Origin of the sequence: Bacillus sp. ISL-4, from assembly GCF_018613275.1 — a bacterium.
Taxonomy (GTDB): Bacteria; Bacillota; Bacilli; order Bacillales; family DSM-1321; genus Peribacillus; species Peribacillus simplex_E.
On record NZ_JAGGQN010000025.1, the window covers coordinates 1 to 57,671 of the forward strand.

Sequence of the window (57,671 nt, forward strand, 5' to 3'; positions counted from 1 at the left end):
ATTTTCCCCCTACTCGATTTTCTCTTTCTTCATCTCTTCAATTGCTATAGGGCTTAGTGACAGGGTAGCTGCTCTAGACCGCAAAGTATCATATAAAATGGATGTGATGTTATGCCTCAGGTCAAGGATGTTATGATTAACGATGTCATCTGTGTACAAAAAAGGGAGATACCATTCGCCATTTACTCAAGGTGTCATATAGATAATCGAAAAGTGTTTTGTATCCCTTGAAAATCGCTTTAATATGGATTCGGTAGAAGCAGTACCCACACCAATTAAAAAAACCGATAACGCAATCGTCAATTCGACTCCCCATTGTTCCCTTAGTTTTCTACAAGTAAGCAAAAAATATCTATACAAAAAATAGGGAGGGCAGTAAGTAAACTAATCGCAACGCTAGACATCTCTTAATCCGCCTGAATATTTTTTAGAACTGGTGAGGTCGATGTGATAGAAGCTCATAAGTTCATGGATATAATAAACAAAAAAAGATTCCAAACTACATAGTAAATCTTGATGAATTTTTGGTATACTATAGTTAACTTTTTGTTTAATTGTTAATTATAGTTGAACTATTTGTACATCATAATATAATTATCGAGCATAGTCAATTTGAAAGGTGTGAAAATGTGAAAGAGGAAAATATTGATTTATCTAGTCATGTAGGGCTTAATCTAAGAGAAATTCGCAGAAACAAAAGGATTAGTCTTGAAGAGTTGGCGAGTTTAAGTAATGTTAGTAAATTAACGTTAGGAAAAATTGAAAGAGGGGAAACAAATCCGACAGTTAATATCCTTTGGAAAATATGTAGAGGATTAAATATTCCCCTAGTATCTTTATTAACATTCGAAGAAGATATTAAAGTACACCGATTTGTATCTAATTACCATTTCGCAGGGCATAATGATGATTGGTTTATCGACCCATTATTTAAAGCTTTTGGCACAGAATGGTATAGGGCATGCATCGAACCAAATAGTGAGTACAGTGAGCTTCATTTAGCTGGTTCCGAAGAAATCGTCCTTGTATTAAATGGCCAATTGGAGATAAGAGTAGGAGGGAAAACCCATCAATTAAACAAATGGGATGCTATTAAATTTAAAGGAGAAGAATTTCATACGTACATTAACCGCTCTAACGAAAAAGTATATCTAATGCTAGCTTTAGCCTATAAAACTCCTTAAACCAAAAGTAAAACTTCTTCATTGGAGATTTATCTGCCTAAATTGCATGTACTCACTTCCAGTAAAGTGTTCAAAGTTAGTACCGCCACAATCCATGTCGTCACAAAACGTGAATAATATGACCAGTTGCAGACGGAAATGAACTGGAACCAATAGAACCAGCCTATCCTGGTGAAGTAGTAAAACGCTATCGATATAAAGGAACAATTACAGAAGCTGGGCGTTGGGATATGCGAACCATTAGTCGAAGTCAAGGGTGTCCATGGTGACGTGGAATCTGAAGCCCTAGACAAATCCTAGGGCTGAGGTACACGAATCACATTTGAGGTTCTTACTTTCAGGACGAACCTGCAGAACAAGGTAAAGTCCTAAATATCCCCGGATGAGGTAGGAATAAATGTGGCAGATATGTGGAGAAAGTGGATGAACATACCCTGGGTGATCTCTTAGTACCCCGTAAGAGAACCTACCTAGTGATAAGTAACTGAACGAAAGAAGCGACTATGTTAGAGTCATTTACAAGATAGCAAGGACACAGCCAATTGAGGACTGCTAAAGAGTGAATATTCGAAAAATAGGAGCATCTTTAATAGAGTGGAGTTACTCTTGTACAACCTCAACATCATAGGGACAATATGAAATTTACTAAAACATTAATTGAAAAAATATCGGAAAGGAATAATCTAAACCAAGCTTTTGAAAGGGTTAGAAGAAATAAAGGAGTAGCAGGAGTCGATGCGAAAGATATAGAAGCTACTCGCCTATATTTTAAGGAAAATGGTGAAGAGATTATCCATCTGATTAAAAAAGGTAAATACAAACCTAAACCAGTAAGAAGGGTTCAAATACCTAAGCCAAACGGAGGGTTTCGAAACCTTGGAATACCAACTGTGACTGATAGGTTCTTCAACAAGCCGTTGTACAGATGTTGACACCTATTGTCGAACCACAATTTAGTTACGGATTTAGACGGAACAAAAGTGCACATCAAGCCTTAGAACAAGATAGCTTTTACATATCCTCAAGAAAATATGCATTTGGATCAAAAGAGCCCTTAAATACGGAAATAGCGTAATTCCTATTCCTGAATTGGGCACGATTTTTAAAGAGCCTCAAAAGTAGATGATAATTAAGATGGAATCCTACACAAAAGAAGTATATTTTATTATATATTTTAATACATAATTGGGTGTTTGTTTAGTATCACGATTTTATCACTTTACATTTTCAAATGATATTGCAAAGGTTGGTTTAAAATGAATTTAGAAACTGATGATCCAAAACAAGTTGTTTTACAAGTTGGGGGAGTACTAAAAAAAGTATTTAAGTCTTGAAGAACTATCAGAATTATCGGGTGTAAGTAAGCTAACGCTAGGAAATATAGAACGCGGAGAAACAAATCCAACAATAGAGATGTTATGGAAAATTTCAAAAAATTTATCCATACCACTCATGGCTTTATTCTCAACCGAAAGCAATGTGAATCTGTCTCGAGCCGGGGAAGGACTACGAATTGTTGGGGACGGAAATAACTGGGCAATTGAACCGATTTTCCAAAATGCAAATATAATATCGAAAAGTACCTTGCTTATTTACAGCCAAATAGCTCTTACCATCCAGAAAAACATCATCATAATACAACGGAACTTATAACTGTCATGTCTGGAACCATTACAATTAACGTTAATAATGAATCATATACTCTAAATCAATATGATTCAATTAGTTCTACAAATGGCACACATTCATTTGCCAATCATACCAACGATGTTGTTGTTCTCCATATCATATTGAAATACGGAATCTGAATTTCTTTTCTCCTAGCTTATCCTAATACAAGGAATGCTTCAATCCATTAGTGGACCGGGGCATTCCTTTAATTTGTTTAAAATAGTTCTATATTCAAGGGTAGACAAATCCAATTAAATATATTATAGTGTTATTTGTTGGAGAAAAGGTATATTATAATATACAAAATATGTTCAGTTACGAATATTGTTCTTTCGTATATCATTCATTTTTAAAGTAAATCATAATGAACAAAATACAAAACATGAGTTTTTCAAAAAGCTAGGAGGAAATAGGATGGGTTCAATGGATCAAGTAATTAAAAAGGAGAATAAAGGTGCCATTTCAACTGTTGGCAAATCTGCAGTTTGGATAATGATTGTTGGTATTGTATTTATTGCTGCTAACTTACGGGCCCCTTTGACCTCGGTAGGGCCAATAGTTGGTCTTATTAAGGATGATATGAGTATTTCAAATACATTGGCGGGTATGGTTACCACGCTGCCATTATTAGCCTTTGCGCTTTTTTCACCTATTGTACCCAAGTTAGGACAAAAATTGGGGGTAGAACGAATTATTTTTGGTTCCATCGTCTTTTTGACTGTCGGCATTGCTATACGTTCCCTATCAGGGATCGCTGCTTTATATATAGGTACTGCTATTCTTGGTTTGGCTATCTCCGTCGGTAATGTATTGTTACCTGGCCTGATCAAACGTGAATTTCCTGAACGCATTGGCTTAATGACTGGCGTGTATTCCATTTCTATGAATTTATTTGGAGCAATAGCTTCTGGTGTTAGTGTTCCTATCGCAATCGGATTAGGATTTGGCTGGAAAGGTGCAATGGGAATTTGGGGGATTTTAAGCTTTATATCTATTTTATTTTGGTTACCACAGATGAAACATCGTAACGTGAAAAGGGATACCGTTCATAATAAAACGGCTGACAGTCATGTGAATTTGTGGGGTTCGGCACTAGCGTGGCAAGTAACCCTGTTTATGGGACTGCAATCTATGATCTTTTATGTACTTGTTGCCTGGCTGCCAGAAATTCTTAAGCAGCAGGGATTGAATTCAAGTCAGTCTGGCTTGATGCTTTCCGTTATGCTATTGGCTTTGCTCCCATTTACCTTCATTGTCCCAGTCATCGCAGGGCGCATGTCCGGTCAACGTTCGTTAGTGACCATTACAGCGATTTTACTTTTAATCGGGACGTTTGGGTTACTATATGGTAGTTCGAATTTAATCGTTTTGTGGATCATCGCTCTAGGCATAGGAGGAGGCTTCGCATTCAGCCTATCCATGATGTTTTTCGGCTTACGTACAGAGAATGCGCAACAGGCCGCGGAATTATCCGGTATGGCCCAATCGATTGGATACCTGCTTGCGGCAGTTGGCCCAACCCTATTTGGGTTTATACATGATGCAACCAATAGCTGGACGATTCCACTTTTAATATTAGTTGGCGCATCGGTTCTACTCTTTATATTTGGTCTTGGTGCGGCCAGAGAGCGATATATAGGTTCTGCCCAACAGTAAAACATATAATTTTGGAATGAAAGGATAATGAATATGTTTAATAAAATTCTTGTCGCTATAGACGAATCCGATATGAATAGCAAAGTATTGGAGGCAACGTTGAGTATTGCCAATAATGGGAAATCTCATGTAACACTAGTGAATGTTAGTAAGGAAAATGTAACAACGGGTTTAACATATGTACCAGAAGATTATCTGGAGGAAGTATTAAATGAATTGGAAAAGTCGAGTATACGAATACTGGAAAGGGCCAAAACCAAACTAATATCTGCTGGGGGAATGTCCATAGAAACAATCCATCTTAAAGGAGACCCTGCTCATCAAATTTTAGAATATGCCAAAGAACATGAACAGGAACTTATTATCATTGGCAGACGTGGACTTAGTGGAATGAAGGAATTAATGCTTGGTAGTGTCAGCCATAAGGTCGCTCAGTTATCAAAATGTCCTGTCTTAATTGTACATTGATGAGAACATGATTAAATATTTTCTGTCTATGGCGGGCCCCCTATAATAGTTTTTGGGAACTACTCCCCCATTAAAGTGCCTAATCGTAATATAAGGTTAGCCAGGTAATCTAAACTGTACCCTTTGTAAAGGACGTTAAAAAAAGGTTAGGCCACACAAAGAAGATGATTTCTGTATTCTACAGGGGTCATCTTCTTTAAATTCCATTGGTATCTAAACCTATTATAATGCGTCATATTACTTCTTATTTCCTTTTTAAGTTCTGCATATCAAAAGCCTCAAAAACATGTTCTCGCAGCAATCGATCCTTTTCTATACCGATTACGTCCTTTTTTAGAGTACTAGTATAAGTGTCCAAGTTTGAGAGATTACTTGCAAGTTTCTTAAAGTTTTTGCACCAGAATCGGTTATCAAGGGATAATAGGATATTGAAGATTCATAATTTTATTGACAACTGTCTTTCCTGTATAATAGTATTAGATTGTTGTTAGTGTGTACTAACTAACAAACTGACTAACGATCTACCATAAGGAGGTACAACATGTGTGAGGAATTAATCCTAAAAAATGAGTTTGCTCACGTTTCTGTGAAAGTAGGGTCATTCACCGAATGGCGATAGGGGGAAGAAAAGTGTCGAATTCGGAACATGAAAATCCACTAGAAACGAATATAAAAACACTGATTCATAAGAGAAAAATTGGAATGCGCTGGTGGCTTGGAATTATCTTTATTTTCATAGGTCTGGTTTCCTATATGGATCGGGCGAACATGTCTGTTGTAGCTGTACCAATGATGAAAGAATTAAATATGAATAAGGTCCAATTCGGTTTTTTAGCCTCATCCTTTTTTCTTGGTTATGCACTTTTTCAAATTCCAAGTGGAATCATTTCTGAAAAATTTGGTGTACGACGAATTATAACTTTTGCTATGATTTGGTGGTCAATATTTACAGCGCTGACAGCTGCATTCTCTTCATATATATTCCTTAGTTTGGTTAGATTCCTTTTTGGAGTTGGAGAAGCTCCCTTGGCCCCAGCTAACGCGGTTTTTAATTCATTTTGGTTTCAAAAACAGGAAAAAGGTCGTGCAGTTAGTTTATTACTAGTAGGGCAGTTCTTTGGCCCAGTTATTGCGCCAGGGATCTCAGTTGCACTTGTAGCAGCATTCGGATGGCGAAGTGTTTTTTATTTATTTGCCATCCCGGGTATCGTAATTAGCATATTCTGGTATATCGTGAGTCGCGATAAGCCAGAAATGCATTCTTGGGTTTCTGAATATGAGAAAAATCTTATTCTTACAAATCGTGATATTTCTAATGCCGATGATAAGAGGACCCCTTGGAAAGATTTTTTAGGCAATACCCAATTTTGGGCAGTCGGATTACAGTATTTTATTGTTGTGTATATGACCACATTATTCATCACTTGGTTACCAACATACCTAATTGAAGCTCGTCACTTTTCTCTAACAAAAATGGGGGTAGCAGCAAGCTTTCCATTTCTTGCAATCTGTTTATTGATGCTAGCAGGTGGTGTAATTTCAGATTATCTTATACAAAAAGGGAAAAGCCTTATGGTAGCTCGAGGTGGATTAGCAATAACAGGTTTAATCATTTTTATTATAACGATTAATTTAGCGTCACTTACTAATAATCCATTTTTAAATGTACTTTGGTTAACAATAGCTCTTGGCTCACTTGGTCTTCCCGTAGTACAATCATGGGCAGTTGCAAACGATTTAGGTAAGCAGTTTGCGGGTTCAGTGAGTGGTTGGATGAATTTTTTGGGAAACATAGGAGCCGTTCTCTCTCCAATTATATGTGGCTGGACTGCACAACAAATGGGTTGGAATATAGCCTTAATGATAAATTCTGTGCCCGTCTTGTTTGCTGCTGTCATATGGTTCTTTATTAAACCTGATAAACAGCTTGTGAAATAAAAACAGATAATCGGACGCTTTTCTTGCATAGGGAAGTGCCCATTCTCTATTTAACGGGTATTTGCTTTTCGGAGACCCTTAATCCACCTTTTCGTGAAATCTATTCTTAGGGGTAAAGAATCCTAATTTGATAAGGGTTTCACATTGAAGACATATAAACAACGTGTACTCTTGACGGTTCTGGTGCCAAAATAACTCATTTATAAAAGTGTAGTTTACGGAGTTATTTCTTAGCATTCATAACCTTTTACTGCAAGAATAGTCATTATATAGAACAAAATAACGTCTGTAAGGAAAAACCGAAATAAATTGGAGTTTTTCCGATTAACAAATGAATTAAAAACGCACAACATAATATGCAAACAGAACTTGATAAAAAAAGATATTTCCTAACTTAATTTTTTATTTTACAGGATAAGGAATTCAAAAAAGGAAAAAATGAAATAATGGATCAGGGAATGCTGCTAAATTTCCTGATCATTTTTTATTTAGGTGGCCTTAGACCTCAAGTAGATTTCATGCTTCGATAAATAAGAAAATTAATCCTAATGACTGTTGTGTAAAGAAGCATTGTTTTAGCATTCAATCTAAATTATCTTTGACCTTTACTAAAAATTCAGGGCTTTCTTTGATGGATAGCCTAAAATGCTATCAAAAGATATAATCTATGTTATTTTATAATAAACCTCGTTAGAATATAAAAAAATTACCTGTATTTTTATTTGTCTACAGGCTTGTAGCATTTATAACCTTTAGAAGAAGGTGATCATTAACAGTTTGTAGTAAGGGTTGAAAAAATGATGATTTCTTTAACTTGATGATAAAGTGGGGGAGTAAACAATCTATCTATGCGTAAAATATCTATTTTACGAATGGATAGTGGACTAGAAAACTTATTACCATTAATTTAATAAATGAAGAAATTCGTCATTCAAAATTAATCATATGATCAAGAATCTTCAATTCCTTAATCAACTAAAGGGACAGTACCAGCGAAGATGTTACCACCCCCCAATAGGGAAATTTCAAGATTAAAATAATACTTCCAACATGCATACCCCGTCCTGTTTTGGATGGGGGTAACATAAAGTTGTTAAATTTTTTAATAAGGATGCCTTAGCAATACATTAATTTTATTCAATAATATCGCCCGTTCCCATGCTTAAGAATCAGTTCTTTTTATTTGAAAGATTCATTATAGAGTCAGTCGTTGATCCAGATCCATGCGAAACTCACTGTATGGAAAATCTAAGTATTATTGTAATTTCCCCTTAACGTTGTAAATCCGCATTTTCATGACGCTACCCCTTATTAAGCTAACGTGGCAGGTTAGCAGGATTGTGAAGGTTTGTACTTCAACTAACGGGTCCGTTAGCTGAGTTCGGAGCTGTCTTTATGGCAGCTCTTTTCATATGGAACTAAAGGGGGAGGTTACTTTAATAAGCGTAGTGTCTTCGTACTGTGACATTAATTACCTTCTTTGTTATTGATTTCTTTTTCTGTTTCTTGCTTAGGTTTGAGTTGTTTATAATTGGAACTGCTTTATATAAAAATGCTTCATGCTTTAAATAATTCTAATTTCTTATATAATAACCAATAGAGGAATATGGAGGTATATTAGATGGATTCATCACAAAAGTCCTTAAAAACAATTATAAGTAACTCCAAGCTCACAAAAAAAGAAGAAGAAATAGCAGAATATATTTTAAGTAATTTAACAGATGCGTGTCTTGTAACGTCAATAGAATTGGCTAATAGGTTAAATGTTAGCAATGCAACGATTATCCGATTCCCTAAAAAATTAGGCTTTTCTGGATATAGTGATTTTCAAAAGTATCTAAGAGAACAGTGCTATGAAGGAAGTTTGGCAATATCTGATGATGTTACCATACCTTCTGAAAGATTAAAGCTGAGTTATGATAAAGTTAAACAATCAGATTTATTAAATGACAATTTGAAAATACTTGAAAAAAATATTTCCTCTATATCAGAGAAAAACTCATCTGCAGAATTCAACAAAGCAATAAATCATATCATTGATGCTAGAAGAGTTTATATTCTAGGTAGTAGAGCTAGAACTGGTTTAACGGAAATAATGGGAGTATTCCTTAATCAGATTATTGATAATATAGTTATTAATAGTACTAATTCATTTACACCGTTTGATACCTTAGCTTCCTGTAGTAAGGATGATTGTGTCATTATTTTTTCATTTCCAAGATACTCTGAAGTAGACATTGCAGCAGCCAAAATGGCAAATGAGGCCAATGCAAAAGTTGTCATCATTACTGATAAAGCCACAGCACCCATAGCACATTTTGCTGATGTTTTACTTTTAGTTTCAGTGGATAGTAATGCTTTCTTCAACTCTTATACTCCGGTATTATTTTTAGCCGAATTAATATGTACACATGTAAGTAAAGCAACAGTTATTCAAAGTGAGGAAAAGTTAGAAAGAATTAATAAACATATCAGTCAGTTTGGGATGTATTAATAAAAAAAGGGTTGTAAAAAATAAATTTTTTACAACCCTTTTTTATAAATAATTTAGTGAATTATTATTTTATAATGCGTTCGTTTTATTAACAACCTTTTCTATAGGTTTAAGATACTCATCTTCAATCATATTTTCACTACGTGCTATACATAATGTGCTTACTACGTCACCTGTAACATTTAAGGTAGTGTGCCCCATGTCTATTATTCTATAAATACCAGCAATCATTCCAACGATTTCCATTGGTAGTCCTAATGTAGTTAGCAACATAATTGTCATAACAATACCACCGCCAGGAATGCCAGGGGATCCAACGGATATTAATGTGGTCATTAAAATAATAAGTAATTGTTGACTTAATGGCATTTCAATTCCATATATTTGGGATACAAATATGACTGCAGCAGCGTAATACACAACGGCACCATTCATGTTCATAGTTGCTCCAATAGGAAGTGTAAACTGTGCTAGTTCCTCTTTTACTTTATAGTCTTCTTTGGTAACAGAAATGGTAACGGGTAAAGTTCCAGAACTACTTGTTGTACTTGCAGTTACTATCCAAATTTTACCGATTGATTTAAAAAACTTAGATATTGGAAATTTAGCTATGAATTTTAACATAAATAGGTACATCAAAATGATTACAGAGATCAAACCTATATAGTCAACTAAAATAAATTTGCCCAAAGGTCCAAATATTTTCAAGCCGTATTCACCAATGGTACAAGCCATTAACGCAGCTACACCTATAGGAGAAAAAGCCATTATGATACCTGTCATCTTATACATTACTTCGGTACCCTCATCAAAAAACTTCTTAAGGGTTTCGGATTTGTTTCCGATTAATACGATGGAGATACCTAAGAACAAGGAGAAGATAATAATTTGCATCAGGTTCCCTTCTGAAAGAGCCTGTACAGGATTTGATGGAAATAAACCTAATACCGTTTCTCCAAAAGTAGGAATTTCAGAAGCTTCAAATTCAGATGAGGCCTCGATATTAGCTATATTTATTCCTTTTCCAGGTTTAAATAAGTGTGCAACTAGAAGACCTATACCACCGGCTAATAATGTCGTTCCAATATAATAGACTAAAGTTTTTGTTCCGATTCTCTTTAATTTTTGGACATCACCAATACTAAAAATCCCAGAAGTTATGGAGAAGAATATAAGTGGAACAACAATCATTTTAATTAGTGTTAAAAAGATATCTCCAATAGGTTTAACGATTAATATTTTTTCTTTGAAAATTAAACCTAGTATAATACCAATTACAAATCCAATAAAAACTTTTGTACCGAGCCCTAATTTTTTCTTCATTAATAGCCCTCCCCATAATTTATGAATTTGCCAATTCTCTAGTGACAGATAATTCTTTTGTTACAGATAAAAATTTATCGATATCATCTACTGTATGACAATGGAAAGGGGAAACTCTTATAGCACCTGTTAAGCCAATCGCTTCTAGTATACGTTTGGAATAAACACTAGTATTGACACGTTCATATACGGTAACTCCTCTATCCTGATAATCTTTTCTAAGTTGTTCATAATCTCTCCCCTCAATTCCAATTGCGACAATGAGGTCTCTTTTCGTTAAATCTGGATAATCCGCAAAAACTTTTACCTTATCCATGTGTCTCAATCCTTCAATTTTATCACTTCCTTCAAGTAGTCTATGCAGCAATGCTCTTTCATGTAAGACTATTTTTTCCATACCCTTAAGGTACAAATCTCTTCTAGACATGTCTCCTATACTGTCATATGAACCTAACCAGCATACATAATCGATAACTGCCGACATGGATGCAAATAAAGCAGGTGTAGGTGAACCAAGTTCCCAAACACTGTCATCCTTTGCATATAGTTTTTGATGTGGGAGTTTCGATAGTCTATCAGAAACATAGGCAAATCCAATTCCTCTTGATGCCATAAACTTATATGGTGCAAAGTTTACTCCATCTATACCGAGTTGTTCTACATTGAGAGTCCCGTGTGGCATGTGCTGCACGGCATCGACAATAATATATAAATCTGGCTTTTTCGCTCTAGCTGTCTTAATAATCTTCTCGAGATCCATTATATTTCCTGAAATATTACTTGACGCTATTACACTTAATAAAATTGTATCCTTATCAATTTTTTCGGTGATTGATTCAGGATCAACAAACCCTGTATGAACATTTGCTTCAGCGACCCTAAATTCTTTATTGTTCTTTTTACAATAGAATTTTACTGCGTCATAAGCAGAGGGATGTTCGATATTAGTAGTGACAGCATTGGTTCCTTCGACAGTCTCAATAATAGTTGAAACCATTTTAAACATTGATTGAGATGCAGATAAATCGGTAATTAGGGAACCAGAATTTGACCCAAATATTACATTTAATACATCTTCCGTACATCTGTCCATAATGCTATTAAAATCTATTGCTCTTTGATGATACCTTTCAGGGCAATCTGGCAATAAATCGATACTTTCCTTCATTTTAATAGCCTCTTTTAATTTTAAAGAACCACCTGAATTATCAAAAAACAGTCTTTCTCCATAGTCTGGATCGTGGTCAAGAAAAGCAAATTTTTTACATAGTTCGGCTAATAGTTTCTCGTTCATTAGTTTTCCCAATTTGTAATCGTTCATAATTGAACCTCCTCTACTTTAATTAAAGTGATTTCTCTTCTTCATAAAATAAAATAATTGAAGAATTTTCTTCATTTTGACTTTATCATAGCCGTTTCTTGATTACAATAAAATATTGAAAAATTTAAATAATTAAGAAAATTGAGATATATTTATGTAAAGGTAGCTGTTTTTTTTAGTGAGTGTGCAAAATAATTCTTTAAATATACGAAAATTATCGGTCAAAGTGACAATATAAATTTAGGCGTACGAAAAAAACTCCCTATAACGTTCGTTTTAGGGATTATTATTTAATAGTTACTAAAATGAATATTGTTATTTCGATAGTGAGATAAATTAACCAAAAGTCATTAATAAATAATAAAAAAATTAGCAACTCCGATAATGAATTTCTGATGGTTTGGCAATCAAGTGTAGGAGGAACGAGGGTGTTTTGGTCCTCATTCGGATGGGGGGAGTAATCAGAATGAATGTTGGCTCCCTCATTATTGGTTTTATGCTTTGGACGTGCGTTTCAAAAATTGTACTGAATTCGAAGAAAGTTACTGTGTGCGACCGAGCAGCTCGAACGGGCAGAAACCCACAAACAGGAGAAGAAATACAAATTACAGCTTCCAGGGTTCATGCCATTAAACCAGGTAAGGAATTAAAAGAGGCCGTTAAAAATAGTATAGTAATTTTATATAAAGCACTTTGGGGTAGTCATTCTCCAGAGTGTTTTTTCTTTATGAAAAGGTAGATTTTTACTTTCGCCTCGGATTACACAAGCGTTAGAGCTTTGTGAATCTACTTCGTGCGGCTAGCACTACAGTCTGTACGTGTCGCTTCGGCATTAAATGATTCGATAACGACGAACTGTACGGCTCGTGCTTCGCCTACATTCCATAGGTTCCTGATCCATTTACGGCTACTGCCGCCATACCGAACGAGCCGAAGGCCGTAAGTTAAGAGATTGAAAGAATAAAAGGTCATAAGGATAGCAGCCGGCCAGCTGCTTTTTTTATTATTTTTTCCCTTTGCCTTCCGAATCGTAAAACAGCGCAGGCCGGCAAACCTTCCAGCCGGTAGGACACCCGAACCTTTCCGGCTGGAAGCTAAGACGGCCAGTCCATCGATCAAGGGGCAAAAAACTTTTTGATTAGGGGCGCTATCGCAACATCAAAAAGTTTTTGTGCTTAATCCCTTGACCGATTGCCTATGCGTGCTTTTCGTTCTATATGTCAAAGGGGAAAAATAATCCCCTTTGGGGAACAAATTCGCTTCGCAAGGCAAATGAAAATTGGAAAGAAAAACCCACCAGAGTAAAACCAAAAAGGCAACAAATTAAAAAATAAAAGGAAAAGGAGTTTTGGAAATGAAATTAACCCCAATTTTTGAAGTGGTCAGAATCAAGCAGGAAATCAGGGAAACGGTTGAACCGTTTGCGGCCTTTCAAATTCGCAAACCAGAAGATGCCCGAGAATTAGCCGCAGCGCAAATTGCAAACGAGGACAGGGAAGTGTTTCTTGTCATGATGCTCAATACGAAAAATCATGTTGTAGGTCTTCATCGGGCGCATGTGGGAATCCTGAATGCCAGTGTCGTCCATCCTAGAGATGTGCTGAAATGCGCCATTTTAAACAACGCAGCTTCTCTTATTGTCAGCCACCAGCACCGAAGGGGGATGTCCTTCCTGCAAAAATCAAATAAATTTACGATTTCGGTGTTCACTGGTAGCATGAGATTGAAGTGGAAAGGATTATTGCCGATTTTCCAAAAAATCAACCGGTATGCTTAGAGGGAGAGGGCGACACGCCACCTGAGGATGTGGGAGGATCGCTTGGTTACGAAGACTACCTACATCCTTGCAGATGAGAACCATCCAGAGTAGGAGCATATGAAAAGATGGGGTCAAGGGCATGGAAGCAGGGAATTTAACATAGATTTGGTTAATAGAAGGCTTAAAAACCTTTAGGTGTTGGGTGAAATTGGGGAATTAGAATGCTAGTTGATGTTCCGGCAAGGCGTTATTTGCGTTCGTGGGGACTTATTTGCGAACTGCCTTCCAGAACCCCAATCCCTGCTTTAGAGATCCACCACCCAGCCCATGCTCCTCGCTTTTACCCAAAGTTCAACAAAACTCTTGAAATTCTGAAAAAAATGTTTCATAATAAAGAAAACGCATACAATGAATAGCCTGTTTATTAACGATTAAGAATTGACCATTTTTAATCTACCTTAATGAACGCAACGGCCTTTTAAAGATGAGGGATTACATTTGTCCGCAAATGCAGTCCGCCATCTTTAAAAGGCCTTTTTTATTCTCTATGCGTTTAACAGCAATTCTATAAAAGAGGTGCTTAAAAGATGGAACTATATAAGAAAACCATTAATGGCTACGAGATTCAGATAGCGGATTACCCTGGTGAGAAGGGTCCGATCATCGCGATTCACGGCCTGACAGGAACTCATAAAAATATGCATTATTATGCTGAGAGATTCAAAGGGGAATACCGCTTTATCGCTGTCGATCTCCGCGGGCGCGGCGACAGTGCGGAAACAGACCAAGAGCCATCGATCTTCAAACACGCTGAAGACATCCTTGGCCTAATCAAAGAACTAAAGATTGAGAATCCGATTTTACTTGGACACTCCATGGGCGCATTTATTTCATCGATTGTGGCGAGCAAGCTGGATTCAGTGAAAGCGGTGGTTCTCCTAGACGGGGCGGCAAAAATGTCAGACCATCAGCAGGCAATTGTGAAGCCTTCTCTAGGGAGACTAAGCAAGGAATATCAATCAAAGGAACATTATGTAGAAGAAATCAAAGGAATCTACAGCAATCTAGGGATTACTTGGAATGAAATCATGCAGGAGACTGTTGAATATGAAGTCGGACCGGTTGTCAATCATTGGGAAAATAAATCAACGGAGTCTAACATACTAGCAGATTTCGAGAGCTTTTACCAATATGATCCAAAGGAAGTTTGTTCAAAAATCTCTTGTCCGTTGCTCCTCGTTTACGCAGCAGGCGATATTGGCAAAATGCCGCCGTTATTTTATCTAAGTGATTATGAAGAAACACAAGCGAGCGCTCAATCAATCGAAACAGTCACCTCAGACTGCAACCATTACACCATGGTGTTTGAAAATAGAGAAGACATCAACGGCTATGTCGACTCATTTTTTAAAAAGGTGGTTGATTCCAAATGAGTAAAGGCTTAGCTTACTTTAAAGAAGTCTACGATACAGTGCCCGACTGGGTTCAAAAAATGCATGATTACAGCCCGCGGATGCTTGATACCTATACAGACATAAGGGGCGAGGCGTTCATTGACGCGGTGCTGTCCCGTAAGGAAAAAGATGTGCTGATTGCCAGCATGAACGCGTCTAGGCTTTATGCGCGCAGCATGGTCTACCATACGAAAGGCGCAATCGACCACGGTCTATCAATTCCGGAATTGGCAGAATACTTTCTCGTTGCGTACCTGTACAACGGTACAGCAGCACTGAAAACATCATTAGAGGCTGTCTCCTATGCGCTTGAGCTTAAAGGGGTAAAGGTCGAACAGCCATCAAAAAAACCCGAATCAATCGAAGAAATAATCGCCGCCATCGTCACATGGATGGAAAATGAAGATACTAGTTTCATAGTGGAAACATTAGAATTGATCAAATCCGGAAACGATCAGGCCATCGAGGAAAAAATCCTTTCTAACGGAAAAGTCCCAACCCGCTATAAGCATTTAACAATGGTCGGAAATTACATTGTTGAGCTTAGAGGCAAGGACGCCGTGCCATGGATTGAAAAAGCAAGGCAGGCTGGCGTTTCGGAAGCGGACCTGGCTGATCTTGGCTTCATTTGCATCCTGACAGCAGGCATTCCAACATGGTTTGAACTGAGCGATTCCTTACAAGGCGCAGGTCAATAAAAGGGGGACATGACATGTCAAAAATCAAAACTGATATTCAAGTTGCATTAGCTTGTGTAAAAAATGGCGATACGATCATGGTTGGCGGCTTCGGCTTAATTGGCGCACCGCTAACTTTAATAGACGGATTAACAAAAAAAGATGTCAAGGATTTAACAATCATCAGTAATAACCTGGGCGAGTCCGGTAAAGGCCTGGGAATCCTTTTGAATCAAAACAAAATAAAAAAAGGGATTGGCTCTTATTTTACAAGCAACCGCGATGTTGGTGATAAGTACCAAAAAAGTGAAATTGAGCTGCAATTGCTTCCGCAGGGGACTCTTGCTGAATCGATGCGTGCAGGCGGCGCGGGTATAGGAGGATATTATACAAAAACTGGTGTGGGGACACAGCTTGCTGAAGGGAAGGAAGAGCGCGAAATTAATGGTGTGAAGTATATTTTTGAACCAGCTCTCACTGCCAATGTGGCCATCATCCGCGCGCATAAAGCGGATACGCTTGGCAATCTCGTTTATTACAAAACAGCGCAAAACTTCAATCCGGTTATGGCGACTGCTGCGGACATCGTCATTGTTGAAGTAGACGAAATCGTGCAGCCGGGCGAGCTTTCACCAGAGGAAATCGTTACACCTCACTTATATGTTGATTATATTGTTGAAGCACAGCAAGTATTGACAAAGGAAGGGGTTGTACAGAAATGACCGTATTAGATAAAAAAGCCATTCAGCATATGATTGCAGCACGCACTGCTAAGGAATTAACAGGACCATGCACCGTTAACTTAGGAATCGGAATTCCAACCCTTGTTGCAGAATATATCCACGATGACAATGTTTTTTTACACACTGAAAATGGACTCCTAGGTGTTACCGATGTCGAGGAAGAAGACATTGACCCGAACCTCGTAAATGCTGGGAAATTGCCGGTTGGCGAAGCGATTGGCGCATCGTATTTTAACAGTGCCGATTCATTTGCCATGATCCGCGGCGGCCATATCGATGTGGCGATTCTTGGTGTCCTGCAGGTAGACCAAACCGGCGTCATCGCAAACTGGGCCGTTCCTGGGAAAAATATCATGGGTGTCGGCGGAGCGATGGATTTGCTTGTTGGTGCGAAGAAAGTCATTCTTGCTATGACCCATACAAATAAGGACGGAAGCAGCAAAATCCTCAAAGAATGCACGTATCCAATCACGTCGACAAGAAGTGTTGACATGATTATTACCGAATTAGCTGTGTTCAAAGTGGTTGACCAATCATTAAGACTGATCGAATTAATGCCAGGCGTCACGATTGAAGAGGTTCGCGCCAAAACGGAAGCAGATTTCATCGTAGGTTAACGGGCAGTAATACTCCTTCAGATTCTGACCGCATAATGAAGATGGGTGGAGTCAACTGCACGTAAAAGCCCGATTAGTTCAGCTAACCATCAGTGGGGATGAAGGAAAACCCCCACTGATAGAAGTTTCACTTTACAGAACAGCTAGGAGATGAATAAATGATGACGATACGTTCAGTAGATATATATATACTAGATATTCCGACGGTCCGCCCGCATCAGCTGGCGATGCACACCATTACGGCGCAATCGATTGTGGTTGCCCGAATTACAAATGAAGCGGGCCTCGAAGGCTGGGCAGAAGTGGCGACCATTGGCGGTGCTTCCTACGGTGAAGGTACGGTGGAAGCCATCAAGGCTAACATTGATCAATATATTACACCGCATTTAATCGGCAAGGACCTAGCTAATTTTTCAAAAATCATGTTCGAGGTTTCAAAGGTAGTTAGAGGAAACAATTTTGCAAAAGCAGTGGTTGAAGAAGCGCTGATTGACTTAGCGGCAAAAAGTAGAAACGTTCCGGCTTATGAGCTGTTGGGCGGAAAAATCCATGATTCCTTACCGCTTGCATGGACGCTTGCCAGCGGTGATACAGGAAAGGATATTGAAGAAGCAAAAGAATTTTTACGTCAAAAGCGCCACAAGATTTTTAAATTGAAAATTGGTAAAGGTGATCCTTATAAAAATGTCGATCATGTCTTGAAAATCATTGCAGCAGTCGGTGATCAGGCCCGCGTGACAGTTGACGTCAACCAGGCATGGGATGAAACAACGGCTAATTATTGTATTGAGAAGCTGCAGGCTGGCGGAGTGTCTATGGTAGAGCAGCCGCTTCCAACCTGGAATTATGAAGGGATGGCTCGCTTGACAGAGCGGTTCGTGGTGCCGATTATGGCAGATGAGGCGGCGAATTCGGTTCACGATGTCTTCCAAATTACGAAGCACCGCTACGGAAATTGTATTGCCCTTAAACCGTGCAAGCATGGCGGCTTACTGGAAACAAAAAAGGTAGCAGCAATCGCTGAGGGTGCCGGCTTTGGATTATATGGCGGCACAATGATTGAATCAAGCCTAGGAACAGCAGCCTGTGCAGCAGTATATGCGACGATTTCAGAATTTAAATTTGGGACAGAGATTTTTGGGCCATTGTTATTTAAGGATAGTATTACGACTGATGAACTCCAAATTGAAAACTTTGAAATTATTATTCCAGACGGACCAGGCTTCGGCATGGAGATCGATTTAGATAAAGTGAAGCATTACGCAAGGGAGTATTCCTACAGCTTAAGTTAAACTTTCAATTTTTTTCGAGAGTTTTGATACAATAAAATCAATAATCTTGAAAGGATGTCGAATTCCATGGGAATGCCAACAGTTTTTATTTCTACTTATGCAAAAGCACCACAAAATACACCGATGTACGAAAACAATAAGCAAATAGGAGTTATGCTTGAAATTCATAAACAAAACCATATTGTCGTGAATGCTGACGCTACTTTTATCACGGATTTAGCAAAGGATTATTTAAAGCGGATTGTGATTGGGGCCGATTTTAGCAAGGATATCAGTCCCCTTCTAAAGGCGATTGAAAAGGATTTCTTAATCCAATCTCAAGGGGCGCTGATTGTGGCGCTAAAGGTCGCCTACCAAAAATATCACGATAATTTTTTACAAGAAAAATAATAACAACTGGGGATGAGGACTTGAAAAACGTTGTCATTATAGATTCTGTTCGGACTGCGATTGGAAAATTAGGCGGAACACTTGGAAATGAAACGGTAGATTTTCTTGGAGCAAAGGTTATTGGGGAATTAAACGCACGCACTGGTCTAGAAAAAAGCTCAGTTGAGGAAGTCATCATGGGGCAGGCGAAGCAAAGTGCTGATGTCTCAAACCTGGCGAGGGTTGCAGCGCTTCGTGCAGGGCTTCCTGAGGAGGTTCCTGCCTATACCGTCCACAGGCAATGTGGATCGGGTGTACAGGCCATTAACAACGCGGCTCAGCAAATTGCCGCTGGTTTAAGCGATATTATTATTGCAGGCGGAGCGGAGTCTATGAGCACAGCGCCGTATTATGTAAACGGGGTGCGTTTTGGGGTTACTGCGGGGGATACCTCTTTGAAAGACCCAAATACAGCGAGCCAGCCTGGATCGCAGCCAAGAGAAACCTATGGCGATTTAATCATGGGTGTGACGGCGGAAAATATCGCTGAAAAGTATTCAATCTCTCGTGAAGAGCAGGATGAATTTGCGTTAAGAAGTCAGGTAAATGCCCGCCATGCGATTGAGAAGGGGTACTTTGAAAAAGAAATCGTTCCTTATGAGATCAAGACTAGAAAGGGTACGATTGAATTTAAAACTGATGAGCATCTGCGTGAAACCTCATTGGACAATCTTGCTGGCTTGAAGCCTGTGTTTAAAGCGGGTGGAAGTGTAACGGCAGGAAATTCAAGCGGGCGTAATGATGGCGCTGCAGCGTTGCTTGTGATGTCAGAGGAAGAAGCGCTTAAACGCGGCTACAGGCCCAAAGCACGAGTGATTGCTCAGGCTGCAGCTGGCTGCTCTCCAGAATTCATGGGAATGGGACCTGTTCATGCGACATTAAAGGCGCTAAAACAAACAAATCTATCGATTGCTGACCTCGATGTCATTGAGCTAAACGAAGCATTCGCGGCACAGGCACTCGGCTGTATTAAGAAATTGGGACTTGATATCAATAAAGTCAATCCTAACGGCGGAGCGATTGCGATGGGTCACCCAATCGGCGCAACTGGTGCAATTTTATTCACGAAGCTGATCCATGAGCTTGAGAGAACTGGCAAGAAATACGGCCTTGTGACTCTATGTATCGCTGGAGGACTAGGAATCTCTACGATTATAGAAAACACACAATTATAATTTTACCAATATTTTATTTTTAAAACAATGTTGCAAGAATGATAGGTTTAAAGATATAATAATAATAAGATAACGCTTACAAGTTAAATATTGAACGCCTGTTTATTAACGATTAAGAAACAACCTTTCTTAATTTACCTTAGTAAACGACCGGCCTTTTAAAAAGTAGTGATGCCATTTTGTGGGTTCACCTTTTTAAAGGGCCTTTTTTAATCTTTTTAGGAAAATATATTTTATAGGACAAACAAGAGACGTTTTTAAGGAAATGCGCCTCAAAAATGTAAGCGTTTTATGCTCATGAAAGGGAGGTTGGGAAAATGGAAAAAACGCAGTCAAATCCATCTTGGATTATTGTTTTCATCGCATGTTTTATAGGTCTCTTAGTAGATGGAATGGACATACAGGTACTAGCTTTAACTTTACCTAGTTTAATGGATGAATTCCAAATTTCAAAAGCAACGGCCGGGTTCCTCGGCACAATATCATTAATAGGAATGGCGTTTGGTGGTATCGTTGGCGGCTGGTTATCAGATCGATACGGCCGGGTAAGAATGGCAACATATATGATGGTGCTTTTCTCTATAGGAACTGCTTTCCTAGGATTTGTTCAAACTTATGAGCAATTTGTAGTTGTTCGCTTTATTTCTGCTATAGGGATAGGAGCGGAATACTCTATCGTGATGATGCTTATGGCTGAATATGTTCCAACGAAAAAACGAACAACTATTTTGGGATCATTACAGGCAGCCTATTCAGTAGGATATTTAGTTGCAGCTTTATTAGCAAATATGATCTTACCACTTTACGGATGGCGTCCGCTTTACTTAATCTCAATTTTACCAGTAGTTTTGGCTATTTATATTAGACGTAAGATACCAGAACCTCAAGGATGGGTAGAAGCTAAAAAAGAAGCTAAAAAACAACCTAATAAAGCCAAGAATAATGAATGGTTGACAATCTATAAAGATCCAAAAATCAGAGCCATTTTCTTGTTCTGGATTTTTACTTCAACCTTTTTACAATTTGGCTTTTATGGAGTAGGGTCTTGGCTTCCAACTTATCTTGTTGAGGAATTAGGCTTCGATTTTAAAAAGATGACAGGATATCTTGTTGGAACTTATACAGCATTGATCTTTGGTAAAATTCTTGCAGGTTGGTTAGCAGATTTAATTGGCCGTCGCGCAGTATATGCCATTGGTGGTATATCCACTGCCATTTTCTTGCCATTCCTTATCATGTATCACACACCGGCTAATATTATCATCTTATTAACTATTTTTGGATTTCTCTACGGTACACCATATGGGGTTAATGGTACGTACATGAGTGAAAGTTTCCCTACACATATTCGTGGTACAGCTGTAGGAGGGGCGTATAACATTGGGAGATTTGGTGCCGCGATTGCGCCTGTTAGCATTGGTATTATTTCGCAAGCACAATCAATTGGATTCGGCTTAGCCATGCTTGGGATTGCTTATGCATTAGCCGGAATTATTCCTGCACTGTTTATCCGAGAAAAAATGTTTGATCCATTTCAAAATAACAAGAATACATCTGCATCCCAGATAGAAAAAGGTACCAAACATCATTCTGCATAAGTGATCAAATTCTAAATAAGCTTAATAAAATACAAGAAAATCGAGGTGACCCAAATATGGGGCCCTCGATTTTCTATATATTGAATTGAATTACGATTCTAGCTACCATATTTTTCATCATATTCGTTTAGTTGCTATTCTCGATTTATTTGATTAATTTAACCGAATTTCAAGATGTTTTGAAGTAAGGAGAGGGGAGCATTCGTGGGGTACTCTTCTTTTGTACTCTGAATAATTATAGCGCTTATCTGGTTCAATTAGATTAAAACGAAGCAGGCTATCTTTACTAAACGAGAGAAAATAGGGGATTTATTATGATGAGAAAATATCTTTTAGCAGCAGGTGTTATCTCAATCGGATTGCTTGGAGCTTGCAGTCAAACAGAAAAACTAGAAGATACAATGGCAACGGCAAAAGATGCGGCTGGAAAAGTTAGTGCAGCCAGAAAAGTTACGGTAACAAGGGTTGCACCAAATAGTCCGATTGTCAATACGGTCAACAATAAAGCGACCACCGTAACCGGCAAAACGGAAAAGAGCGCGACAGTGACGGTTACAATTGGAACGAAAATCTATACAGCTAAAGCTGATGCCTATGGAACCTATTAGGTAGCTATTCCCATTCAAAATGCCAGTACCAGTATCTCAGTACCAGCAAAAGATGCGGCTGGGAAAGTTAGTGCAACCAGAAAAATATCCGTAACAAAAGTTGCGCCAAACATGCCGACTGTTAATCCAGTTAAATACTACACAACTACAGTAACAGGGAAAACGGAGAAGTATGCAAAAGTAACAGTGAAAATTGGAACAAAAGTCTATTCAGCCAAAGCTAATGCTTACGGAACATATAAAGTAAATATTCCAAAGCAAAAAGTAGGTACTAAAATCTTTATAAATGCAACAGACTCAAAAGGTCGTGTGAGTGTCAAAAGATCTGTCACAGTGTCATAGAATTTTGATAAAAAAAGAGCAGAGGTAGATTTATAGACTCTGCTTATTTTTATTGTCAACGTAAGATTCAAAAATATTTGGTTCACATAATACTCATTAGAAGCAATCAAAAAGCACCTGAACGTCTTTGAATTCAGGGGTTTTTCATGCAACTGTTGTATGAAAATAAAGATGTTTTATTTACAGCTGTTTAAAGACACCAGTAATGTTATCCCATGAAAGGGTCATATTCTTGAATAAGAAAAGTTCTGGACAACTAATAGAAAGAGTTTTTACATAGCAAAAGGGTTTGAAGTAGTCTCTGAATTTGATGATAATTTTGGATTATTGTCATATCAAATTGTTGTTACCCATTTTCATTCCATACTGGCTCACATGGAAAGTTGTTGGTAGAATAAGATGAGTGCTAATGAAGCTGATGAAGAGAACTTGTGTTAGAAAATATTAAAATGAGGACTATGACAGAGGTTCGGAGTCTTTTTGAATTAAAGGAAGGTAAAGAGCAGGGGGATTTCAATTATGAGAGAACAAAATAACCTAGAAGATGGAAGACGTTTAAGGGCGATGAAAACCAGATACAAAATAATTAACGCTGCCCATCATGTCTTTTTAAGGGAGGGATTTCAACAGACAACGATTAAACAAATTATAGAACAAGCAAAAACAGGGTATGGAACAGCTTATGGTCATTTTAAAGGAAAAGATGATCTGTTAATCATAGTAATGGAAGATGTAATGAATAAGTTTTTTGATGTAGCACATATCCCCTTTTTCCCTTCAACAAAAGAAGAAGCAAAAGGAATTATCTTGGATCAGGTATTAGAATTTTTAAAAATAGCAGACACTGAAAGAGAAATAATGAAAGTTTTTTCAGAGGGCATCGGAATTTCTGCTACTGTTAACGACAAGTGGGAAGAAATTAGACAAGGGTTTATTCAAAGTATTACAAAGGATATTACTTACTCGCAAGTAAAAGGGCTGGCTCGTACAGACTTAAAAGCTGAATTAGTAGCTCGCAGCTGGTTTTTTTCTAATGAAATGTACCAATGGGAAATCGTTTTTAATAAAAATAAAAGTCCCCTTGAAGAAATTGCCTTAACATTAACAACGATGTATGTTGACGCAATTTATTGTTAAATCTTTTTCCTCATTACTATTCTATTAAAAGGAGAGATTCGAATCATAAAAACGAACATAAGTTAATCTCTCCAACTATGGAATTTGGTAGGCTTAAAGTACGAACAAACACAATAAGGCGATGTGAGTATCAGCTTCGCCCTTTTCCTAAAAAAAGCCAAGGCTCTTTTAAGAAGCACTTTGGCCAATTTTTAATTATATTACGCAATTGCAAAAGTCGTTAAATTTTACGCTACTACATTTCGCTGAGAATCGAACTTTTCATATTGTTTCTCTACCATTATTTTTTTCAATGTGTTTATAGTATGCCAAACATCTTCATATGAAGTGTAAAGCGCTATTGGCGCAAGGCGAATGATATTTGGTGCGCGGAAGTCTGGAGTTATATTATTTTCTTTAAGCGCCTTACAAATACGCACAGCCTCTTTATGCTCCAGACTAACATGTCCCCCTCGACGCGAGTCATCATTAGGGTTAGCGATGATAAATCCCATATTATCTAATTCAGTAATGATTAAGTCCATCATATATCTAGTTATTTGACGAGACTTTCTATAAATTCTATCGATAGAAGCTTCTGAAAAGATTTCTAAAGATCCGATTAATGGTGCCAAACTAAAGATATGTGGTGTCCCGATTTGATAGGCACCTGCTGAATGTTCAAGAGTTAGAACATGTTCCATATCAAATTGCTTTTCTTTGTTGGAACTATACCAACCGATTAAACCAGGCAATTTTCCAAAGTGCTTTTTATTAACATATATGGACCCAACACTCCCAGGACCAGCGTTTAAATATTTATAATTGCACCAAATGCCAAAGTCTACATCCCATTCACTAAAAGAATGCGGGATAACACCAGCGGAATGGCATGCGTCAAACCCAATTAAAATACCGCGTTTATGTGCTTCCTCAGTTAACATTTTTATGTCTAATAATTGCCCGCTGCGATAAAGTACTGTAGGTAATAGTATGAGAGCCACTTCATCTGTCATAGCAGCGATCACATCTTCTTCTTCTATTAATCTCCCATCCCTGCTTTCCAAACGAATGAGATGTTCATCTGGATTATAACCATGTAACCGTATCTGGCTTTGTAGTGCATAAATATCAGTGGGAAAATCAAGCGCTGTAGCTATAATTTTAGTTCTATTTCCTTCAGGCTGATAAAAGGTAGATACAACTTGATGTAAATTTGAAGATGTAGAGCCTGTAACGATTACTTCATTTGGATGAGCACCAATGATTGGTGCCATTTTTTCACCTAATTTTTCCGATAAATAAAACCATGGATACTTGCCTTCAGTCCACCCTTCGATCTGAGAACGCCTCCAAGATTCCATAAGATTTAATAAGCTTTTTTCGGATCGCTTAGACATTAAACCGAGAGAATTTCCATCAAGGTAAAGCTTATCCTCTGGTATATAAAATTCATTTCGAAATATGGAAAGATCATCTCGCTTATCTAGTTCAAGTGCATGCTCCAAAGAAGGATTAAAACAATTATTATTCAAAATATTCACACCTTTCAATTATTTATAATGTAAATACAACTATAAAATAAATACGACTCCGTGTCTATAACTTTTACTTTTGGATTTTTTTAAATAGAGCATAAGCTTATTTACTTTGAATAAACACTATTTAATTTAATAAAAAAAAATGGATGGTGAGTCAAAAATATTATAGACATGATGTCGGTTTGATATTATAATCCGAATTATAGGAATTTACAGAAAATTAGAGGGTGATAAATGGGCTAATAATATTCTGGATTAATAATTTATGAAAGCGTTATAAAAAATTCATATAACTGCAATTATTGAGGAGGAAAAAGTAATGAATACAAAAAGCTTAGTTTCTTTTAATTTAAACAAATGGATCGAAGAAAATAAGGACTTATTAAAACCACCTGTAAATAATAAGGTGATATGGGAAGATTCTGAATTTATTGCTATGATTCTTGGTGGACCGAACAGAAGACGTGACTTCCATGTTGATCCGTCCGATGAGTTCTTTTATCAGATTAAAGGTGATTGTTATGTGGAGTGTATTACAGAAGAGGGAGAGCGTAAAGTTGTAACGGTTAAAGAGGGGGAAGTATTTATGCTACCTGCAATGGTACCGCATTCACCACACCGGGTTGCTGATACATATGGACTTGTGATCGAACGGAAGCGGGATCAAGGAGAGATGGAAGATTTCGTCTGGTTTTGTGATGAATGTAATGTTGAAATGCATAGTGTAACCGTTCAACTAAGTGATATTGAAACTCAAGTTAAAAATGCGATTCATAGTTTCAATTCAAATAAAGAAATTAGAGTATGTAAAAATTGCAGCCATGTGATGCCGGAAGAAGTGGAGGAATGGAAATGCGAATAGATTTTCATACACATATTATTCCTGAAAGCTTTCCGGACTTTGCCGAAAAGTATGGTGGTGAACGCTGGCCTGTGCTTGAGCGAACGTGCACATGTGGCGCATCCATTATGGTAGGAAGAAAGAGTTTCCGAGACGTAACCGACCAAGTATGGTCTCCTGAAAAACGCATAGCAGACATGGACCGTGAAGGAGTGGACATCCAAGTTTTATCTCCGATTCCTGTTACCTTTTCGTATTGGGCAAAACCGCAGCATGCCGAGGTAATGGCAAAAATTCAAAATGATTTCATTGCAGAGACAGTGGCTAAGTATCCAGATCGTTTCGTAGGACTGGGAACCGTACCGATGCAGGATGGACCAACCGCCGTAAAGGAGATGGACCGCTGTATAAATGAATTGCAGCTGCACGGGATTGAAATCGGTACGAATGTAAATGGCAAAAACTTAGATGATCCCTCCTTCATTGAATTTTTCCAAATGGCCGAGAAATGGGAGGTACCTCTTTTCATTCATCCATGGGAAACATTAGGTCGTGATCGAATGGCAAACCATAATTTTATGTATACGGTGGGAATGCCTAGTGAAACAGCACTTGCTGCAGCAACGTTAATATGGAGCGGTATTATGGAGAAGTTTCCGAGTTTGAAAGTTTGCTTTGCACATGGAGGAGGTTCCTTCCCGTATATCCTTCCCCGGCTAGATAAGGGGTGGGAAGTATGGCCACATTTGCGGTTGACGACACATCCTCCAAGCTACTATGCAAAGCAATTTTATTTTGATTCATTAAATTATGATCCATTAAACATTAAGTATATGATTGATCGATTTGGACACGAGAAAATTTTTATGGGATCAGATTATCCGTTCTTACTCCGTGAAATCAACCCTGGAAAAGTGATTGATGAAACGGTTGAATTAACGGAACAACAAAAGGCAGACATGCTTGGCAGAAATGCCGCAAGTTTCCTGAATATTGAAAATAATAAAAGAGGTGCCATCTATGCCAACAGTGCAAACGCCGGAGAGTAGATTGAAGGAAATGGGGTTAACCTTGTCACCTGTTCGCCCTTCTGTAGGGAATTATGTAAGCTGTGTACGGATAGAAAATTTATTGTTTACAGCTGGACAAGGCGTTGATCAATATCACGGGAAATTGGGAAGAGATTTGACAATCGAGGAGGGCTACCTAGCCGCCCGTCAATCGATGCTGAATGTATTGAGTGCTGTCTGCCATGAGTTGGGTGGGTTAAGCAAGGTGAAGCGCGTTGTCAAAATTCTTGGCTTTGTTAACAGTACGGAAGATTTTACGGCCCAGCCTAAAGTGATGGATGGGGCTTCTGACTTGCTAGTGGAAGTATTCGGAGAAAAAGGAAAGCATGGTCGATCTGCTGTGGGGTTGGCCCAGTTGCCAAACAATACAGCTGTTGAAATTGAAATGATTTTAGAAATTGAGGATGAGGAGGTACATGATGAGTAAAAAAGCATTAGTCGAAAAAACAAAAGTAAAAGATGCCATGCTTTTTATTGGTGGAGAATATGTAGAGGCCCTTTCCAGAAAAACGTTTGATACCCTTAACCCTGCTACCAATGCGAAGCTTGCATCGGTCGCCAATGGAAGCGAGGAAGACGCAAAGCGCGCCATCGAGGCAGCACAACGTACATTTGAAAGTGGCGTTTGGAGCAAGATGCCGATTGAGGAAAGATCCGATATTCTTTGCAAAATGTCCGATTTAATAATGGATAGAGTGGATGAACTCGCTTATGTAGAAACGCTTGACGTTGGGAAGCCAATTAAAGAAAGCCTTGGCTTTGACATTCCTCGTGCCGCTCAAAACTTCCGCTTTTTTGCAGAGATGGCTAAGTACATGGTGCATGAACATTATGATAAGCACAATGTTATGTCCTATGCCAAATACGCACCGGCTGGTGTCACGAGTTTAATTATCCCCTGGAATTTGCCGTTCATGCAAATGACATGGAAAGCTTCTGCTGCTATGGCTTCTGGGAACACCGTTGTGGTAAAACCGGCATCCTATACCCCGTTAAGTGCCGTCATGCTCGGAGAAATCGCTAATGAGGCTGGATTGCCACCTGGGGTGTTAAATATCATCACTGGTCCAGGAAGTACGGTTGGTACGACTATGTCGACACATCCGTATGTCCGCCGCATTTCGTTTGTCGGGGAAAGCAATACTGGTAAAACGGTGATGAGAAATGCTGCGAATAACTTAATTCCAGTTTCCTTGGAATTAGGAGGGAAATCAGCCAACATCGTATTTGAGGACGCGGATTTAGATGAAGCTGTAAAAGGATCAATTGAGGCCATTTATCGTAACCAGGGGGAAATTTGCTTAGCGGGTTCGCGATTGCTCGTCCAAGAAAGCATTTATGATCAATTTTTAGAAAAGTTCACAGAAGCCGTAAAGAAGATTAAAGTGGGCGATCCGACTGATAAGAATACGGACATGGGAGCCCTTGTATCGAAGGGACATCTAGAGACCGTCGATCAATATGTACAAATCGGACTTTCTGAAGGAGCCAAACTTGCTCATGGAGGAAAACGAGTAGCCGGACTTGAAAAAGGAAATTTTTATGAGCCAACTGTTCTTTATGATGTGGACACTAAGATGCGTGTAGCCCAAGAAGAAATTTTCGGTCCTGTTATTGTTATCATTCCATTTAAAACAGAGGAAGATGCCATCCGTATTGCAAATGATTCAATCTACGGTCTAGCAGGCGTCGTTTGGACAAATGATTTAAGACGAGCACAGCGGGTGGTTTCTGAAGTAAATGCGGGATTACTATGGGTTAATTGTTGGTATATCCGTGACTTAAGAACGCCGTTTGGCGGGGCGAAAGCAAGCGGTATCGGTCGTGAAGGCGGACGTCATAGTTTTGAGTTCTACACAGAAGCAAAAACGGTCACGATGAAACTTTAATTAAAAGGCTTTGTTAAAAACTAGCTTTGATTTCTAGTGGAGAGGAAATAAGATCAATGATTTTGAGGAATGTACTAGCTTTAAGAGAGAGTATAGAAGAATATCGTCAGAATATGTCCGAATTAGCAAAGAAGAAGGGGATTTCTGATCCGAATGTAATAAAAATCAGTCAACAACTTGATGGGAAGATCACCATTTTGCAAAAAATTGTAAATGATACTCAAACTTTATCAAAAGCAAAGTCTTTTTATCACGATGAAAACAAACTTGAGTCTGTAAACACCACTTCTAATAGTTTGACTGAAATTATCAACATCGAACTTTAACAAAGCCAATAAAAAAATAGAACGATACGTTTTGGATAGATACCAACAATTGCTTTCCACTGAAGGGGACCATTATGGGAAACGACTTTACCAGGTTTCGATGATGGCTCCTTTCAGGATGATAACTCAAAATGTACAGAGCTTATATCTTTTGGGTTATGGTCCATTTTTAAAGAAGGGGTGAATCAGTCGATGCAAACATTAATTGAAAAGCTGGCGGAAGAGCTATTGGTAGCGGAACGGGCCATTCAGCCGATCGCTCCCATTACAGATCGTCATGATACATTATCTGTTGTCGATTCTTATCACGTTCAGCTGGAGGTTGTGAAAAGAAAGCTGGCGGAAGGAAGATCGATAATTGGAAAAAAAGTAGGGCTGACAAGCAAAGCGATGCAACATATGTTAGGGGTCAACGAACCGGATTATGGACACTTGTTTGACGATATGAAGGTGAAAAATGGGGAAACCGTCAACATGGATTTGATGGTTGCACCTAAAATTGAAGGTGAAATTGGCTTTATTCTGGGAGAAGATTTAACAGGCCCCAATCTGACATATTTAGATGTAATGATGGCAACGAAATATGTCGTTCCTACGATTGAAATCATTGACAGCCGCATTGTCGATTGGAGGATTAAGCTAATCGACACGATTGCAGACAATGGTTCATCCGCCAAAGTGGTTGTAGGGGAGAAGTTATCAACAATTGATCAAATAGATTTACGTAGCGCCAGTATGGTTCTTTACAAAAATGAAGAATTGATTGTGACAGGTGCGGGAGCAGCGGCTCTTGGACACCCTGCTCATGCTGTGGCATGGCTGGCGAATAAGCTTTCCGAATTCAATATTTCGCTGAAAGCAGGAGAATTGATTTTACCTGGGGCTTTATCTGCAGCGATTCTAGTATCGAGTGGAGATACGATCACAGCTGAATTCGGCACTCTCGGTTCGGTATCTGTTCGTTTTGAATGATTATATAGAAAGATGGTGGATAGACGTGAAAAAAATAAAAGCGGCCATTGTCGGTTCGGGAAATATCGGTACAGATTTAATGTACAAACTGGAGCGTAGTGAAGTCATTGAATTAACGGCGTTGATTGGAATTGATCCGGAATCGGAAGGATTAAAAAGAGCGGAAAAAGCAGGTTATCAAACATTTAGCAATGGGATACAATCGCTCATTGATAACCCGGATTTAGCGGATATTGTGTTTGATGCCACATCAGCAAAAGCACATGTAAGACATGCTAAGATTTTAAAAGATTTAGGAAAAACAGCGATTGATTTAACCCCCTCAGCGAGAGGACCATTTGTCTCCCCGGTGGTTAATCTTGGAGAAAACCTTGATGCCAAAAACGTCAATATGATCACATGCGGCGGTCAGGCAACGATTCCGATTATCAATGCCATCAATAAGGTAGCGGATGTGACATATGGAGAGATCGTGGCGACTATTGCGAGCCTTAGTGCCGGTCCGGGTACACGAGCAAATATTGATGAATTTACTATTACGACAAGAAGAGGGATTGAGGAAGTGGGCGGAGCTGACCGTGGAAAGGCCATTATTATTTTAAATCCTGCCGATCCGCCTATTTTGATGCGTGACACGGTGTATTGTGAAGTGAAAAAGATGAATGAATCGGTTATTCGTCAGTCCATTTACAATATGGTCCAAAAAGTTCAGGAATATGTTCCGGGTTATCGTTTAAAGCAAGAGCCTTTGTTTGACGGCAATCAAGTCACGGTTTTCTTAGAAGTAACGGGAGCAGGCGATTATTTCCCTCCTTATGCCGGGAATTTGGATATCATGACGGCTGCAGCAGCAAAAGTCGCAGAAGACTATGCCCGTCACATGCTAGGAATGACTTCGACTGCACTAAAAGAGAAGGAGAGGACTGAAGCGTATGAGACGAAATAGTGATAAGTCTATTAAAATCACGGAAGTCAGTTTAAGGGATGGAAGCCATGTAGTCAGGCATCAGTTTACAAAAGAACAAGTCCGGAATGTCGCTAGAGCACTTGATCATGCAGGCATGCATTATATTGAAGTGAGTCATGGCGACGGATTGGGAGGATCTACCTTGCAGTATGGGAAATCCCTTGTCGATGAAATGAAACTTATTGAAGCGGCAGCGGAGGTATGTAAACAAGCAACAGTCGCAGTTCTTTTGATTCCGGGCATTGGAACTGTTCATGAATTGAAGCAAGCGCGGGAGCTTGGTGCAGGATTGGTGCGTGTGGCGACGCATGTAACGGAAGCGGATGTATCCGCCCAGCATATACAACAAGCCCGTGAACTTGGAATGGAAACGTTCGGTTTCTTGATGATGGCCCATTCTGCGTCGGTTGAGAAGCTAGTGGAACAGGCAAAATTGATGGAAAGCTATGGGGCTCAGGGGGTTTATATAACGGACTCCGCCGGTGCACTTTTACCACATGGAGTTCGCGAACGTGTCAAAGCTCTTCGTGAGTCGCTTGATATTGAAGTTGGCTTCCACGCTCATAACAATTTATCATTAGCGGTTGCCAATACTCTTACTGCGATTGAAGAAGGAGCGACAAGAATTGACGGAAGTGTACGCTGCCTAGGTGCCGGTGCGGGCAATACTCAAACGGAAGCCTTGCTTGCTGTGCTTGACCGTATGGGAGTAAATGTAGGTATAGATTTATATAAAATGATGGATTTAGCTGAAGATGTGGTTGGACCGATTTTACCAAGTTCTCAAGAAATCCGTAAAGGAAGTCTTGTTATGGGATATGCAGGTGTGTATTCTAGTTTCTTACTACATGCGGAGCGTGCTGGAAAACGATTCAATCTTGATCCTCGCGATATTTTGATGGAACTTGGAAAAAGAAAAGCCGTTGGCGGTCAAGAAGATATGATTTTAGATGTAGCTACAGAGTTGGCCAAAGCGAAGGCGAGGGTGTAAAAGAATGACGTTGACACAAGGTATGGAAATTGAGATTGTTGATTACCTGCTTTCTGCTGAGAAGGAAGCCAAAGAAGTAATAAAAGTGACAGATCGTTACCCGGACTTAATGATAGAAAAGGCGTATTACTTACAACGGCAGCTGATTGAAAGGAAAATAAAAGAAGGTGCAAAGCATGTGGGCGTGAAGCTTGGCCTGACAAGCAAAGCGAAGCAAGAAATGATGGGAATCAATGATGCCATTTATGGTTATCTATTAAATGATATGCTCTCAACCGAATGGGAACCAATAGACAGTAAAGAGTTGATTCATCCAAAAGCAGAACCGGAAATCGCGTTCTTAATGGGAGAGGATCTTCAAGGAACAAGTGTAACGGCTGAGGATGTGCTTAAAAAGGTCAAGTATGTAGCACCAGCCCTTGAAATTATTGATAGCCGGTATTTGAATTTCAAGTTTACGCTTCCTGATGTGGTGGCTGATAACTGTTCTTCTGCACGTTTTGTAGTCGGTAGCAAGTGGATGAAGCCAGAGCTTCTCGATTTAACTAATGTAGGTATGGTCATGTCTAAGAATGGTGAGGTTGCGACAGTTGGAGCGGGCGCTGCTGTGTTGGGTCATCCTGCAACAGCTGTTGCTTGGGCAGTCAATAAACTTGGACAAAGAAAAGAAGGATTAAAAAAGGGTGATATTGTTCTAACTGGTGCTTTATCAGAAGCTATAGCGTTTGAATCGGGAGACTCTATTATTGCTCAATTTGATGGGTTAGGTAGTGTATCTTTCTTCTGCAAATAATACTAGATTTGAGGTTTTCTATGCCAATCATTCATATTCAAGTTTTAAAAGACAGAAATAACGAACAAATTAAAGGTTTGATTGCAGATGTAACAGATGCTGCGGTGAAGAACCTTAGTGTAAAGCCAGAGCAAGTAAGAGTATTGGTAACTGAAATCTCTGATACACATTGGGGGACTAGTGGAATTACTATGAATGAGTTAAAAAAAAATTAAGGGAAGAGTTAAAGTGGAAAATTATATAACTGTACAACAAGGGGGATATGGATAGAAAAAGACCATTGGACTTCGATCAGCGATTATTCAATGAATCTTATTTTATGTTAATGACAGCGCCTTGGAATTGAGGCAAGTGGAAAAGAAAGTCCGTTTGTAAAAGTTAGGGATATACCCCTATATCCCTTATGCAGCTAGAATAATGAACTTGGTTATCCTTATTGCTGCACATTCTGCTATGAACAGAATTATATATTTCTAATCGTATGATGTTTTCGTAATCTTGATTTGGTAATGCACCAGAGCTTGCTTGGAAGGCGTAATAAAAAGATAGTACCTACATTGGCATTGGCTACGTCAGCTAACGGTATAGCATTAGCAACTACTCATTCGGTCATTTCTCCTACTTTAACCCTAGTAGCGATGATATCGATTTCAACTTTTGGCGCGACTTTTGTATGGTTTATGATTATTGTCACACATTTTTTCTTCAGTTAAACATGGAATCAGATAGGCGGACGGAAGCTTCCTATAGGTATGATTGTTTATCCATACTTAAGAATTTTAGGTGCTGTTTTGTTATTGACGATTGTTTTATCCACTTGGTTTTCTTCGATGTTTAAATATACATTGGTACTTTTGTTTCCATGGTTAATATTAATTACAGTTGCTTATTTTATTCGGAAGAAATTATATGCTAAAAATGTGGAAGAAAACATAAAGAGTAATGATCAAAGCATGTAAATTTGCAATTGATATGATAATAATGGAAATTAATCATACTTTGACGATAGCACCTTTATATAAGAAAAATGAATTTAATCAAAACCGTTTTAAAACCTTTCGAGGTATAAATAGTGGCTCGGATATATGCAATACCATCTTATTAAAAAGAGGTGCATAGAATGTCAAATGTGAAACAACCCAGTTTATTTCAAGCTATTATACCCCTGCTAATAATTGTTATTTCAGCTGCTTTTTCAATTCTCCGTTGGAACGCAGGAATGTTTGTCCCTTTATTAACCGGTATTGTTACTACAGCTTTACTGGGTCTTTATCTTGGGTATAAATGGGGCGATTTGGAAAAGTTTTTAAGTGACGGCGTTTCAAGGGCTTTGACTGCTATTTTTATGTTGTTTATCATAGGCTCCATTATTGGCACATGGATTCTAAGTGGGGTTATTCCTACTCTGATTTACTACGGTTTGGATATTTTAAGCCCAGATATTTTTCTGCCTACCGTTGCCATAACCACTGCCATTTTGGGTCTTGCAACAGGAAGTTCCTTTACAGCCATTGCTACAATTGGACTAGCATTTATGGCTGTTGGGCAGGGAATAGGTTTTCCGCCTGCTCTCGTTGCAGGGACGATAATCTCTGGTGCACTTTTTGGTGATAAGTTATCAGCTTTATCGGACACGACTAACTTGACACCCGCGATGGTTGGTACTGACCTCTTTAGCCATATAAAACATATGTTATGGGACTCTATTCCAGCATTTGCCATTTGTCTTGTTCTTTACTACTTCTTTGGTATGAAATATTCAGGGAATTCAGTTAATCTTGAGAAAGTAAGCGTTATCATGGATGCTTTAAATCAAACATTTACTATTACTCCTGTTTTACTTTTATTACCTGTACTAACGATTTATATAGTGACTAGAAAATTTCCAGCCATTCCTTCTCTTTTACTTGTTAGTTTTCTTGGAGGAATAACGGCTATGGCTTTCCAAGGAAGTTCATTGAGTCAAGTAATTCAGTCAATGACAAATGGTTACACGAGTCAATCTGGTCTTAAATTGCTTGATTCCTTACTTAATCAAGGTGGAATGAAATCGATGTTTGAATTAATTGCACTCGTTATACTAGCTACTGCATTTGGGGGGATACTTGAAGGTACGGGGGTACTTAAAACAGTCCTTAATTCCTTTATTAACAAAGCACGTACGACTGGTTCTTTGATATTTTCAACTATTCTCTCAACGTTAATCATCGGATTTGCTAGTGGGGCTCAATATCTTGCGATCATCCTTCCTGCCCGAGCATTTGTTGGAGCATATAAGCAACGTGGTTTAGATACAAAAAATCTATCACGTTGTGTAGAGGCTGCCGGTACGGTTGGAATTAATCTTGTACCGTGGAGTGTAAATGCTTTATTTGCTGCAAAAGTCCTTGGGGTTAGTCCAACAGAGTTTATCCCATTTATTTTCTTTTCTTTCTTAATCCCATTGATTAATCTAATTTATGGATACACTGGAATCAGCATCGTGAAGAAAGCTTATCCAGAAACGGGCACTGATTCAACCTCTAAAACTGAACCAAATGAAAGGGAAGTGGTAATGTAAAAGGGTTTGTTTACATCGTTAGAATTGCTGGCGAAGGAAAAGAGTTTAGCTATTACTTTAATAGGCCTTCCCAACATTGGATATGAAAAAAGGGACAAGGTAGGTCCCTTTTTTTCGTAATCATACAAGTCTTTTGAGCTTGAAAACGGTGGTAATATGGATATTAACTTAATCATTGCCATGGTTTAATTAAAAGTATGTTGGGATTTTTGTAACGGATAGGAGTGGATGTATTCGGAATGCGAATTACGTTTACGGAAGCGGTCAAAAGATTAAGAGATATTGTGAACCATTGAAAACAAGAGTTATATAATAGGAGGCAACAGCGATGAAGAATAATCAACCTAATATTGTGATGATTTCATGTGATCATTTAAGAGCGGACTTATTGGGATGTGCTGGTCATGACCTAATTCAAACTCCTCATATTGATATGTTAGCAAAAAAAGGAGTTCGTTTTACCCAAGCATACTCTACCACACCTATCTGTATTCCAGCTCGTGCAACTATTATGACAGGTCTTGAGGGAAACAGCTTGGGACTGACGGAGTATCGAGAAGGCGTTGAACTACCTAGACAAGAAACTCTTCCTAAACAACTAAGTGATGCTGGTTATCAAACGATGGCAATAGGAAAAATGCATACTTATCCAGAAAGGCGCCATTATGGGTTTAACAATATGATCCTATGGGAAGAAGGACGTCCATTCGGAGCTCCAAATGGAGAAAAAAGAGGTTATGGAGACTATGAGCAATGGTTAGCTGAACAAGGATATCCTGGCATGGCATTTGGTCACGGTATGTCTATAAATGGATATACCATGACACCGTGGCATTTGCCGGATCATTTACATCCGACTGAGTGGATTGGCTATGAAACGTGTAAACAAATTAAACGGCGAGATTGGACCAGTCCATTATTTATTTGGGCATCATTTACTGCTCCTCATCCACCTTTAGCCCCTTTATTAAAGGATCTTTACATGTACGATCGAGATGAAATGCCTCGTCCCGTTATTGGTGATTGGGCTGAAAATCATTCGGTATTTCATGAATTAGGGTTATCCTTTGGAGAGACGATGACTGACAAGCAAATTGACCTGGCCTATCGTGCCTACTTTGCATTAGTTACTCAGGTTGATAGGCAAATTAATAGAATCATTGGTACGCTTCGTGAAGAGGGCATCCTAGATAATACATGGTTTATTTTTACATCCGATCATGGAGATAATCTAGGTGATCATCATCTCTGGCAAAAAACGAACTTCTTGAAGGGATCTTGTAATATTCCGTTAATTATCACTCCTCCGCTAGTAGGAAGAGGAGATAGTTCAAATGAACTTCATTCAGAATGGCTTCCGGGTATGATTAATAATTCGGTTGTAGGTTTACAGGATATTCTTCCAACATGCTGTGAACTGGGTGGAGCAGCAATTCCGAACGATATTGATGGAAAGAGCTTGATGGCACTTGTAAATGATTCCTCTAAATCTGTAAGGGAAGTCATAATTGGAGAATTTGGGGCTATTGGAAAACGCTCTTTAATGATAACGGATGGTAAGTGGAAATATATTTGGTATGAAGAAGATGGAACGGAGCTGCTTTTTAACATTCATGAGGATTCGGATGAAATGATCAACTTAACCTTGAAGAATCCTCAATTAACAGATGAATGGAGAAGTAAATTAGTAGAAATTTTATCTAGCCGTGAAAATGATCCAGCTGTTGTTGAAAACATCCTAACAGCTGTTTCTCCGGGGCTTGAACTTTCTGCCTTGGAAAAAGAAGAAAGAAAGAATGCATACCCTTTCTTTCATCCGATGGGACTACACTAATCAAAACTAAAATTAATCAACCGATTGGGGAGAGACAGATTGTCCGGGAAAAACTGTTGTACGTCGAAGAGAGAGAATGGATTAAGAATCAGTATCTCACAATGCGAAGGGTTTTCTAATGAGATAACTCAATCAAAGTTAATACGACATGATGAAAATCTCATTAAATTACCTGGTGGAGAATTTTTAATGGGGACGGATGACCAAGACGGCTTTCCCGATGATGGGGAAGGACCGATTCGAAAAGTATACGTACAACCTTTTGCCATCGACCGTTATGCTGTCACAAATGCACAGTTTCGGGACTTCGTGGAAGATACTAGGTATATTACAGATGCAGAACGTTATAGGTGGTCATTTGTGTTTCACTTATTGCTTTCTGAGGAGATGAAGAGACGAGAATTTCATTCACCAAAGGAAACGCCATGGTGGTTTGCGATTGAGGGAGCTTACTGGAAGCATCCTGAAGGTCCTGATTCATCCATTGAGGAGAGGATGGAACACCCGGTTGTCCACATTTCATGGAACGACGCGATGGCATATTGTAAGTGGACGGGCAAAAGGCTGCCTACAGAAGCAGAATGGGAATATGCTGCTCGCGGTGGCCTAGTGAAGAAGAAATATCCGTGGGGAAATAAACTTACCTATAAGGGAGAACACCATTGTAATATTTGGCAAGGGAAGTTTCCGATAGAAAATACAAGGGAAGATGGCTATCTTACAACCGCTCCTGTAGATGCTTTTTCACCGAATGGGTTTGGTTTATACAATGTATCCGGAAATGTATGGGAATGGTGTTCGGATTGGTTTTCCAAAGTACATACTCAGGCAAAAATCAGCAAAAACCCTGCTGGTCCTGAAGTAGGGACAGCACATGTGATGAAAGGGGGATCTTATCTATGCCATAAATCATATTGTAACAGATATCGTGTGGCCGCGAGAAGCTCCAATACCTCTGATAGTTCATCAGGTAATTTGGGTTTCCGGTGTGCTGCAGATATTTAATAACATAGGAAATCTATCTTATTATTAAGAACTCTGAAGATATGAAGTGGTGATTAAATGAAGATAGAAAATCTAGAGGTTTTTTGTCTTGTTGTAGAGGAAGGGAGCATTAATAAGGCTTCAAGAAAAAAATATCTCACTCAACCAGCTGTTACTAGACAGATTCATCAAATAGAAAAAGTCTATGATACTTTATTATTTGAAAGAGAAAAAGGAAAACTAACTTTATCAGAAAGCGGAAAAGTGTTATATCCAATTGCAAAAAAAATCGTGAATGATTTTGCTCAATCCTTGGCCATTATTAATGAGTCAAAAGTAAAGGGCAGTTTTGCTTTGAATATTGGTGCTTCTCTAACAATTGGTGAATATTTATTGCCTAAAATACTAGGGGAATTTAAAAAGGATTTTCCCGAAATTGAAGTAACATTAAAAATTGGAAGTACACCGTTAATACTCAAACAATTAAAAAAAGATGAAATCCATATTGCCTTAGTTGAAGGAGAAGTCGAAGGCGGAGAATATAAAGTAAAAAGATTTGCCGAAGATGAGGTTGTGGTTGTTTGTTCCGCTAATCATAAGTGGAAAGACTGGGAAAAAGTACGTATAGAAGAAGTTATGGTTGAAAAAATCATCTGGCGGGAAGAGAATTCTGGAATCAGAATAGTTGTAGAAGATATACTTAAGAACAATCAAGTGTTTGAACAATTAAAGATATATATGGAATTCGGAAGTACACAAGCAATCAAAGGTGCAGTCGAAGAGAATATAGGAATATCCATTTTATCTAAGCTAACACTAGAAAAAGAAATAAAAGAGGGTTCATTAAAGGCTTTATCAATCGAAGGCATAGACTTTAAAAGGAACTTGTGGGTCGTACAGAAAAAAGAATATATTACAAAAGGAGTGGTCAAAGAGTTCCGTAATTATGTATTTCAGCGAATCGGGCTTGATTAAATGTCTTGGGTATAATTTGCCATTTTATGGTGGGTTTTATCCTTTTTTTTTGTTTCTTTCCAAAGAGCATGAAAGAAATTATAAAATAGAATATTATTTACTATCATACATCCGTAACGCAACAGCAAGCTTTTCTTTATCCAACTTAGGTGTACCTAATGTTTTCCACGCCTTTCCTATACATTCTCTGCAATAAGGTTTCTTTCCATTTCTGCAATGACGCATATCTTTTGGAACATGGCTTTGCCCATAGAGGTTCAAGAGCTCCTGCCAGCAGTGGCATCTTTATCCATGCGTAGCAGATCTGCAATTGGATGACAAGAACTGGTAGAGACTATCAACTTAATAGATATTCGCTGATCCATATCGAGTTCAAAAGTTCCATATGGATTGAATGATATAAAATAAAAGTGTTAATCCTCTAAACTCTTCAGGGGGCATTTTCTTAACCAATATTGAATGCTGCTGAAGATGAAAAGATTAAAGTGACTGACAATTTCCCACTGCTAATCAAAACGTTCATTAAAAAGATTAATTTGAGGTGAATCTATTGGGATTGTACTGGTTGGAATACAGAAACTTAAGATGACTAACCCTCTGTACAGGAATTAAATTTAATCGAAAGAATTGCGAAAAATGGAGAGTATAAAAATAACAAACAAAAATTATATATTCAGAAATTGACCTCGTCAGAATATTAAAAATAATATTTGCGCAAATGAATTATGGGTTGTAGCAGAAGAAAACATAAGCGGATTATTCTAATGATCTCTTGCAACTCAAAGTGTTATAACAAAAGAGGTTAGAAAAGATTATCTCTGAAAAAACACCACGTCCAATTATGCGTAAAATTTCAGTTTTACGAATAATTGGACGTGAGAATGAATGTTTGGTATAATCTTCATATAATAATTTAGGGAGCGTGTCTTATGTATACAGAGATGTTTCAAACCATTCAAGATACTCTCATAAAAAAAATAGATCCTGTTTTCATTATTATCTTTGGTTCTTATGCCAAAAAATCTACACATAAAGACAGTGATATCGATATTGCATTCTACTGTGAGAATCAATCGCTTACTACATATGAAGTTTTTCAGCTGGCACAGGAACTGGCAGATATTTTGAAAATCGAGGTGGATTTGGTCAATATCCGTACAGCATCCACGGTATTTAAAGCCCAGATATATACTACCGGTACCATTATATATTCAGCGAACGATACTCTTCTTAAAAACCTCCAAATGACTGCACTAAGCATGTACGCTAAATTGAACGAGGAACGCGAAAATATCTTAAAAAAAATAGGAGAAAGTGGGACCATCTATGAAGAATGATGTGATATTGAACAAAATCAGTGTTATAGAACGTTGCATGAACCGGGTTAAGGTTGTATACGAAAACAATCCAGAAAACCTAAAGGACTATACCAAACAAGACTCCATCATACTCAATATACAAAGGGCCTGCGAAGCGTCAATTGACTTGGCTATGCATATTGTAGCTGAACAGAAATTAGGATTGCCTCAAACCAGCAGAGATGCTTTTGATATGCTTCATGGGGCTTTAATTATTGACGAGAATACGGTCAAACGATTAAAGGCCATGGTGGGTTTCAGAAACATAGCCGTTCATGATTACCAGACGGTTAATCTAGACATTTTGCAGCAAATTGTTACGAACCATCTTGAGGATTTCACTGACTATACAAAACAAATCCTTAAATTTTAATAAAGGGGGGTTTATGATGAATTACAAAATCCGTGTTTATGATCTCCATACAAATAAAGAAACAATCAAGGTAGATAAAATCTTTGAAACGAAAGATGCTGCTGAAGCTGCTATCGAAAATCATAAACTTAAAAATCCAGAAAAATATGAGTATGTAAAAGTTCCTGTGAAAAGTTAATTATTTCAGTCCTACTCTTCCGTGCATGGACTGTTACGTAAGTTAGTAACTTAAACATAATATAATTATGTAAACAACTATTCGTAAAAATTGAATTTTACGCATAAATTAAAGTTAATAAAGGAGTAAAACAATGGCCAATACCAGACAACATCAAGTCCATGAGCAGAAATTGGAACAGCTGGTTAAGTCCATGCCTTTCTATATCGTTGAATATGTTGACAATAAATTGGATACCCGGTCCCCTTCCACCCTCTTGAATTACGTTCTTGATTATAAATTATTTTTGGAGTGGCTGATAGCCGAGGGCATTGCTGAGCAGGAGCATATTAAAGATATCCCCCTGTCCGTGCTGGAAAAGTTGAAGTTGATCGAAGCCCAATCCTTTATAAAATTTTTGGAACGGAGAAATATCCCTATCAATAAGAAAGAAACAAAAAAAGCGGAAAAGGTATCCGTCAATCGGAAAATTTCAGCATTACGTTCCCTTTTCAAGTATTTAACGACTCAGACGGAAAATGATGAAGGCGAACCTTACTTTTATCGAAATGTCATGTTGAAAATTGAAGTGAATAAAGTGAAAGAAACATTGGGGGCGCGTGCTTCCAGAATATCGACGAAGATTTTCCACAATGATGAGGATGCTCGGTTTCTTGAATTCGTGAAGCGTGACTATGAAAGAGAGCTACCTGAAAAGTCCAGGAAACTCATATACTTTAAAAGGGACAAGGAACGTGATTTTGCGATCTTATCCCTCTTCTTAGGAAGTGGCATCCGGGTGAATGAGTTATCCAACTTAAGGCTACGAGACTTGGATTTTGAGGAAAAACAAATACATGTATTACGTAAGGGTGGAAAAAAGGATGTAGTGGCAGTCTCTCCTCCGTCCATGCAGGACATAAAAGATTACCTAGCTGTGCGAACGGAGCGTTATAGGGGCTCAAATGATGATACGGCCTATGTATTCTTGACTCGGGTGAATGATGGAGCTACCCCTCTTTCCAACCGCGCCATCGAGGCGCTAGTAAAGAAATATACAAAGGCCTTTAAGTCCAATAAATCGATGTCTCCACACAAACTGAGGCATACATATGGGACTAATTTAATGGAGCAGTCAGGAGATATCCATTTGTTGATGACTCAACTCGGTCATACTTCAACCACAACGGCTGCCCTCTATACAAACCCTGAGCAAGAGAAGGCTAAAAAGGCTGCGAAACTGCTGGGAGAGAGAAGAACCAATTATCGTGAAAAGGATTAAATGAAAAAAGAGAAGATTTTTCTAGTCTTCTCTTTTTTAGTTTTGAATGTAAATTTCGAGAAACGTTCAATAAGGGGACAGAACAGTTAGTTTTTTGGGAGAGATATATTCTTGAAAATATTAGTATTATCTTATCAATAGTGGTTATTGTTCTATCAGGTTATAGTCTAATAACTCAAACCTTGGAGTATTCAAGATCATTAACCTCATTAGAATATATAGTATTAAAAGTGTTCTCTATAAATATAAGATGGTTTCCTTTTGTCCTTGAGTTACTTCCTAATTGAAACCATATTCTAATTAGTCTAAATCTCTAAAATTTACTATATAATGGAATTTTATTCGCGTCAAATGTATTATATAAGTACTACATCTTTTCTTAATAGGGGGATATTTATTATGAAAGTAGCGTTACCTTTTGTAATAGCCATGATTGCACTTACAGGATGTTCTGCAATAGCAAATGATGGAGCCAGTGAATTGAAATGGTTTAAAACAAAAGAAGAATCGATTAATCATGGCATTAAAGAAGAAAAGATGAAAAAAGAAGACATCATAGGAGAAGTAAGTGAGAACGGAGAAACATTTGTTATTTATAAGAAGCAAGTAGAGGAAGGCTTGGGAGTAGGAGTGTCAAGCATAAGTGAGCAAGATGGAAAATTTGCTTGGTATGACCCTGATCAAGATGTTCTTGTTAAGAACGATAAAGTCAAAAAGTATTCCTCACAAATCAGTTGGGGAACAACAACACAATCAGGAAAGGAATTTACAATTTACACTGGATTAACTGAAGATCAAAGTCCTCTCGTTAAAACACCTACTAGTGAAGTAAGCCCTACAATCGACAAGAAAACTGGTATTTACTTCTATATAGAACCTAATAAATAAGTCATACGAACCTTTACCAAATTTGATAACAATGACACAATTTAGATAATTATGGCAAAGGGGGAAGTTTATGGTAAAGTATATTAAATCTTTTCTTACTGTCTTGACTTTAAGTATTGTTTTTCTAGTAGTATCCGCAGATTCTTCATTCGCTGCAAAATCGGAGGGTGCAACTAAAGCTGTCAAGATTGACAAGAAAAATGCAATCTATGATAAGTCATTAGGCAAATATGTTACCCCTCTTAAAAAAGTAAATGGGAAATTAGTTCCTGCTTCAAAGCAAGAGTATTTAAATGAGATTCAAAATTCATCAGGACCATCAGTAGACATACTCCAAGGGTCAACTTTAGCTTTAACTAATGACATGGGGACTTTGGATTATCGGGAATACTGGAAATACTCTCCTACCAGTACAACAAGTAAAGTGACTGGTAAAACCAAAAAGGTTACAGCTGACATAGGGTGTACTTCAGCTTCTTGTAGTATTACCAAAAATGTTAGTGTAACAGTATCCGCTTCATATAGTGTTTCCGCAACAGCAGAAAAATCTGCCATTAAGGCCAATGCTGGTTTTACTTGGGTTAGTACTGCTAGTGACGCTAGTACATATTCTTTTACACTTAAAAAAGGTGATAAAGGCTATATTGGATTCAAGCCATACTACAAGAAAACTACAGGTAAATTGAAAAAATATTCAAACTGGGATGGATACTTGTATAGTAAATCAGCTTCCGCTTAGAGTCCAAGAAAAACTGCTAACAAAGAAGCTGATGGTATGTACTACTTCGTTCATTATTAATCAATCTAAAAATTGAGGGTGTCCATAATGGGCACTCTTTTTATGGTAGGAACCCATCAATACATTCCTTTGATTTTTCCTACATATAATTACTTTAAAGGGAAATATATGATAAAATTGAGGAACAACTGAGGATAGAGTGGGAGGTCACAGCTTCGCCTTTGCCATCTAAATGATAGATGGGAAGGGAGGTGACCGCATGATACATTTTCTATTGAACATTGTAACAGATATTGGTAAAGACGTTATAGTTGCTGTAGCAACCAGTCTCATCCTATCTGCGTTCAGTAAGAAAAAGAAAAAGAACCACTCCGCCCTCCAAGATGGAAATGGTTCTTCTTCTGATTCTTCTGATTAAGTAGTTGTGACCAACCACTCTTGCTAGTTGTCACCCTCATGTTACCAGCATGGGGGTGCTTTTAGTTTATGTTAATATAAGGATAACATACCCCAATTTTAAAGTAAATATTCAGACACTGTAAAGGAGAGCTCCGGAAGCATTGATATCGGCAATCAACGATCCCGCTGATTATTTCACCACTCTCCATACTGACTAGCGGATTTTAATATGTCTGATTTATCGCTGAAATCCATGGCTTTAACTTTCTTATTACTGATTTCCCACGTTTGAAAAACTTCTGGCGTATTCATGCCAGGCTTCGTCTCAGGATAAACCATCATTCTAATCTTGAACACATCTCCATTTGGGTCATTCGGTGTCGGTTCTTTTACTTCCAACAATCCACTAACTTTCAGATAATGAAGGAAATCTATCATTTCCACCCGCGTATCCACCCCTCTTTTCATTTCAATATAAACCTCTAATGTATCATCAGCAATTTGTGTCCAATCGAGTTCTCTGATAGGTCCACCAAATAGAATCTCTTCGTTTTCATCCCCATATGCATAAGCGGTGAAATGCCTATCATGACCAAAATAATTATCAAAAGCTTCTTCGAAGGATTCCGCTTTCTTCAGCTTCTCAACATCTACGAACGTAAACGTCGGTTTTACTTCTTCCATGATTTCAGTTTCTTCTTTTTTCGGTTCTTCTGATTCCGCCTCACCTGTACGCTCTGATTGTCCTTGACAAGCTGACAACAAGACGACGGACAAACACGCAATACCTAACATCTTCTTCATTTAAATCCCCCTAGACTAGTCGACCCGCTGATTAATTTTTTTTTGGTAGCTGAATAACCTTTTTAGCAAGTCTCTTTCCATTTATCTGAAATTCTCTTTTGCATAGCTTCTTGTTGCTTCCAGTATTCAGTCTTAAAGTAAATTTCACTAAGATACTTATATAGAGCATTTTTTTCTAAGGTATTAGAAGCCCACTCTGTATCCATTTCTTCATCGCAAGTATGAGCGATTAACTGAAAATCAGTTAAATAACTTGATAAATCCTTTGCCGATATTTTAAAAGCAATTTCAAGCATTTCTTCTTTCTTATCCGTCATCAGGCTCTCTCCTAAGCGGTTTTTTGATAGAGAGAGTATAAACACCCTCCCTTGTTAGTAAACTCGTAAAATTAGGCGTTTAACCAATCGTAGAAAGGTACTTTACCTGTAGGCTTAAATCCTGAGAAGTCGCTAACATGAAACTGGTCTTTTTTATAGCTTAACGCGATTTCACCGGCTAATTCGGGTTCTAATAAGCAGATGCTGATCCTGGAAGGATTTCACCGTCTTCAAAAATGTAGATGGTTTGATTAGAATTAGTAAATCCTTTTGTTTCTGGTGATGGCTCAACTAAATTTGTATTGCCACGCTTACGAGAATATTCTTGAAGCTCATTAAATTTATCTCGGTCGAGTATTAACAAATACGAAAACATTTGACGTTTTTCATGCATAAGAGGTTTACGATAAGGTCTAAAATCTTCACCATACTTTTCTTTTAAATATGTAGCTGCATCCTCGTGATTAGTAAATGTGGGATATTTCTGAACTTCGTTTTTAGTTAAAGGTGTATTGTTCTGGGCCATCTTTTTATCCTCCTATTAGTTATCTTTTATCGACCCATAAACATTTTATGGGCAGAGCTCATACTATTAATTGTATCATTTTACATATCTATAATAAGGGTCGCCATGTACTATGTAAGAAATAAAATGAAGATCCAGTGCGGTAAGGCCAGCATCCGGCGACTGGTGGATCCAGTTATCGAGTTGCAATTCGTTTATGATTTGTGTTCTTTGATCCATAATACAATTCTGAAGTAATACCAAAGACCATGTAGAGAAATCAATTTCAGCCCATAAATAAGCTAAGTAAAATTCAACCTCAGATTTCTCCATGCTACTTCTGTATTGATATATTATGTCAAAAACTCTATTTATTTTGAGAGCGAAGGAATAAACTTGCTTATAATAAAATCCTGATTGACGCAATGAAGCATCCGCAAGAGAAGAATAATAGTCAAAAAACCTTTCATAATCATTTTGAATTGGAATTGTAAATTGACTTGGTTTATCCTCCCGGAAATCACTCATTTCTTTTTTGTATGACGTTAAAGTAGTAGATAGGCGGTCAGCCATAGTTATTATAAGTTCATCGAATCCATAATCGATTCCCTTATCAGCCCTTATCTCTTCAAGATACTTAAAGAAAGAATTTTCAAACCTCTGCATTCTAGCTGTTTTATTTTGCTCTTCTAATGTCTCTCTGGTCATTCTCATTTCTTCTTTTTGTGTTTGCAATTGTTCCTTTTGGAGCTTAAATGTTTTATATACAAATGCAATTGTAATTATAGTTAAAAATGGGAGGGTGGAGCCACCTAAGAAGTCACCGTAAACACCTAAGTCTGCAAAGGCACTACCTAATTTAAGCACTTTAACCATAAAAATGCCAAAGATAGGGGACACAAAAGCAAATAATAAAAACATAAGGGCATATTCAGTAATATAATCACTAAAAATAAATTTTCCTTTTTTTTCTTCGTTCTTTTTTAACCACTTCACCTAATACACCTCTTTAAATTAATGCTACTACTATATCATGGAAAGGGTGGTATAAATTCCCTGGAGGGAAATTAATCAATGGAGCTAGGACTAGTAATTTTGTTAGTCTTAATCTTTATATGAATATTATTTTGACCTGATTTTAGGTCCCCAATATGAAAAAGGGGAACCATCAGGCTCCCCTTTTTCATATTGAACTTAATGTTTTACAACTTTGGTAGTTGCCTTAGAACTAGTATTTCCTGCCTTATCTTTTGCAGTTATTGAAAGTGTAGTTCCTTTTTTCTGTGCTTTAATCTTGACTGAATAGTTGCCCTTAGAACTTGCTTTAGCTGAACCGAGTGATTTACTTCCTGCCTTCACAGTTACAGTTGAATTAGCTTCTGCTTTACCCGTGACAACTTTATCATTGTCATCTATTTTATTTACTGTTGGCTTATTTGGTGCAATAACGTCTACAACAGTGACCGTTGTACTTGAACTCACATTCCCTGAACTATCTTTAGCCGTAATAGATAATTTAGTACCGGCTTTTTGAGCTGCAATTTTAACAGAGAATGTTCCTTTAGATGTTGATTTCGCAGATCCTAACACTTTACTTCCACTTTTAACAGTTACAGTCGAATTAACTTCTGCTTTACCCGTAACAACTTTATCATTATTGTCAACCTTATTTACTGTTGGCTTACTTGGTGCAATAACGTCCACAACAGTTACCGATGCACTTGAACTCACATTCCCTGCACTATCTTTAGCTGTGATCGTCAATTTAGTTCCTGCTTTTTGAACAGCTATTTTAATAGAGAATGTTCCTTTAGATGTTGCCTTTGCAGAACCTAACACTTTGCTTCCATTTTTAACAGTAACCGTAGAACTAGCCTCTGCTTTTCCTGTTACTACTTTGTCGTTATTATCAACCTTATAAACAGTTGGCTTAGATGGTTTAACATCATCTACAAATCTAGTTGCGATAGCATACATGTCATCACTTGTATTATTATCAATATCGTATTCATTATCTCGGTCGTAAACACCTACATAGTATGTGCCTTTTTTAACATCATATCCTCTATATTCAACGCCATCTTCATATTCGCTACCTAGATATTTTAAGTTACTATTTTCAACATAGTCTTTTTGTACTGCTGCAAATCCTAGATCAATAGCATATGAGGATGCTGTTCCTGCTACAAGCAAAAATCCATCACTAGGAACGACCACTTTAGAAAAATCTACATCATACAAAGGAAGCAATCTTCCAATTGTTGCTTTTTCGTATGACGAGTTATCTGCTGAAGCAAAGTCGTTATTGTACTCAACTTCAAAAATATAGTCATCATCACTCTTTTTACTATAACCCTTGCCTGACTTTGATTGTGAACCTTTTACTTCTTTTTCAAGTTGATTAAACGTTTTAGAATCCACTAAACCTTTTGGAAGTGGTTTTTCCACCTGGTGTTCAATAGCTTTTCTTGCCAATCCGTTCTCATTTCCTTCTGCCTTCACAACACCTGCAGACAATGATGAAGTAAATAGACCTACTGCAACCAATGATAAAATACCTTTATTACGCACATTTTCTCCCCTTGAATTCGTTATTAAGAACTATGTAACACTTTTACATACTAATACAAAAGTAATGGAATTACCATAAATTTCTTTAGCTTTATTTTGACAATAAACGCAATATATGTGGAATAAATTGATAGAGGTGGATTATTGTGGTAGATTATATAAGCAAATATAACTAATTAGGGGGCATTTTGGATGGTATTGTTTAGAGTTGAGTATAACGAAGTAAATGAAGACGGAGAAGTTGGTTATGAGGTAAAAGTATCAGACCCATTTTATACGCATGATGAAGCTTATGAGTTACGTGCAAAATTGGAAAACCAACCTAAAAAGTATAGAAACGTTGCTGTTGTACCAGATAGCTCTGATGATTGATTCGAGAGTAGGGGGATGGCAAATTTAACCCTTGATTTATAATAAAGATAGGTTAACAAAACCAGCCATTCAGTTATTTAACTGTCGGAGGTTAAATAACAAATCCATCTAGTCAAATCGATTGGATGGTTGTTTTTTTGTATGATAGTTTACATAAAATTTAAAGATTGTAAAATATATCCTTTAATGTAAGTTGATTTGAGTTATAATTACCTAGTAAGGTAATACAAAATACTATTTTAAAGGTGGCAATTATATAAAAGGAGTTGTCACAAATGAAAAAAGTAAAAAGAAAAGATTTCAAGAATTTTGAGGTAGCATTTTATTGGGGGGAAACACCATACTTTCGTGATAATGGCATGAGTGTTTTGGAATCCCTAGATATTCATATAGAATATCCCCAATGTTTTGCTTGCGGTAAGTCTAAGTTTATTGATTCAAAGACTTCTATGTCCCATATTTCAATGTGGAATGCATCCAAATTAGAAAAACACCATTTTGACCCTTTGAGTTTGGGTGGTGAAGACGAAATTCACAATATTGTGCTGCTATGTAAAAAGTGTCATTCTGAAGCCCCTATGTCGAGGTTGACCTTAGAGGAGATTATAATCTGGTGTAAATCAAAGCCTTCTCACATAGAAGAAGAGTGGGCTAACAGTGTTGCGGGATTCTATAGGATGCTGGAGAACAAATTTGAGAATGAACAAGAAAGAAATGCTTTTATGGAATGGTTTGTAAAAAACATTTCACCAATTGAACCTAAAGAGATGTGCAAAACATTAACAAGCGAGCAATTGGTTTCTTCGCATTTTGGTATGAATCCTACAGGGGAGACGATAGCATACGCCTGTGCTAAGTTATACGAAAAAGAGAACGTACAAGGTTAAAATATATGTAGAAGGGTAGTCATTAGATTACCCTTTTTTTAGTTTACAATTTATCTAGTTTACATAAGATTGATTATAGGAAGTTAATAGTTCACAAAATAACCTGTCTCAAAACGACAAGTAATCTTGTTGTAGTGAGACGGAATAAAAAAATAAAAATAATTTTACATTTTCTTGAATCAATTTCTTTTATTTATTGTAATGTATTTTTGGGGAAACTCCATTTACGGTTTTCCAGGGCTCCGTGGACCGAAAAAACCTCTAGGTATATCTTAGAGGCTTTTTTAATTAGTATCTCATTGCCACTAGTATTCTTATATTTTGAGACAAAAAAGAATTTTACTTAAAGTACATCTTCTGTTGATGGTGTATCTGCGTTATCTATAGTGATATCTATTGCATCCACTTCTTCTTTTGTCATTGGTTCAGCAGCCTCAGTTTTTAGTTTTTAGTTTTCACTTTTTCAACCTCTTTGCCATGTTTCTCCACTTCTTATTAGCCTTTTGAATTTCTTTTTCAAGTTCAGCGACTAATAAACTATACATTTTGTGTGTTTCGCAAGGAGTGTCTACAGAGTATTTTAGGAAGCTTACCAATTCATTGATACCCTGACTGTGATTTGGACTGTAAGTTACAAAATACCACAGCAATTCTTCACTCTAATATGGTTAAACAAAATACTAAAGGTGGATAATTAATTACTACTGCACAATTTACAAAACCAGCAAGACAGTATGTTCAAGGTCTTAATATTCAACTTATTAATGGTGTAGATTTAGTAGAATATTGACCTGATCTTTAAAAGGTAAACTTTATTCATCAAATGGCAAGCTTGCACAGAATACATAAAACAGATAATACAAAGAGCTATTGGTTTTACCCTCGTTACCTTCCAATGTAATTAATTTATCTTCTAAAAAAGCTTACCTCTTATATCATGTTAGAATGCGGAAACAGAGGGAGTTTGATATCCCCTCTGTTAGTTTATCCTTAAACATTACTTAGAAAAGTATATCTTTAGAGTTATTAATAACGCGACCTACTGCAGTAGTTTCAATTCGTTCTATTGGATCGTGATTTCTTAGGTTTCCAAAGTCGAGACCAGTTAAGTTTTCAATAGTTGAAACTTTTATTTGGTATGTTTTAAATTCTCCATAGGCAAATTCCAAATTATCGATTAAATTTTTTTGAGTTTGCAAATAGGCAGTCGCAGATAATTCCCCATTTTCCTTAACCATAACAGCAACTTTCCAAAATTCTGCAGGTATTTGAACGTTTCGATAGATTATATCGTCACCCCGAAATACTGGACCTGTAAACACTGTAACTTTCAGATTAAATTTATCAGCGTTTTCTAAAATATAATCTTCTAATTCCAACCATGTTTTCTGATTTAAATCTTTATGTTGTGGAGAAGAATTCGTATAGTGAAATGTATCCTTATTTGCCTCATTTGCATTATCTCCCCAAACAGGGTCTCTTCGACGTACGAGATGTCCTTTATCAATATCATTATTATCGTAAAGTTCTGGCCCGCACTGGTATTTTTCTTCAATACGTGGGTCAAAGTTCCATTTATTTTCACGACCAATGTTCACTAGCTTGTTTCCATCAATGTTAACTACTGTATAATAAGATAGACGCCTGGACTTACTCATAACTATTGAAAAATGTGTATAGTTTAACACAGTGTCATCGTTCCTCTGTGTTACTATGTCTTGTTTAAGGTCAGAACGAAATTTTGGATGAGGAACTTCATTGTTGTCGCCAAGAAATTTAGTATCATAACCAGTTGAAAATTCTTGCCATTCCTCTGCTTTTGTATCAATGCTTTCCCTATTATTAACAATCCCATCAATTAACGCTTTCTTTTCATCACTTAAATTTGACTCCATAGCAAATTTTAAAATACTACTAATTCTGATACCCTCATTGGATATGTACTTAGTATTATCATTAGGATCTGGAACACCGGCATGATGTAGACCAACTACTATCCATTGATCGTTAAACACTGGAGAACCGGAAGATCCTGGCTGTGTATCTGTCAAGTAGTGAATATAATCATCAAATATATCGGTTATTTTGTTATTTCTAAGAGCTATAGCCTTCGGAGCACCAGAAGGATGTTGAATAATTGATACATATTCACCAAGTAAAACTTTCCCTTTTTGAGGAAGTAACGGTAAGAATCCAAAATCACTGGATTTTGTTCCATCCGCTGAGACCTCTTCTATAGCTACTAAAGTAAAATCTAATTTTTGGTCGGTAATAAATAAAGTATTTGGTTTAAATCGGAAGCTTTTAATCGGACGTTCCTTTTGATCAAGGTCCATTTCATAGTTGAATTGTGCAACACTAAAAAGAGCAGAATCCTCGTTTTCTAATACGTGATTATTTGTTAGTAATAATTTTGACGAAACAAGAAAACCTGTACCGTGTCCAAGAATTCGACCAATTCTATCACGTACCTCAATTCTACAGACAGGCTTTGCTGCTATAAGCCCTGCCTCAAAATAAGAAATAGGAAATAAATCATTCTCCCCAAATACCCGTTCAAAAGCTAGTCCATCACGAGGGTTTATGAATTTCTTTCGAATAGCAATTCGTTCTGGTGTATCTATTTCCGTAGGATTCTTATTATTTAGGTTTTCAACTGTTCGTTCTCGTTGACTTGAACGTTCAATAAAACGTTGTAATGCTTGTTGTTGCTGCATAGCTATAAGCTCTTTATTGAAATCTTGGAACTCATCGAATCGTATTATGGACATGCTTTACTCTCCTTAAATAATGGAAATTTCTCCAAGACACCAGTGATTGTAAAAATATGTTCAAGTTTAATGCGTAATATTAATGAGGATAGAGTTTTTGAATAAATTCCTTGTCTTTTTCGGTGAGTATAACACCTCCAACAACCTCAAAGTCTCCAATAGTATGCTCATTTGGAATGGAATAGAGCATGATAGAAGTCGGGTCGAACTCTGTAAAGCTTGTGATTTCTTTACTATATCTAGTAAAGAGGTTGTTATCTACTTGTTCTTTAGTCCAATTATTTGGGGGGCCCATATAGTAACGATAAACAGCTTCTTTATCCCATGGTATCTCTGCAGTAGGATTCTGATGTTCATGAATACATCCCAAGGCATGCCCAAATTCATGTAAAACAACCCTTGAATATTCTGTATCAGGAGTATCTGGTTTTAACCATCCATAATTCATTGTTGCTTTATCTTTGTCTACTTCCTTACAATTAGTTCCTATTAAGGACCAACTACCATCATTTTCATCAAAAGAAATACGTATTTCGGCATCAGGATTATTCCCAAATTCAAATTTAATATTTGCGTATTCTTCCCACTTTTTTGCATATTTTTTAACCTTCTCTTGTACTTCCGGTATTCCTTCCATGAAACGGACATGAATTGATTGTCCCGGCTCCCATAGATATTGGTTTATGGCTGCTATTTCCTTATAAGAATCTTGTGGAACTTTATCAATACAAACTCTAACTTTATCAGACATATCATTGCCTCCTTATAACTTTCTAGCACCTAATATAATTTGCACTAACTTATTGATTATTATTCTTTAATTCGTGAGTTTCCCTATTTGCTACTTTCCATTTATTTATTTGAAAGATAGTCCTAAACATCGACCAATTAATGTTAATAAGCATATTAATATTTATATTAGGGATGAGAAACCAATAAATCAATTATGGGAAATTGTTTGGAAGGAAAAGAAAGATTTGAGGTTATTATTATAAGTGTTAAAAAAGATTTAGATAAGGAATTGAAAGAGATAAACGATAATGGATGGAATTTAATTTCGATTAATGACTTGGAAAGTTTATTTGAACTTGAAGCTGCGGAGGTATTTTAAAATGAAATTGATCGTTTCTAAGATAGCGCTTGTGATGCACAAAGCTTTTGGGTGAGGATTGATGTAAAAACTTCTCGAAGAAATGTGACAGCCTCTGGATTAAATCGTTGATTCAGTCCCTATTGGCTTATCAGTACACCTGTCGAAGCCTCTAACCGACTACATAGTTGCGTAAGAGATGTACTCGCATTTTCTTGGCTGAGCCAAACGCAAAGAGCGATGAGTTCGTCTGCTTGATACTTACTCGATCGCTGCACAAAACCAACTTGCTTGGCGATTTTTTTTAAGACGATTGGAGATAGAAAACGTTGTAATTCTTGTGAGAATAGATGTAATTCTTCAGAAAACGAGAGAACCATGAAGAAACGTAATCCTTTTCTAGTATTTTACTGAAAGAATAACGTTTTTTTCATTTTTGGGGAAACTAGTTTTGTTAAATTGATGGGCATGTGGCGGGACCCTATATAGTAATTCTTTACCTTAAGCCCGGCGTGTGATCGTTGATCACAGTGTCTAGGTTGAATCGATTTTCTTCGAGACAATGCCCTCTAAGCCCATCTTCACCGTGGCATCAAACAAGGCTTGGCTAATCTCAGTACCAATCACTAAACTATACGTGAGGACACGTGATCTACATATTTTTCAATAATTTAAGCTATTTGTCATATTACTTTATAGGAGGTTCAGATCGTTTATTACAAAAACTTATAGTAATAAATGTCTTGTTAAATACGCCATATAATATGTCACTTTCAACATCAAAACTTGGTTCAAAGCTGAACTCAAAGTTCCACTTTGAGGATTTCATTGTAACAATATAGTTTATATTATTGACTGAAAACCTGGGTACGATTAATACATCTAAAGGTTCAGTTTCATTACAATCAAATGGACAATCTCCTCGTCTTCTATCACTAAAATATTGTTTAATCCCATTTTGGTATGATTTAAATCGGGGTTGTAGACTAACCCATTTCGAAATACTGCCTAGATCAAAATGAATTGTCCCTTCGGCATAGCTAACTAGGTTATTTCTGCTCATATCATTAGTTGCTATAGCGATATCAACAGAGCATAGATGGTCTTCAGGCTGTTCGGAAGCCCATTGAAAAAGATCGTCCAGAATATTATCAGACATAGTCATCCCTCATTCATTTATTTTTTGTCTACAGTCTATCTGATACTGTTCCTGTATTCCTCGGTTTTAACCGTTTTATTATTAACTAGCAGAGATTCTTTTATACGGAGTTGTGAACCAACTGAAAGGTTATTGGATCCCCCCTATATTTCGAAATACGTCAAGCCTACTAGTTAAATTATGTACGTTATCCGTAAATTTTTTTAAATTAATATAGAGATTTTTAAGGTTGTAAGAATGACTATTTGACTTCCGAACAATAGATGTTGTAACTGTCCTGTTGGAAAATTTAAATAATAATTCCGTAATGAATAATCTTTTACTTTTTAAGCAAACATACCTATGGTAACTATTGTTATAACCCACAAGGATTTGTTAAGTCTATTTGGAGGTAGATCCAATGTTATGCGATGATAAAGAATGGCGTCGTTTACACGACAACGGAGAGCTTCCTGCCATCGTGCCCAAACCAGAACGTCATTGTTATCCAACAACACTTCAGGACCTTATCAACACTGTGCGTGAGGCGGAAGATATAACAGGGCCCAAACCTGAAGTCAGGGCATGTGGCAGTCACTGGGCTCTATCACACGCAGCTGTTACCGACGGATTCCTCGTCGAAACCCGTAACCCCGAAGTAGATGACCAAGGCAATCCTGCTCGCCTAAACAAGATGAATAAGACACTCTATGAGGTCTTCCCTAAATGTATGACCTCGGATGCTTGGCATTTCTTCGGTGACCAGGGTGTTACTCCCTACAAAGATAGTGATCCGCTGGATCACTCAAAATTTTATCTCTACCACGTCGAGGCCGGAACAACAATTTGGGAGCTTTACTCACGTCTTGATAAAGGAGAAGAGGATCCCGGCCCTAGCATCGCAGGCGAATTAAAACAATACCTGGGACCATGGGCTATGTCCACGCTTGGTGGGGCAGGCGGTCAAACTATTGTAGGAGCTATTTCCACCGGCACACACGGCGGAGACGTACATCTACCACCGATCGCCGATGCCGTTCAAGCCGTACATCTCATTGGGCCGCAGGGTCAGCAATTCTGGATTGAGCGCGAATTAGCACCAGGTATTCAATTGGTGAATGAGGCGCTGCTCCAAAATTTATATGGTGACATCATGGTAATTCGTGACGCCGAAATGTTGAACTCGGTCATCGTTGCTGCTGGCCGGATGGGTATTATATATTCCGTCGTGCTCCGTGTCGTTCGTCAATATGCCCTTCACCAAACCGGACTAAAGGAAAATTGGTCCAGTGTAAAACAATGGTTAAATAATCCAAACCACCCGAATTTCAGCAATAACCGTTTTGTCAATATCGTGATGAGTCCTAACTCACAGGTGAAAAATACATCTGAACATACCTGCATTATCATATTACGTAATGCTCTGCCGCTGGCTGTTGCAGGTAGTCCTCCGAGCGGCCCTAGCGGCCGTGCTGAACGCGGTAGCCCATCTACTGCTGGTAATTCACACGCTTACGGGTCGAAAGAATTCATGAACATCATTTGTAATTCCGATGCTCCGATCAAAGCGGCTATCCAAGAGTTCATTAAAGAATTGGAAGGTATAAGGAATACAGCCTTATTGACTGCTGCTGCGGCCGTTGCGGTATTCATAAACCCCTTTACTCCCCCGGGAGTGAGGGAGGTGGCAGCGGCGGCGGTAATAGCGGCCTTAGCTGTCGCTGCTGTTGCCCAAGCCTTAATAATGGCTTTAAAATCTTTTCTTGCTATTGCGCCTTCAGGTCCGCTGGGCAAGACACTCACAGCTATTTGTAATTGGGCTACAGAAAATGATCTTTTTGAAGTCATACGCCGGATAAACGAGTATCTTATAGAATCAGAGATGGATCCAAAGAAGGTATACACCGCTATAAGCTATGCGCTAATGGATGGTACCAATTATAAAAATGTAGGATGTCAATTTCCCGGAGATTCGTTGGAAGCCTTTTTTGATCATACTGACCCGAATCTGGTAGTTTTCATCGACAGGATTATTCAACGTGTCAATGAACTAGAGAGTGGAAAAATTACCGGCAAGCCTTTAGCTATCGGGGGGTGGGTTGCTCTGCGTTTTATGAGTCAGTCCAGTGCTTTGATTGCCATGCAAAAGTTTCCACGTACTTGCTCCGTTGAAATCGCTATGCCTGTTGAGATACTTGGCACGGAACCTTTCATGCAGTTAATTGAAAGGGACGCTATAGAGCTTGGAGCTACTTTGCATTGGGGACAGCGAAATAATATGAATATGAAAGATGTTGAGAGATTATTTGATGCCACTGGACCTTTGTTTCGTTGGCGTAAGGCACTTTCTAAGATCTCAAGTAACGGACGATTCGCCACATTCAGTACAAAGTTTACTCGCGACCGCGGCTT

The 57,671-nt window shown here is 37.8% G+C and carries 59 protein-coding genes and 4 pseudogenes (1 of these 63 running past the window's edge); 48 read left to right on the forward strand and 15 right to left on the reverse strand.

Annotated elements, in window-relative coordinates:
• Window positions 1–629: 629 nt before the first annotated feature.
• From J7J00_RS17335 to J7J00_RS17355, 6 genes are all read left to right on the forward strand, one after another.
• Window positions 630–1,184, forward strand: a complete 555-nt coding sequence (locus tag J7J00_RS17335; RefSeq protein ID WP_214792699.1) for a helix-turn-helix domain-containing protein — start codon at window positions 630–632, stop codon at window positions 1,182–1,184.
• Between the two features lie 635 nt (window positions 1,185–1,819).
• Window positions 1,820–2,116 (forward strand): hypothetical protein, encoded by a 297-nt coding sequence (locus J7J00_RS17340; RefSeq protein ID WP_214792702.1) that lies wholly within the window; start codon window positions 1,820–1,822, stop codon window positions 2,114–2,116.
• Window positions 2,117–2,597: 481 nt separating this feature from the next.
• Window positions 2,598–2,837 (forward strand): hypothetical protein, encoded by a 240-nt coding sequence (locus tag J7J00_RS28205; RefSeq protein WP_309487196.1) that lies wholly within the window; start codon window positions 2,598–2,600, stop codon window positions 2,835–2,837.
• Window positions 2,834–2,992 (forward strand): cupin domain-containing protein, encoded by a 159-nt coding sequence (locus J7J00_RS28210; protein ID WP_396020576.1) that lies wholly within the window; start codon window positions 2,834–2,836, stop codon window positions 2,990–2,992. Before J7J00_RS28205 ends, J7J00_RS28210 begins: the two co-directional genes overlap by 4 nt.
• Before the next feature lie 277 nt (window positions 2,993–3,269).
• The gene (locus J7J00_RS17350) at window positions 3,270–4,511 is read left to right on the forward strand and encodes a CynX/NimT family MFS transporter (protein ID WP_214792705.1); all 1,242 of its coding nucleotides are present in this window, start codon (window positions 3,270–3,272) and stop codon (window positions 4,509–4,511) included.
• A 33-nt stretch (window positions 4,512–4,544) separates the two neighbouring features.
• Entirely contained in the window at window positions 4,545–4,979 is a 435-nt protein-coding gene (locus J7J00_RS17355; RefSeq protein ID WP_214772913.1) for a universal stress protein, read from the forward strand.
• Between the two features lie 146 nt (window positions 4,980–5,125).
• On the opposite strand, the pseudogene J7J00_RS17360 reads toward J7J00_RS17355, so the two are convergent.
• Window positions 5,126–5,248: pseudogene (locus tag J7J00_RS17360) on the reverse strand (IS3 family transposase); the annotation flags it as partial.
• 361 nt (window positions 5,249–5,609) lie between these two features.
• Here J7J00_RS17360 and J7J00_RS17365 point away from each other — a divergent pair.
• Window positions 5,610–6,917 carry an MFS transporter gene (locus J7J00_RS17365; protein ID WP_309487197.1) on the forward strand — a complete coding sequence of 436 codons (1,308 nt, stop codon included), beginning with the start codon at window positions 5,610–5,612 and terminating at the stop codon, window positions 6,915–6,917.
• Window positions 6,918–8,538: 1,621 nt separating this feature from the next.
• Window positions 8,539–9,411 (forward strand): MurR/RpiR family transcriptional regulator, encoded by an 873-nt coding sequence (locus tag J7J00_RS17370; protein WP_214792711.1) that lies wholly within the window; start codon window positions 8,539–8,541, stop codon window positions 9,409–9,411.
• A 69-nt stretch (window positions 9,412–9,480) separates the two neighbouring features.
• On the opposite strand, the gene J7J00_RS17375 is transcribed toward J7J00_RS17370, so the two are convergent.
• Window positions 9,481–10,734, reverse strand: coding sequence for a dicarboxylate/amino acid:cation symporter (locus tag J7J00_RS17375; RefSeq protein WP_214792714.1), 1,254 nt, complete (start codon window positions 10,732–10,734; stop codon window positions 9,481–9,483).
• 19 nt (window positions 10,735–10,753) lie between these two features.
• Window positions 10,754–12,055 (reverse strand): aminotransferase class V-fold PLP-dependent enzyme, encoded by a 1,302-nt coding sequence (locus J7J00_RS17380; protein WP_214792717.1) that lies wholly within the window; start codon window positions 12,053–12,055, stop codon window positions 10,754–10,756.
• 547 nt (window positions 12,056–12,602) lie between these two features.
• Between J7J00_RS17380 and J7J00_RS28215 the strand changes: the two are divergent.
• A pseudogene (locus J7J00_RS28215) lies at window positions 12,603–12,719 on the forward strand (HU family DNA-binding protein); the annotation flags it as partial.
• A gap of 122 nt (window positions 12,720–12,841) precedes the next feature.
• Here J7J00_RS28215 and J7J00_RS17390 read toward each other — a convergent pair.
• A complete protein-coding gene (locus J7J00_RS17390; RefSeq protein WP_214792723.1) occupies window positions 12,842–13,174 on the reverse strand; it encodes a hypothetical protein in 333 nt (110 codons plus the stop codon).
• 235 nt (window positions 13,175–13,409) lie between these two features.
• Here J7J00_RS17390 and J7J00_RS17395 point away from each other — a divergent pair, with 235 nt between their 5' ends.
• The 13 genes from J7J00_RS17395 (at window position 13,410) to J7J00_RS17455 (ending at window position 23,886) form a co-directional block, all read left to right on the forward strand.
• Window positions 13,410–13,832 carry a JAB domain-containing protein gene (locus J7J00_RS17395; protein WP_214792726.1) on the forward strand — a complete coding sequence of 141 codons (423 nt, stop codon included), beginning with the start codon at window positions 13,410–13,412 and terminating at the stop codon, window positions 13,830–13,832.
• A complete protein-coding gene (locus J7J00_RS28925) occupies window positions 13,784–13,909 on the forward strand; it encodes an IS1096 element passenger TnpR family protein (protein ID WP_214792729.1) in 126 nt (41 codons plus the stop codon). The genes J7J00_RS17395 and J7J00_RS28925 overlap by 49 nt, the downstream gene beginning before the upstream one ends.
• A gap of 492 nt (window positions 13,910–14,401) precedes the next feature.
• A complete protein-coding gene (locus J7J00_RS17405) occupies window positions 14,402–15,247 on the forward strand; it encodes an alpha/beta fold hydrolase (RefSeq protein ID WP_214792732.1) in 846 nt (281 codons plus the stop codon).
• A gap of 59 nt (window positions 15,248–15,306) precedes the next feature.
• On the forward strand, window positions 15,307–15,966 hold the full coding sequence (locus J7J00_RS17410) for a carboxymuconolactone decarboxylase family protein (RefSeq protein ID WP_286201434.1): 660 nt from the start codon (window positions 15,307–15,309) through the stop codon (window positions 15,964–15,966).
• Window positions 15,967–15,980: 14 nt separating this feature from the next.
• Window positions 15,981–16,667 carry a CoA transferase subunit A gene (locus tag J7J00_RS17415; RefSeq protein WP_214792739.1) on the forward strand — a complete coding sequence of 229 codons (687 nt, stop codon included), beginning with the start codon at window positions 15,981–15,983 and terminating at the stop codon, window positions 16,665–16,667.
• Window positions 16,664–17,305 carry a 3-oxoacid CoA-transferase subunit B gene (locus J7J00_RS17420; RefSeq protein WP_214792742.1) on the forward strand — a complete coding sequence of 214 codons (642 nt, stop codon included), beginning with the start codon at window positions 16,664–16,666 and terminating at the stop codon, window positions 17,303–17,305. Before J7J00_RS17415 ends, J7J00_RS17420 begins: the two co-directional genes overlap by 4 nt.
• A 158-nt stretch (window positions 17,306–17,463) precedes the next feature.
• Window positions 17,464–18,597, forward strand: a complete 1,134-nt coding sequence (locus J7J00_RS17425; protein WP_286201435.1) for a muconate cycloisomerase family protein — start codon at window positions 17,464–17,466, stop codon at window positions 18,595–18,597.
• Window positions 18,598–18,663: 66 nt separating this feature from the next.
• A complete protein-coding gene (locus tag J7J00_RS17430; RefSeq protein ID WP_214792745.1) occupies window positions 18,664–18,987 on the forward strand; it encodes a DUF3870 domain-containing protein in 324 nt (107 codons plus the stop codon).
• Between the two features lie 20 nt (window positions 18,988–19,007).
• Window positions 19,008–20,201: a thiolase family protein gene (locus J7J00_RS17435; RefSeq protein WP_214792748.1), complete on the forward strand. Its 1,194-nt coding sequence runs from the start codon at window positions 19,008–19,010 to the stop codon at window positions 20,199–20,201.
• A gap of 317 nt (window positions 20,202–20,518) precedes the next feature.
• Window positions 20,519–21,799: an MFS transporter gene (locus J7J00_RS17440; protein WP_214792751.1), complete on the forward strand. Its 1,281-nt coding sequence runs from the start codon at window positions 20,519–20,521 to the stop codon at window positions 21,797–21,799.
• 314 nt (window positions 21,800–22,113) lie between these two features.
• Window positions 22,114–22,407 (forward strand): Ig-like domain-containing protein, encoded by a 294-nt coding sequence (locus J7J00_RS17445; protein WP_214792756.1) that lies wholly within the window; start codon window positions 22,114–22,116, stop codon window positions 22,405–22,407.
• Window positions 22,408–22,518: 111 nt separating this feature from the next.
• Window positions 22,519–22,749: an Ig-like domain-containing protein gene (locus tag J7J00_RS17450; protein ID WP_214792759.1), complete on the forward strand. Its 231-nt coding sequence runs from the start codon at window positions 22,519–22,521 to the stop codon at window positions 22,747–22,749.
• 519 nt (window positions 22,750–23,268) lie between these two features.
• On the forward strand, window positions 23,269–23,886 hold the full coding sequence (locus J7J00_RS17455; RefSeq protein ID WP_214792761.1) for a TetR/AcrR family transcriptional regulator: 618 nt from the start codon (window positions 23,269–23,271) through the stop codon (window positions 23,884–23,886).
• 227 nt (window positions 23,887–24,113) lie between these two features.
• Here the strand turns inward: J7J00_RS17455 and kynU are convergent, their stop codons facing one another.
• The gene (gene kynU, locus J7J00_RS17460; RefSeq protein WP_214792764.1) at window positions 24,114–25,400 is read right to left on the reverse strand and encodes a kynureninase; all 1,287 of its coding nucleotides are present in this window, start codon (window positions 25,398–25,400) and stop codon (window positions 24,114–24,116) included.
• 325 nt (window positions 25,401–25,725) lie between these two features.
• On the opposite strand from kynU, the gene nbaC reads away from it, so the two are divergent.
• The 14 genes from nbaC (at window position 25,726) to J7J00_RS17530 (ending at window position 39,608) form a co-directional block, all read left to right on the forward strand.
• On the forward strand, window positions 25,726–26,268 hold the full coding sequence (gene nbaC / locus J7J00_RS17465; protein ID WP_214792767.1) for a 3-hydroxyanthranilate 3,4-dioxygenase: 543 nt from the start codon (window positions 25,726–25,728) through the stop codon (window positions 26,266–26,268).
• A complete protein-coding gene (locus J7J00_RS17470; protein ID WP_286201436.1) occupies window positions 26,253–27,296 on the forward strand; it encodes an amidohydrolase family protein in 1,044 nt (347 codons plus the stop codon). Before nbaC ends, J7J00_RS17470 begins: the two co-directional genes overlap by 16 nt.
• Entirely contained in the window at window positions 27,268–27,744 is a 477-nt protein-coding gene (locus tag J7J00_RS17475) for a RidA family protein (RefSeq protein ID WP_214792773.1), read from the forward strand. Before J7J00_RS17470 ends, J7J00_RS17475 begins: the two co-directional genes overlap by 29 nt.
• On the forward strand, window positions 27,737–29,206 hold the full coding sequence (locus J7J00_RS17480) for an aldehyde dehydrogenase (RefSeq protein WP_214792776.1): 1,470 nt from the start codon (window positions 27,737–27,739) through the stop codon (window positions 29,204–29,206). The genes J7J00_RS17475 and J7J00_RS17480 overlap by 8 nt, the downstream gene beginning before the upstream one ends.
• A 26-nt stretch (window positions 29,207–29,232) precedes the next feature.
• Entirely contained in the window at window positions 29,233–29,532 is a 300-nt protein-coding gene (locus tag J7J00_RS17485; RefSeq protein ID WP_286201437.1) for an aspartyl-phosphate phosphatase Spo0E family protein, read from the forward strand.
• 192 nt (window positions 29,533–29,724) lie between these two features.
• Window positions 29,725–30,504 carry a 2-keto-4-pentenoate hydratase gene (locus tag J7J00_RS17490; RefSeq protein WP_214792779.1) on the forward strand — a complete coding sequence of 260 codons (780 nt, stop codon included), beginning with the start codon at window positions 29,725–29,727 and terminating at the stop codon, window positions 30,502–30,504.
• 25 nt (window positions 30,505–30,529) lie between these two features.
• Complete coding sequence (locus tag J7J00_RS17495) at window positions 30,530–31,450, forward strand: acetaldehyde dehydrogenase (acetylating) (RefSeq protein WP_214792782.1); 921 nt, start codon at window positions 30,530–30,532, stop codon at window positions 31,448–31,450.
• Entirely contained in the window at window positions 31,437–32,462 is a 1,026-nt protein-coding gene (gene dmpG, locus J7J00_RS17500) for a 4-hydroxy-2-oxovalerate aldolase (RefSeq protein ID WP_214792785.1), read from the forward strand. Before J7J00_RS17495 ends, dmpG begins: the two co-directional genes overlap by 14 nt.
• A 4-nt stretch (window positions 32,463–32,466) precedes the next feature.
• Entirely contained in the window at window positions 32,467–33,255 is a 789-nt protein-coding gene (locus J7J00_RS17505; protein ID WP_214792788.1) for a 2-keto-4-pentenoate hydratase, read from the forward strand.
• 20 nt (window positions 33,256–33,275) lie between these two features.
• Window positions 33,276–33,470: a tautomerase family protein gene (locus J7J00_RS17510; protein ID WP_214792791.1), complete on the forward strand. Its 195-nt coding sequence runs from the start codon at window positions 33,276–33,278 to the stop codon at window positions 33,468–33,470.
• Window positions 33,471–34,375: 905 nt separating this feature from the next.
• Entirely contained in the window at window positions 34,376–35,815 is a 1,440-nt protein-coding gene (gene nhaC, locus J7J00_RS17515; RefSeq protein WP_214792794.1) for a Na+/H+ antiporter NhaC, read from the forward strand.
• A 328-nt stretch (window positions 35,816–36,143) separates the two neighbouring features.
• Window positions 36,144–37,649, forward strand: a complete 1,506-nt coding sequence (locus J7J00_RS17520) for a sulfatase-like hydrolase/transferase (RefSeq protein WP_214792797.1) — start codon at window positions 36,144–36,146, stop codon at window positions 37,647–37,649.
• Window positions 37,650–37,688: 39 nt separating this feature from the next.
• Entirely contained in the window at window positions 37,689–38,654 is a 966-nt protein-coding gene (locus J7J00_RS17525) for a formylglycine-generating enzyme family protein (protein ID WP_286201438.1), read from the forward strand.
• 57 nt (window positions 38,655–38,711) lie between these two features.
• Window positions 38,712–39,608, forward strand: coding sequence for a LysR family transcriptional regulator (locus J7J00_RS17530; protein WP_214792800.1), 897 nt, complete (start codon window positions 38,712–38,714; stop codon window positions 39,606–39,608).
• A gap of 96 nt (window positions 39,609–39,704) precedes the next feature.
• On the opposite strand, the pseudogene J7J00_RS28220 reads toward J7J00_RS17530, so the two are convergent.
• A pseudogene (locus tag J7J00_RS28220) lies at window positions 39,705–39,865 on the reverse strand (recombinase family protein); the annotation flags it as partial.
• 672 nt (window positions 39,866–40,537) lie between these two features.
• Between J7J00_RS28220 and mntA the strand changes: the two are divergent.
• The 7 genes from mntA (at window position 40,538) to J7J00_RS17565 (ending at window position 44,823) form a co-directional block, all read left to right on the forward strand.
• Window positions 40,538–40,945, forward strand: a complete 408-nt coding sequence (gene mntA / locus J7J00_RS17535) for a type VII toxin-antitoxin system MntA family adenylyltransferase antitoxin (protein WP_214792803.1) — start codon at window positions 40,538–40,540, stop codon at window positions 40,943–40,945.
• On the forward strand, window positions 40,935–41,339 hold the full coding sequence (gene hepT / locus J7J00_RS17540; RefSeq protein WP_061466379.1) for a type VII toxin-antitoxin system HepT family RNase toxin: 405 nt from the start codon (window positions 40,935–40,937) through the stop codon (window positions 41,337–41,339). Before mntA ends, hepT begins: the two co-directional genes overlap by 11 nt.
• A gap of 16 nt (window positions 41,340–41,355) precedes the next feature.
• Complete coding sequence (locus J7J00_RS17545) at window positions 41,356–41,517, forward strand: hypothetical protein (RefSeq protein WP_155727554.1); 162 nt, start codon at window positions 41,356–41,358, stop codon at window positions 41,515–41,517.
• Between the two features lie 133 nt (window positions 41,518–41,650).
• On the forward strand, window positions 41,651–42,778 hold the full coding sequence (gene xerS, locus J7J00_RS17550) for a tyrosine recombinase XerS (RefSeq protein ID WP_214792806.1): 1,128 nt from the start codon (window positions 41,651–41,653) through the stop codon (window positions 42,776–42,778).
• A 399-nt stretch (window positions 42,779–43,177) separates the two neighbouring features.
• Window positions 43,178–43,666: a hypothetical protein gene (locus J7J00_RS17555; RefSeq protein WP_214792809.1), complete on the forward strand. Its 489-nt coding sequence runs from the start codon at window positions 43,178–43,180 to the stop codon at window positions 43,664–43,666.
• A 70-nt stretch (window positions 43,667–43,736) separates the two neighbouring features.
• Window positions 43,737–44,405, forward strand: coding sequence for a DUF6060 domain-containing protein (locus J7J00_RS17560; RefSeq protein WP_214792812.1), 669 nt, complete (start codon window positions 43,737–43,739; stop codon window positions 44,403–44,405).
• A gap of 232 nt (window positions 44,406–44,637) precedes the next feature.
• Complete coding sequence (locus tag J7J00_RS17565) at window positions 44,638–44,823, forward strand: hypothetical protein (protein ID WP_214792815.1); 186 nt, start codon at window positions 44,638–44,640, stop codon at window positions 44,821–44,823.
• A gap of 176 nt (window positions 44,824–44,999) precedes the next feature.
• Here the strand turns inward: J7J00_RS17565 and J7J00_RS17570 are convergent, their stop codons facing one another.
• The 5 genes from J7J00_RS17570 to J7J00_RS28650 all read right to left on the reverse strand — a co-directional run bounded on the left by J7J00_RS17570 (window position 45,000) and on the right by J7J00_RS28650 (window position 49,001).
• Window positions 45,000–45,608: a hypothetical protein gene (locus tag J7J00_RS17570; RefSeq protein ID WP_214792818.1), complete on the reverse strand. Its 609-nt coding sequence runs from the start codon at window positions 45,606–45,608 to the stop codon at window positions 45,000–45,002.
• 62 nt (window positions 45,609–45,670) lie between these two features.
• Window positions 45,671–45,925, reverse strand: coding sequence for a hypothetical protein (locus J7J00_RS17575; protein WP_214792822.1), 255 nt, complete (start codon window positions 45,923–45,925; stop codon window positions 45,671–45,673).
• Between the two features lie 190 nt (window positions 45,926–46,115).
• Window positions 46,116–46,451, reverse strand: a complete 336-nt coding sequence (locus J7J00_RS17580) for a PAZ domain-containing protein (RefSeq protein WP_214792825.1) — start codon at window positions 46,449–46,451, stop codon at window positions 46,116–46,118.
• A gap of 75 nt (window positions 46,452–46,526) precedes the next feature.
• Window positions 46,527–47,426: a hypothetical protein gene (locus J7J00_RS17585; RefSeq protein WP_214792830.1), complete on the reverse strand. Its 900-nt coding sequence runs from the start codon at window positions 47,424–47,426 to the stop codon at window positions 46,527–46,529.
• 198 nt (window positions 47,427–47,624) lie between these two features.
• Window positions 47,625–49,001, reverse strand: coding sequence for an Ig-like domain-containing protein (locus tag J7J00_RS28650; RefSeq protein WP_214792833.1), 1,377 nt, complete (start codon window positions 48,999–49,001; stop codon window positions 47,625–47,627).
• A gap of 192 nt (window positions 49,002–49,193) precedes the next feature.
• On the opposite strand from J7J00_RS28650, the gene J7J00_RS17595 reads away from it, so the two are divergent.
• The 3 genes from J7J00_RS17595 (at window position 49,194) to J7J00_RS28930 (ending at window position 51,050) form a co-directional block, all read left to right on the forward strand.
• Window positions 49,194–49,373, forward strand: coding sequence for a hypothetical protein (locus J7J00_RS17595; protein WP_214792836.1), 180 nt, complete (start codon window positions 49,194–49,196; stop codon window positions 49,371–49,373).
• A 275-nt stretch (window positions 49,374–49,648) separates the two neighbouring features.
• On the forward strand, window positions 49,649–50,260 hold the full coding sequence (locus J7J00_RS17600) for an HNH endonuclease signature motif containing protein (RefSeq protein WP_214792839.1): 612 nt from the start codon (window positions 49,649–49,651) through the stop codon (window positions 50,258–50,260).
• A gap of 697 nt (window positions 50,261–50,957) precedes the next feature.
• Window positions 50,958–51,050 (forward strand): restriction endonuclease, encoded by a 93-nt coding sequence (locus J7J00_RS28930; protein WP_214792924.1) that lies wholly within the window; start codon window positions 50,958–50,960, stop codon window positions 51,048–51,050.
• Between the two features lie 211 nt (window positions 51,051–51,261).
• Here J7J00_RS28930 and J7J00_RS17610 read toward each other — a convergent pair whose 3' ends face one another.
• Window positions 51,262–53,031, reverse strand: coding sequence for a DNA/RNA non-specific endonuclease (locus tag J7J00_RS17610; protein ID WP_214792842.1), 1,770 nt, complete (start codon window positions 53,029–53,031; stop codon window positions 51,262–51,264).
• A gap of 79 nt (window positions 53,032–53,110) precedes the next feature.
• Entirely contained in the window at window positions 53,111–53,782 is a 672-nt protein-coding gene (locus tag J7J00_RS17615) for a M12 family metallopeptidase (protein ID WP_214792845.1), read from the reverse strand.
• Between the two features lie 207 nt (window positions 53,783–53,989).
• Here J7J00_RS17615 and J7J00_RS17620 point away from each other — a divergent pair, with 207 nt between their 5' ends.
• Window positions 53,990–54,142 (forward strand): hypothetical protein, encoded by a 153-nt coding sequence (locus J7J00_RS17620; RefSeq protein WP_214792848.1) that lies wholly within the window; start codon window positions 53,990–53,992, stop codon window positions 54,140–54,142.
• A gap of 20 nt (window positions 54,143–54,162) precedes the next feature.
• Here the strand turns inward: J7J00_RS17620 and J7J00_RS17625 are convergent.
• Both J7J00_RS17625 and J7J00_RS17630 read right to left on the reverse strand, forming a co-directional pair.
• Window positions 54,163–54,501, reverse strand: a pseudogene (locus tag J7J00_RS17625) (IS4 family transposase); the annotation flags it as partial.
• Window positions 54,502–54,809: 308 nt separating this feature from the next.
• Window positions 54,810–55,280 (reverse strand): hypothetical protein, encoded by a 471-nt coding sequence (locus J7J00_RS17630; RefSeq protein ID WP_214792851.1) that lies wholly within the window; start codon window positions 55,278–55,280, stop codon window positions 54,810–54,812.
• 400 nt (window positions 55,281–55,680) lie between these two features.
• Between J7J00_RS17630 and J7J00_RS17635 the strand changes: the two genes are divergently transcribed.
• Window positions 55,681–57,671, forward strand: partial view of an FAD-binding oxidoreductase gene (locus J7J00_RS17635; RefSeq protein WP_214792853.1) — the 5' portion only. It continues 274 nt past the right edge of the window; 1,991 of the gene's 2,265 nt are visible here — the first part of the coding sequence; it begins with the start codon at window positions 55,681–55,683; the stop codon falls past the right edge of the window.

What these genes read in the sequence shown, in the direction of transcription:
- J7J00_RS17505 (WP_214792788.1), top strand. Translation starts at nt 32,467, where the DNA reads ATGACGTTGACACAAGGTATGGAAATTGAGATTGTTGATTACCTGCTT.
- nbaC (WP_214792767.1), top strand. Translation starts at nt 25,726, where the DNA reads ATGAATACAAAAAGCTTAGTTTCTTTTAATTTAAACAAATGGATCGAA.
- J7J00_RS17430 (WP_214792745.1), top strand. Translation starts at nt 18,664, where the DNA reads ATGGGAATGCCAACAGTTTTTATTTCTACTTATGCAAAAGCACCACAA.
- J7J00_RS17595 (WP_214792836.1), top strand. Translation starts at nt 49,194, where the DNA reads ATGGTATTGTTTAGAGTTGAGTATAACGAAGTAAATGAAGACGGAGAA.
- J7J00_RS17510 (WP_214792791.1), top strand. Translation starts at nt 33,276, where the DNA reads ATGCCAATCATTCATATTCAAGTTTTAAAAGACAGAAATAACGAACAA.
- J7J00_RS17475 (WP_214792773.1), top strand. Translation starts at nt 27,268, where the DNA reads ATGCCAACAGTGCAAACGCCGGAGAGTAGATTGAAGGAAATGGGGTTA.
- J7J00_RS17420 (WP_214792742.1), top strand. Translation starts at nt 16,664, where the DNA reads ATGACCGTATTAGATAAAAAAGCCATTCAGCATATGATTGCAGCACGC.
- J7J00_RS17355 (WP_214772913.1), top strand. Translation starts at nt 4,545, where the DNA reads ATGTTTAATAAAATTCTTGTCGCTATAGACGAATCCGATATGAATAGC.
- nhaC (WP_214792794.1), top strand. Translation starts at nt 34,376, where the DNA reads ATGTCAAATGTGAAACAACCCAGTTTATTTCAAGCTATTATACCCCTG.
- J7J00_RS28205 (WP_309487196.1), top strand. Translation starts at nt 2,598, where the DNA reads ATGTTATGGAAAATTTCAAAAAATTTATCCATACCACTCATGGCTTTA.
- J7J00_RS17555 (WP_214792809.1), top strand. Translation starts at nt 43,178, where the DNA reads ATGAAAGTAGCGTTACCTTTTGTAATAGCCATGATTGCACTTACAGGA.
- dmpG (WP_214792785.1), top strand. Translation starts at nt 31,437, where the DNA reads ATGAGACGAAATAGTGATAAGTCTATTAAAATCACGGAAGTCAGTTTA.
- J7J00_RS17440 (WP_214792751.1), top strand. Translation starts at nt 20,519, where the DNA reads ATGGAAAAAACGCAGTCAAATCCATCTTGGATTATTGTTTTCATCGCA.
- J7J00_RS17565 (WP_214792815.1), top strand. Translation starts at nt 44,638, where the DNA reads ATGATAGATGGGAAGGGAGGTGACCGCATGATACATTTTCTATTGAAC.
- J7J00_RS17455 (WP_214792761.1), top strand. Translation starts at nt 23,269, where the DNA reads ATGAGAGAACAAAATAACCTAGAAGATGGAAGACGTTTAAGGGCGATG.
- J7J00_RS17480 (WP_214792776.1), top strand. Translation starts at nt 27,737, where the DNA reads ATGAGTAAAAAAGCATTAGTCGAAAAAACAAAAGTAAAAGATGCCATG.
- hepT (WP_061466379.1), top strand. Translation starts at nt 40,935, where the DNA reads ATGAAGAATGATGTGATATTGAACAAAATCAGTGTTATAGAACGTTGC.
- J7J00_RS17570 (WP_214792818.1), bottom strand. Translation starts at nt 45,608, where the DNA reads ATGAAGAAGATGTTAGGTATTGCGTGTTTGTCCGTCGTCTTGTTGTCA.
- J7J00_RS17600 (WP_214792839.1), top strand. Translation starts at nt 49,649, where the DNA reads ATGAAAAAAGTAAAAAGAAAAGATTTCAAGAATTTTGAGGTAGCATTT.
- xerS (WP_214792806.1), top strand. Translation starts at nt 41,651, where the DNA reads ATGGCCAATACCAGACAACATCAAGTCCATGAGCAGAAATTGGAACAG.
- J7J00_RS17350 (WP_214792705.1), top strand. Translation starts at nt 3,270, where the DNA reads ATGGGTTCAATGGATCAAGTAATTAAAAAGGAGAATAAAGGTGCCATT.
- J7J00_RS17470 (WP_286201436.1), top strand. Translation starts at nt 26,253, where the DNA reads ATGGAAATGCGAATAGATTTTCATACACATATTATTCCTGAAAGCTTT.
- J7J00_RS17445 (WP_214792756.1), top strand. Translation starts at nt 22,114, where the DNA reads ATGATGAGAAAATATCTTTTAGCAGCAGGTGTTATCTCAATCGGATTG.
- J7J00_RS17575 (WP_214792822.1), bottom strand. Translation starts at nt 45,925, where the DNA reads ATGACGGATAAGAAAGAAGAAATGCTTGAAATTGCTTTTAAAATATCG.
- J7J00_RS17490 (WP_214792779.1), top strand. Translation starts at nt 29,725, where the DNA reads ATGCAAACATTAATTGAAAAGCTGGCGGAAGAGCTATTGGTAGCGGAA.
- J7J00_RS17405 (WP_214792732.1), top strand. Translation starts at nt 14,402, where the DNA reads ATGGAACTATATAAGAAAACCATTAATGGCTACGAGATTCAGATAGCG.
- J7J00_RS17530 (WP_214792800.1), top strand. Translation starts at nt 38,712, where the DNA reads ATGAAGATAGAAAATCTAGAGGTTTTTTGTCTTGTTGTAGAGGAAGGG.
- J7J00_RS17380 (WP_214792717.1), bottom strand. Translation starts at nt 12,055, where the DNA reads ATGAACGATTACAAATTGGGAAAACTAATGAACGAGAAACTATTAGCC.
- J7J00_RS17375 (WP_214792714.1), bottom strand. Translation starts at nt 10,734, where the DNA reads ATGAAGAAAAAATTAGGGCTCGGTACAAAAGTTTTTATTGGATTTGTA.
- J7J00_RS17545 (WP_155727554.1), top strand. Translation starts at nt 41,356, where the DNA reads ATGAATTACAAAATCCGTGTTTATGATCTCCATACAAATAAAGAAACA.
- J7J00_RS17370 (WP_214792711.1), top strand. Translation starts at nt 8,539, where the DNA reads ATGGATTCATCACAAAAGTCCTTAAAAACAATTATAAGTAACTCCAAG.
- J7J00_RS17615 (WP_214792845.1), bottom strand. Translation starts at nt 53,782, where the DNA reads ATGTCTGATAAAGTTAGAGTTTGTATTGATAAAGTTCCACAAGATTCT.
- J7J00_RS17520 (WP_214792797.1), top strand. Translation starts at nt 36,144, where the DNA reads ATGAAGAATAATCAACCTAATATTGTGATGATTTCATGTGATCATTTA.
- J7J00_RS17630 (WP_214792851.1), bottom strand. Translation starts at nt 55,280, where the DNA reads ATGTCTGATAATATTCTGGACGATCTTTTTCAATGGGCTTCCGAACAG.
- J7J00_RS17395 (WP_214792726.1), top strand. Translation starts at nt 13,410, where the DNA reads ATGAAATTAACCCCAATTTTTGAAGTGGTCAGAATCAAGCAGGAAATC.
- J7J00_RS17450 (WP_214792759.1), top strand. Translation starts at nt 22,519, where the DNA reads ATGCCGACTGTTAATCCAGTTAAATACTACACAACTACAGTAACAGGG.
- mntA (WP_214792803.1), top strand. Translation starts at nt 40,538, where the DNA reads ATGTATACAGAGATGTTTCAAACCATTCAAGATACTCTCATAAAAAAA.
- J7J00_RS17560 (WP_214792812.1), top strand. Translation starts at nt 43,737, where the DNA reads ATGGTAAAGTATATTAAATCTTTTCTTACTGTCTTGACTTTAAGTATT.
- J7J00_RS17425 (WP_286201435.1), top strand. Translation starts at nt 17,464, where the DNA reads ATGATGACGATACGTTCAGTAGATATATATATACTAGATATTCCGACG.
- J7J00_RS17415 (WP_214792739.1), top strand. Translation starts at nt 15,981, where the DNA reads ATGTCAAAAATCAAAACTGATATTCAAGTTGCATTAGCTTGTGTAAAA.
- J7J00_RS17610 (WP_214792842.1), bottom strand. Translation starts at nt 53,031, where the DNA reads ATGTCCATAATACGATTCGATGAGTTCCAAGATTTCAATAAAGAGCTT.
- J7J00_RS17410 (WP_286201434.1), top strand. Translation starts at nt 15,307, where the DNA reads ATGCATGATTACAGCCCGCGGATGCTTGATACCTATACAGACATAAGG.
- J7J00_RS17340 (WP_214792702.1), top strand. Translation starts at nt 1,820, where the DNA reads ATGAAATTTACTAAAACATTAATTGAAAAAATATCGGAAAGGAATAAT.
- J7J00_RS17580 (WP_214792825.1), bottom strand. Translation starts at nt 46,451, where the DNA reads ATGGCCCAGAACAATACACCTTTAACTAAAAACGAAGTTCAGAAATAT.